Source organism: Cupriavidus gilardii (genome assembly GCF_013314895.1).
GTDB classification, from domain to species: domain Bacteria; phylum Pseudomonadota; class Gammaproteobacteria; order Burkholderiales; family Burkholderiaceae; genus Cupriavidus; species Cupriavidus gilardii_C.
Genome location: NZ_JABTYE010000018.1, coordinates 1 through 55,156, shown reverse-complemented (window position 1 = coordinate 55,156; position 55,156 = coordinate 1). Strand labels below are relative to the sequence as shown.

Here is a 55,156-nt window from a genome sequence, read left to right as displayed (position 1 = left end):
GCTACTGGGCGCTGGGCCTGATGGCCGCGGGTGTCGTCACGGTGGCCCTGCTGCTCGGCTACGCGCTTCTGGTGGCGGCGCCGAATCTGCCGTCGCTCGATACGCTGACCGACTACCGTCCCAAGATTCCGCTGCGCATCTACACCGCCGACAACGTGCTGATCGGCGAATTCGGCGAGGAGCGGCGCAATTTCGTGCCGATCGCCGAGATCCCCGACGTGATGAAGAAGGCCGTGCTGGCGATCGAGGACGATCGCTTCTACGAGCACGGCGGCGTCGACTTCATCGGCGTGCTGCGCGCGGGCCTCGCCAATCTGCGCGGCGGCCTGTCGCAGGGCGCATCGACCATCACGATGCAGGTCGCCCGCAACTTCTTCCTGTCCAGCGAGAAGACCTACACCCGCAAGATCTACGAGATGATGCTGGCGTACAAGATCGAGGCGAACCTGAGCAAGGATCAGATCCTCGAGCTGTACATGAACCAGATCTATCTGGGACAGCGCGCCTACGGCTTCTCCAGCGCCGCGCGCGTGTATTTCGGCAAGTCCATCAAGGACGTCACGGTGGCCGAGGCGGCGATGCTGGCCGGCCTGCCGAAGGCGCCGTCGGCCTACAACCCGGTGGTCAACCGCAAGCGCGCCAAGGTGCGGCAGGAATACATCCTGCAGCGCATGCGCGACCTGGGCTATATCACGCCGCAGCAGTACGACGAGGCGGTGCACGAAGAGCTGAAGGTCCGCAACGAGGGCAACGAATTCTCGACCCACGCCGAATACGTGGCCGAGATCGTGCGCCAGCTGATGTACGCCCAGTACCGCGAGGAAACCTATACGCGCGGCCTGACGGTGTACACCACGCTGACCAAGGCCGATCAGGACGCGGCCTACGAGGCCGTGCGCGCGGGCATCATGAATTACGAGCGCAAGCACGGCTACCGCGGCCCCGAGGCCTTCATCGATCTGCCGTCGGATCCGGCCGAGCGCGAGCAGGCCATCGACGATGCGCTGGTCGAGCATCCGGCCAGCGACGACATGCGCTCCGCAGTGGTCACCGCGGCATCGAGCAAGCAGGTCCGTGCGGTGCTGCTGTCCGGCGAGGAAGTGGTGATCGAAGGGTCCGCGCTGCGCTATATCGCGCCGTCGCTGGCGGCCAACGCGCAGCCGAAGGTCAAGATCCGTCCCGGCGCGATCATCCGCGTGGTGCAGAACGACAAGGGTGCGTGGTCGGTGGCGCAGCTGCCCGAGGTGGCCGCGGCATTCATCTCGCTGAACCCGGAGGACGGCGAGATCCGCGCGATGGTCGGCGGCTTCGACTTCAACCGCAACAAGTTCAACCACGTCACGCAGGCGTGGCGCCAGCCGGGCTCGAGCTTCAAGCCGTTCATCTATACCGCCGCGCTGGAGAAGGGCTTTTCGCCTGCGACCGTGATCAACGACGCGCCGCTGTCGATCGGTCCCGATACCGGCGGCCAGGTATGGGAGCCGAAGAACTACGACGGCCGCTTCGAAGGTCCGATGACGATGCGCCGCGCGCTGGCCAAGTCGAAGAACCTGGTGTCGGTGCGGATCCTGCGCGCGATCGGCACGCAGTACGCGCAGGACTTCATTACGCGCTTCGGCTTCGAGGCCGACAAGCATCCGGCCTATCTGCCGATGGCGCTGGGCTCGGGCAGCGTCACGCCGCTGCAGATGGCGGGCGCCTACTCGGTGTTCGCCAACGGCGGCTATCGCATCAATCCCTACCTGATCCAGCGGGTGGTGGATTCGCGCGGCAACGTGCTGTCGGAGACCAAGCCGCAGCGCGCCGGCGAGGATGCGGTGCGGGTGCTCGATGCGCGCACGGCCTTTATCGCGGACAGCATGCTGCGCGACGTGGTGCGCACCGGCACGGCCTATACCGCCAAGCAGCGTCTTGGCCGCAACGACCTGGCGGGCAAGACCGGTACCACCAACGATGCGGTCGATGCCTGGTTCGCCGGCTATACGCCGAAGCTGGTGGCGGTGGCCTGGATGGGCTACGACCAGCCCAAGAGCCTGGGCGTGCGCGAGACCGGCGGCGGTCTGTCGCTGCCGATCTGGATCAGCTACATGTCGAAGATGCTCAAGGGCGTGCCCGAGAGCCCGGATCGCCAGCCGCCGGAAGGCGTGGTGATGGTGGCCGGCGACTGGACGCTGGAAGAGAATGCCGGCGGCGCCGGCGTGGCGTCGGTCGGGCTTGGCGATCCGTGGCCGGGCAAGGCGCCGGATCCGGGCGCGCCATCGGCTGCCGATCTGGAGCAGGAGAAGCGCCGCATTCTGGAGATGTTCGGCGGCGGCTGATGCGGCCGAGCCGATGGCACAACGAAAGGCACAGCAAAAAGGCCAGCCCGATGATGGGCTGGCCTTTTTGTTTGTCCGGCCTGTCGCGGCGCGGGTATCAGCCCAACGTCAGCGTGGTCCCGGCCTGCTGGCTCAGATAACGCGACAGCGCCTGATACAGCTCGGTGCCCTCGCGCGTGTCGACCCAGCGGTCGCCGTCGCGGCGGAAATGGAAGCCGCCCGCGCGCGCCGCGACCCACAGTTCCTGCATCGGCGCCTGGCTGTTGATGATGATCTTCGAGCCGTCCTCGAACTCGAGCTCCATCACATTGCCGCTGCGGTTGATTTCGATATCGGCGTCGGCCGCATCGGCCGCCTGTTCGATCGCACTTTCCAGCCGATCCAGCTCGCCGGTCGCCAGCGCCAGGAACTCGCTTTCGCTCAAAAGGGACATGCTACACTCCAAGACCGCCAGCCGCGGCCGGTCCCTGTCTGGACCCGAGCGGCTGATGCATTTGTTCTGCGGGCCGCTCCGGATGCCTGCCGGCATCGCTGCCCGGCCTCGGCGAATCCGGTCCATCCGGTCCGCCTCCCGTTCGACCCCTGTTTTCAAGGACGACCCGATGTTGCGTCGTGTTGCGATTGTAGCGGCGTTTGCCGCCGGCCTGGCGATGCCCCTGCTCGGAGGATGCGGCATTCGCGGCCCGCTGGTGATGCCGCAGCGGCCGCCCGCGCCGGTGCAGCCCAACGTTCCCGATCCGGGCCTGTCGCAGCCGGACGCCGCGCCGATGCCGGCGCGCACACCGCCCGCCCGCACCTCCTCGTCGCCGTCGTCCGCCGCGCCCGCGTCCGCACCTGCCGCCCGATAACATGACCGCATTCTTCCATCGCCGCGACGGTGCTCTCGCCGTCGAACAGGTGCCGCTCGCGCGTATCGCCGAGCAATTCGGCACGCCGACCTACGTCTATTCGCGCGCGGCGCTGACCGCTGCGTACCAGGCCTACGCCGCCGCCTGCGCCGGCCATCGCGCGCGTGTGCAATACGCGATGAAGGCCAATTCGAATCTCGCCGTGCTGCAGGTCTTCGCGCAGCTCGGCGCGGGCTTCGACATCGTCTCGGGCGGCGAACTGCAGCGCGTGCTGGCGGCAGGCGCCGATCCGCGCAAGGTCGTGTTCTCTGGCGTCGGCAAGTCCGAGGCCGAGATGGAACTGGCGCTGGCGCACGACGTGCTGTGCTTCAACGTCGAATCCATCCCCGAGCTGGACCGCCTCAATGCCGTCGCCGGCCGCGTCGGCAAGCGCGCCCGCGTGTCGCTGCGGATCAATCCGGACGTCGACGCGCGCACCCATCCGTATATCTCCACCGGACTCAAGGGCAACAAGTTCGGCATCGCCTTCGACGACGTGCTGCCGACCTACCGCGCCGCCGCCGCGCTGCCGCACCTGGAGATCACCGGCATCGACTGCCATATCGGCTCGCAGATCACCGAGGTGTCGCCGTATCTGGAGGCGCTGGACAAGGTGCTGGACGTGGTCGAGGCGCTCGAGCGCGAAGGCATCGTGCTGTCGCATATCGATGTCGGCGGCGGGCTGGGCATCGCCTATGACGACGAGACGCCGCCCGATATCACCGGCTTCGCGCGCACGCTGCTCGAGCGCGTGGCGCAGCGCGGCCACGGCCATCGCGAGGTGCTGTTCGAACCGGGCCGCTCACTGGTCGGCAATGCGGGCGTGCTGCTGACGCGCGTCGAATTCCTCAAGCCCGGCGAGGCGAAGAACTTCTGCATCGTCGACGCGGCGATGAACGATCTGGCGCGCCCGGCGATGTACGAGGCGTTCCATCGCATCGAGCCGGTGGTCCCGCATGCGGGCGAGGCCGTGACCTATGACGTGGTCGGCCCGGTGTGCGAATCGGGCGACTGGCTGGGCCGCGATCGCGCGCTGGCCGTGACACCGGGCGATCTGCTGGCGGTGATGTCCGCCGGCGCCTATGGCTTCGTGATGAGCTCGAACTACAATACCCGTCCGCGCGCGGCCGAAGTGATGGTCGACGGCGACGCGGTGCATCTGGTGCGCGCCCGCGAGCGCGTCGAGAATCTGTTCCGCGACGAGCAACTGTTGCCGCGCTAAGGCCCACTAAGGCCCGCTAAGGCCCAGCAAGGCGCCTAAGGCTGCCAAGGCGCGCTAAGGCCGCGACGACTCTCCCGGGGCCGCTGCGGTGCCCGTCCGGCGCGTCCCGCGCCACCACCACCACAGCCGCGCCCCGAGCAGCGCCGCCACCACGGCGGCGTAGATCGACACCTCGCCGAAATCGTTCTTGCCGGCCTTGTGCCACCAGTAGTGCAGGATCGCCAGCACCGCGATCGCATAGATACTGCGGTGCAGGGCCTGCCAGCGCCGGCCGCCCAGCCGCCGCACCATCGCATGCGTCGAAGTCGCGGCCAGCGGCACCATCAGCACGAACGCGGCAAACCCCATCGTGATGAACGGGCGCTTGAAGACGTCCCTGGCCATGTAGCCCAGATCGAAGCCGCGGTCCACGCCGAGCCACAGCATGAAGTGCAGCGTGCCGTAGAAAAAAGCGAACAGACCCAGCAATCGCCGTATCCGCAGCAGCCAGTTCCAGCCGCTCAGGCGCCGCAGCGGCGTCACCGCCAGCGTCGCGCACAGCATCACCAGCGTCCAGGTGCCGGTGGAGCGCGTGACGAACTCCAGCGGATTGGCGCCGTACTGGCCGGTCGCGCCGAGATAGACCAGCCGCGCGAACGGCAGCAGCGCCAGTACCCAGATCAGCGTCTTCAGCGCGCGCAGCCGCGTTGGCGACAAGGCGCCGGGCGTGGCGCTGGCCCGGCGGCCGCCCACAGGTCCAGTACGCGGGGCGGCCGGCGTCGTCTCGGTGGAAGGCATGCGGTAGTCCGAAGACGGGCTAGAAGAACTTGCGCAGATCCATGCCCTGATACAGCGAGGCGACCTGTTGCGCGTAGCCGTTGAACGGCAGCGTCTTGCGCTTTGGCGCGAACAGCGCCGCGAAGCCGCCGCCCTTGTCGTCGCCGATGCGGCGCTCGGTGGCCTGGCTCCAGCGCGGATGGTCGACTTCCGGATTGACGTTCGAATAGAAGCCGTATTCCTGCGGCGCCGCCAGATTCCAGCTGGTTGCCGGCTGCTTGTCGACGAAGCGGATCGCGACGATCGACTTGGCGCTCTTGAAGCCGTACTTCCACGGCACCACGATCCGCACCGGCGCGCCGTTCTGGTTCGGCAACACCTCGCCGTACAGGCCGAAGGTCAGCAGCGTCAGCGGATGCATGGCCTCGTCCAGGCGCAGCCCTTCACGATAGGGCCAGTCAAGCACCGGGCTGCCGAGTCCGGGCATCTGCTTCTTGTCGGCCAGCGTCACGAACTCGACGAACCTGGCGCTGCCCAGCGGCTCGGCGCGGCGGATCAGTTCGGCCAGCGGGAAGCCGATCCACGGAATCACCATCGACCAGCCCTCGACGCAGCGCAGCCGGTAGACGCGCTCCTCCATCGCGGCCATCTTCATCAGGCTGTCGATATCATGGATCCGGGGCTGCCGCACCAGGCCTTCGACCTTGACCTGCCACGGACGCGTGCGCAGCGTGCCGGCATTGCGCGCCGGGTCTGCCTTGTCGGTACCGAACTCGTAGAAGTTGTTATAGGTGGTGACGTCCTCGTAAGGCGTGCGCTTCTCGGTCACCACGTAGGCGGGGTTGGAGGCGGCCGCCAGCTTCTGCCCGCGGCCGGGCTGCGCCAGCGCCTGGCGTGCGGCCCACGGTGCCAGCGTGCTGCCGGCCGCGCCGGCGGCGACCATCGCCAGCCAGCGGCGACGCGCGGCGAACGCCTCGGGCGGCGTGATCTCGCTGGACGGGATGTCGTCGCCGCGCAGCCATTTTGGAGAGGGAATCCACATCGTCGTTCCTTGCTTGCCTGGTTGCCGGATCGTCGGATTGCAGCGGCCTGCAGATTCCGCTCCGGCGTGGACGTCCGCGGGGGCCGGGCGCACAGTTTGGACCGGCCCGCCGACGATTGGTGCGGCGCCGTTCGCGCGCCCTCTCCTGCAGTCCTCGGTCGGACCTCGAACCCGACTACGGCGTGGCGATGTGCCAGACGTTCATCACCTTGTCGCCCGTACGGTCGCCCGGCTTGGTGTCCTTGGCGAAGCGGTACAGCGGCTTGCCGCGATAGGCCCACTGGCGGCTGCCGTCGTCGCGCGTGATGATCGTGTACTGACCGGTGGCCGAGGTGCCGGGCTGGGCCAGCAGCGGCGGCCAGTTGACCGCGCATTGTCCGTTGCAGACGCTCTTGCCGCTGCCTGCCGTATCGCGATCGAAGGTGTACAGCGTCAGGCCCTGCGGATCGGTCAGCACGCCGTTGCTGACCTTGACCGTCGGCGGCATGTTGCCGCTGGTGCTGGCCGTGCTGCCGGCGCTGGCGCTGCTGCTGCCCGAGCCCATGCCCATGCCGGAACAGGCGGTGAGCAGGATGGCGGCGGCGACGGTGACGGGAAGGGCAAGACGACCGGAAGCGGTAAAGCGCGAGAGGGTCATGATGTCTGTCTCCAGGAAAAGGCGGCGCCGCCCACCGGCGCCGTGTTTCCCAGTAAACACCCTCAGGCGCCGTTTTATTCCCTTTCCATAAAAAAACCTGCCCAAAAGGGCAGGTTTCCTTGCTTCATGGTCCGTTAAGAGCTCTGCGAATCACAATTCCCCGTAGCTGTGCAGGCCGGACAGGAACATGTTGACGCCGAGGAAGGCGAAGGTCGTGATCAGCAGCCCGATCAGCGCCCACCAGGCCGCCATCGCGCCGCGCAGCCCCTTGATCAGGCGCATATGCAGCCAGGCGGCGTAGTTCAGCCAGACGATCAGCGCCCACGTTTCCTTCGGGTCCCAGCTCCAGTAGCCGCCCCAGGCCTCCGCCGCCCACAGCGCGCCGAGGATGGTGGCGATGGTGAAGAAGGCGAAGCCGACCGCGATCGCCTTGTACATGACGTCGTCGAGCAGTTCCAGCGCCGGCAGGCGCTCGGCCAGGATGCCGCGCTGCTTCAGCAGGTACGCCACCGCGACCATCGCGGCCAGCGCGAAGGTGCCGTAGCCGATGAAATTGGCCGGCACATGGATCTTCATCCACCAGCTCTGCAGTGCCGGCACCAGCGGCTGGATCTCGTGCGCGTCGCGGCTGACCGTGTACCACAGCAGAAAGCCAACCGCGGCCGACACCACCAGCATCACGAACGGTCCCAGCGCGCCGGTGCGGTAGCGGCCCTCGTAGTACAGGTGGAACAGCGTGGTGATCAGCACAAACAGCACGAACACTTCATACAGGTTCGATACCGGGATGTGGCCGATATCGGGACCGATCAGATAGGACTCGTACCAGCGCACCAGCATGCCGGTAAAGCCCAGCACTACCGCCGCCCAGGCCAGCTTGTGGCCGATGCCGTAACCGGTCTGCGAGCGCGCCAGCAGGCCGCCCCAGTAGAACAGCGTTGACAGGAACACCAGCGCGCACATCCACAGGATGGCCGACTGGCTCGACAGCAGGTACTTCAGCAGGAAGGCCTGTTCCGCCCGCGCCAGTTCGCCCTGATACAGCTGGACCGCGAGCAGCGCCAGCACCGCCAGGCCGATCATCAGCGCGCGCACCGGCTTCCAGTGCCAGCCCAGCAGCGCGAATGTCGGCACCGCGCCGATCAGCACCGCCTTGTCGTAGCCGTCCATCCACTGGCCGTAGCGCGCCAGGCCGACGCCGGCGCCCACCACCAGCAGCAGCGCGAACAGCCAGTCCAGCCAGGACAGCCGGCGCAGAAACGACGGCTCCAGATACGAGGTGTCCGCTGCCGCCGAGATGTGCCCTTCGTTCGCCGTGGCGTTGGCGGGGGCGTGCAGCTTGGAAGAATTGGAAGACATGACGAAATCCCTACCGTGTCGCCGGCGCCGCCGGCGGCGCGTCCTGCGCTGCCGCCGCGGCACGCTGCACATCCTCGCGCAGCGCGGCGAATTCCTTCTCGAAGTCCAGGGTGCGCCGCTGGGTCGACATCGCCATCAGCACGTGGCTGCCGGCGCGACCTTGGGCGTCGCCGTTCGGCGCGCTGCTGGGCTGTCCATCGGGCTGTGCATCCTTCACCCAGACCCACACGCGGCGCTCGCGGATATACAGCATGGCGAACACCCCCAGTACCAGCAGCAGGCAGCCAAGATACACGATGTTCTTGCCAGGCGCACGGGTCATCTGGAACACGCTGGCCTTGACCTCCTGGAAGTCGTCCAGCTGCAGGAATACCGGCGCCACATAGAAGAAGCTGTCCGACAGCGCGTTGATCGCCTGCTGCAGGAAGGCACCGCTCTGCGCGCTGTTGGCAACCACCGGCAGGTCGGCGCGTTCGCGCGCGAGCTGCCACAGCTCCCACATCGAGCCGTTCAGGATCTTCAGCAGCACGTCGGCGGCCTTCTGCTGCTCGGTCTGCGGCACCGAACGCTCGAGGAAGGCGGCGATCGCGGCGAAGCCGCCCGGCGGCGCATCGGCATCGTGCCGCGCCGCGCCGGCGAACAGGTCCAGTGCACGGCGCGCGCTCTCGGCCAGTTGCGCGCGCACCTGTGCCTTGTCGTCGCCCGGCATCGACGCCAGCGCGAAGCGGCGCGCGGCCTCGCCGCGCAGCGCGCTGTCCTGCAGCGCGGCGCGCAGCCGCATCCAGTCGGCCACGCTGCCCTGCTCGTCGGCGGGAATGCGCAGATAGCGGAACGGCTCGCTGGGCGCATCGCGCGTCCCGGCGAGGAACACCGACTGGCCGTCGAGCTGGACCGGCACCATGTAGTTGTGGAATTCGCGCGCCTGACCGTTGCGGTCGCGCAGCTTGTACTGGACCGACGGGCCGACATTGCGCAGTTGCTTCTCGCGCTCGGGATTGGCGGCCGCGCCCAGGCGCGCCTCGATGCGCTCGTTCAGCGGCCGCGTGGCCACGCCGCGCGCATCGGCCTTGCCCGAGGCGTCGGTGATGTTCTCGATGTTCATCAGCCGGAAGTCGCTGAACTCCACCGTCAGCCCTTCCGCGTCGACCCCGCTGCCGGTGCCCTTCAGCGGCGCGCTGTTGCCGACCGTGCCGGCAAACGCGAACGACTTCGCCGAGCTGCCCTGCATCGGGTAGCCGACAAACTTCAGCCGCGAGCCGCCGTCCTCGAAGCTGGACTGATAGATCGCGATGCCGTCGACGATCAGCGGTTCATTGACCTTGATGGTGGCGCTGGTCTGCTTGCCGGTCGCACGGTCGGTGACGACCACGTCGGAGGCGAACAGCTTGGGCATGCCGGTCGAGTAATGCTCGATGACGAATTTCTTCAGCGTCAGCGTGAACGGCAGGTCCTGTACCAGCGCCCCATCGGCCACGTTCAGGATCGCGGTCGACACGGTCGCGCCCTCGGGCACGAAGGCGTTGCCACGGAACCCGGGGTTGCTGCTCGAGAGCCGGTGCTGCGGCGGAATCTCGTTGATCACCGCATTGCCGCTGATCGGCGTCTTGCCGCCGAACCACATCTGCGCGCGAATCAGCATGTCGCCATCGAGCAGGCCGCCGATGCAGATCACCACGATCGCCGCGTGCGCGAGGATATAGCCGAGCTTGTTGGCCGCGCCGGCCTTGGCGGCCAGCAGCGTGGCGCCTTCGTGCTCGATCTGGCGCACGCGATAGCCGCGGTTGGCCAGCAGCGCACCGAGGCGCTGCACCGCGCCGGCGCGCGCGGGCGCGGCATCGAACTCGACGCGGTGATGGAAGGCGCGCAGGCTGCGCTCGCGCACATGGTCCTTCCACGAGCGCATGTCGGCCACCATCTTGGGCGCATTGCGGATCAGGCACAGTGAGGTCGACACCACCAGGAAGGCCAGGATCAGCAGGAACCACCACGAGCCGTACACCTTCTGCAGCGACAACGCATGAAACAGCTCGGCCCAGAACGGGCCGAACTGGTTGACGTAGTTGGCGTACGGCTCGTTTTGCTTGAGCACGGTGCCGATCACGCTGGCGATCGAAATCACCGACAGCAGCGCGATCGCAAAGCGCATCGACGAGACCAGCTCGACGGTATCGCGCAGCAGGCGGTGGGTGGTCTTCAGGCGCAGGCCCGAAGTGGAAGCGGTCGGCATGGCAAGGAAGGCAGGAGGCGCAGCGCGCAAAAGACAAAGAGGGAGGCTCGCTCACGCAGGCCACCCTCTTCGATTATCGCCGGCTTGTTTGGTTGCGCCCCGCCCGCGCCGGCGAGGGCCGGCCGGCCCGGGGCTACCGGTGCTTAGCGCAGGCCGGCGACGTAGTCCGCCACCGCCTTGATTTCCGCGTCGGACATCCGCGCGGCCACCTCGGCCATCACCGCGTTGTTCTTGCGGCCGCCCTGGCGGAAGGCCACCAGCTGCGCCTCGGTGTACTCGGAGAACTGGCCGCCGATGCGCGGATACTGCGCCGGGATGCCGGCGCCGGCCGGGCCGTGGCACGCCGCGCAGGCGGGCACGCCCTTGTTGGCAATGCCGGCGCGATAGATCTTCTGGCCCAGCTCGATGGTGTCCTTGTTCTTCGCGGAGGCCGGCTTCTGCGTCTGGCGCGCCAGATAGGCGCCGACGTCGCGCATTTCCTGATCGGTCAGCTGCGCCGCGATCGGCGTCATGATCGGGTTGTTGCGCACCTTGGCCTTGAAGTCGGCCAGCTGCTTGTGGGCGTATTCGGGATGCTGTGCGGCCAGTTTCGGATTGACCGCGGCGCCGCTGTTGCCGTTGGCGCCGTGGCAGCTCAGACAGGCGGGAACATTGCGATCCGGCGCGCCCTGCGTGTAGAGGGTCTCGCCCTTGGCCGGGTCCGCCTTGGCGGCGGCTTGCTCGGCGGCCGAGGCCAGACCCGTGAAGGCCGTTGCCGGCAAGGCCAGTGCTACGACAGCCACAAGTTTCGCAATGCCATTCATTCGCACACCTTGTCTGAATTGTTTTGAATTCGCTATCGCGTGCCGGTCAGCCTCCGGCCTGCGGTGAGGACGCGCATTGGGGCGAAAAGACGGGACAGACCCGTTGGCAGACCACTGCCGGCCGGTCATTGCCCGATACTGTCGGATCATGCCAGCCGCCAACAAGGCCAAAAGAACGTCGAACGCCACCCGGCCGGGAGGCCGTTAACCGCGGTATTGTACAATAAATCGCTTCCCGGATAGACGCTTGGCGCACTCCCGCGCGGGCCTCCCCGACCCTGCCTCTCCCTCATGTCTCTCCTACACCAGGCCCGCTTCTTCACCACCGTCAACCATCTGCGCGACCTGCCGGCCACCGCCGTGCCCGAAGTCGCCTTTGCCGGACGGTCCAATGCGGGCAAGTCGACCGCCATCAACGTGCTGTGCAACCAGAAGCGGCTGGCGTTCTCGTCGAAGACGCCGGGCCGCACGCAGCACATCAACTTTTTCGCGGTGGCGCCGGTCAAGGCGCCCGATCCGCTGGCCTTCCTGGTCGACCTGCCTGGCTACGGCTATGCGCAGGTCTCCGGCTCGGCCAAGTACCACTGGCAATCGCTGCTGAGCGACTATGTGCAGGCCCGGCAGCAACTGGCCGGGCTGGTGATCATGATGGATGCGCGGCGGCCCTTCACCGATCTCGATTGCCAGATGGTCGAGTGGTTTCTGCCCACCGGCAAGCCGATCCATGTGCTGCTGACCAAGGCCGACAAGCTGACCAGCAGCGAGAACGCGCTGGCGCTGCGCGAGACGCGCCGCGTGCTGGCCGACTATGCGGCCCAGCTGGAGAACCCGCCCTTGCTGACCGCGCAGCTGTTCTCGAGCCTGAAGCGCCGCGGCATCGAGGAAGCGCAGCGCCATATCGCCGGGTGGCTGGGGCTGCCGGAGGCGCAGCCGGCCGCGGCGCCGGGGGCCGATGATGGGCCGGCGGCCGATGCAACGCCGCAGGCCGGAGACGAAGCGGCCGGCAGCACGCCCGCCGGCAAGCCCGGCAGCGGCGGAACCCCGTCGTAAGCGAGCGCGCAAAAAAAACCCCGCTGCAAGCAACGGGGGGGAATATTCCCGCCGCGAGGCGGGTACCCGCTCAGGGAGGAGTAGCGGGGGACCTCGCGCCACGCACGCGGCGCAACGCAAAGGGTCCGCGAGTATGATAGCGGGCACGCACAAAAGTTTAGTTTTTTATTGGACGCGGGACGCCGCCGCCCGGCAGGCCAAGCCCCTGCCACATCCGGTCCCTTCGCCGTGACGCTGTGATCGCCCAGGTATCGTGGGCCGCTGCGCTCCGCCGTCCCCTGACTGACGATCCCACCATGTCGACCTTCCCCGAATTCCGCCCCCGCCGCATGCGCCGCGACGATTTCTCGCGCCGGCTGATGCGCGAGCACCGGCTGTCGCCGGACAACCTGATCTATCCCGTGTTCGTGCTCGACGGACAGGGCCAGCGCCAGACCGTGGCCTCGATGCCTGGCGTCGAGCGCGTGTCGGTGGACCTGCTGCTGCCGGTGGCCGAGCAATGCGTGCAGCTGGGCATTCCCGTGATCGCGCTGTTCCCGGTCATCGATCCGTCGCTGAAAACGCCCGACGGCATCGAAGCCACCCGGGAGGATGGGCTGATTCCGCGCGCCGTGCGCGCGCTGAAGGACCGCTTCCCCGAGCTCGGCGTGCTGACCGATGTCGCGCTCGATCCGTACACCAGCCACGGCCAGGACGGCGTGCTCGATGCCGACGGCTACGTGCTCAACGAGGAGACCGTCGAGATCCTGGTGCGCCAGGCGCTGACCCAGGCCGCGGCCGGCGTCGACATCGTCGCGCCGTCGGACATGATGGACGGCCGCATCGGCGCCGTGCGCAACGCGCTCGAAGACGCGGGCCAGATCCACACGCGCATCATGGCGTACTCGGCCAAGTACGCATCGGCGTTCTACGGCCCCTTCCGCGACGCGGTGGGCTCGGCTGCCAATCTGGGCAAGGGCAACAAGATGACCTACCAGATGGACCCGGCCAACACCGACGAGGCGCTGCGCGAGGTCGCGCAGGACATCATGGAAGGCGCCGACATGGTGATGGTCAAGCCGGGCATGCCGTATCTGGACATCGTTCGCCGCGTCAAGGACGAGTTCCGCTTCCCCACCTACGTCTACCAGGTCAGCGGCGAGTACGCGATGCTGAAGGCCGCCGCGCAGAACGGCTGGCTCGACCACGACAAGGTCATGATGGAATCGCTGCTGGCGTTCCGCCGCGCCGGGGCCGACGGCATCCTGACCTATTTCGCGCTCGACGCCGCCCGCCTGCTGGCGCGCTGATCCATCGCGCATGCAGCTGCTCGGTTTCTCCGCCAGCCAGGTTCATCCGCTCGACACGCTCGAGGCCGCGCGCGCCTTTCTCGCCGAACAGGCCGCGCCGCGCTTCGTCTGGGTCGATTGCACCCTCGCCGAGGTCAGCGCCGCGCCGGCGGCGTGGCGCGATCAGTTGCAGACGCTGACCGGTGCGCCGGTGCTGGACCTGCATCTGGCCGACGCCACCAACGCCGCGCATCCGTCGTTCTTCGATACGACGCATGCCTACGACATGGTGATTTTCCGCAAGCTGACGTTCGAGACCAGCCGGCTGATTGCGGAGGCGGGTAGCGAGGGGCCGGCGCCGGCAGTGGCCAAGATCAACGGCAACGGCGCGGAGACTGCGGCAAGTGCGGCAAGTGCGGCAAGTGCGGCAAGTGCGGCAAGTGCGGCAAGTGCAGCAACTGCGGCGACCACAGCCACTACGGCGGCACCAGGGGCGACGGCGGCCACGGCTGGGGCACCCGGCGCCGCAGCAAAGCCGCGCCGCCACCCTCCCGGCTTTCTGCCCGCACTGGCGCGCATCGATACGCAGCCGGTGGCCTTCTTCGTGTTCGACCATGTGCTGGCCACCGTGCGGCCGGGCCAGTCGCGCACGATCGAGCAGGTGCGCCAGCGGCTGCTCGAGCTGACCCGCGCGCCGCGGTCGGACGTCCGCGCCAACGGCGGCACGGCGCTGGTGCACGGCATCCGTCCGCCGACGCGCCCCGAGGACCTGATGCTGCGGCTGCTCAACGCGATGGTCGACCGCTATCTCGAACTGCGCGCGCCGCTGACGCGGCAACTGGACCGCTGGCAGCGTGCGCTGCTCAACGCGCGCAGCGGCTTTTCCAGCTGGGAGGGGCTGCTCGATGCGCGCATCCAGCTGCGCCGGCTCGAACATCTGTGCGAGGAACAGCGCGACGCGCTGCAGGAGTTCCGCGACAGCCTGCTCGACAACACCTACAGCGACCCGGCCGGCGGCATCGCCAACGAGCGCGACGAGGTGCTGCTGGTGCGGATCAACGACGTGATGGAACACATCCTGCGCGTGCTGGCGCATGCGCGGCGCCTCGAGGACTCGATCGAATCCGCGGTGCAGATCCACTTCTCCGCGGTCGCGCACCGGACCAACCGCACGATGCGGATGCTGACGATGATCACCGCGCTGTTCATGCCGCTGACGCTGATCACCGGCATCTTCGGCATGAACTTCGAGCGCATGCCGTGGCTGCAGGAGCCCAGCGGCTTCTGGTGGTCGATCTCGTTGATGGGTGCGGTGGTGGTCGGAATCGCGGCGATGTGGGCGGTCGGCCGCTGGCTGTGGCGGGAGTGATTTAGCGCGGATGATTCGGCGCCAATGATTCAGCGGGAGTGATGCGGCGCCGGTGCTCGGCACCGGACATCGCGCTGCGTCAGGCGCCCGCCGGACCGAACGCGCGTTCCAGGCTGGCCAGGAATCGCCCGGCGGCCTGATAGCCGATCACCCGCACCGGCAGCTCGCGTCCGTCGTCGCCGAACAGGATGATGCCCGGCGGGCCGAACAGGCCGAAGCGCTTCAGCAGGGCCTTGTCGTCGGCGTTGTTGGCCGTCACGTCGGCCTGCAGCATCACCACGTCCGCCAGCCGTGCCCGCACGCGCGGATCGCTGAAGGTGAAGCGCTCCATCTCCTTGCAGCTGACGCACCAGTCCGCATAGAAGTCCAGCAGCACCGGCTTGCCGGCGGCGCTGGCCTGCGCGATGCGGGCATCGAGCTCGGCCACCGAGCGAACCCGTTCGAAACGTACCGCCTCCGCCGCCGGCGCCCCGTCGCGGGCGCCCGCCACCAGATGCGACAGCGGCTGCAGCGGATTGCGGCTACCGGAGGCCAGGCCGACCAGCAGGATCGCGCCGGCCAGCGCGGACAGCACGCCCAGCCCCTTGCCGAGCCGCGCCACCGGATGCGGCTCATTGCCCAGGCCATCGAAGGCCCGCAGAAACACCGCGCCGACCAGCAGCAGCGTCGCCCAGCCGAGCATCGACAGCCAGGCCGGCAGCACCGGCCCGATCATCCACAGCGCGACCCCGAGCAGCAGGAAGCCGAACACGCGCTTGGTCGCTTCCATCCAGCGGCCGGCGCGCGGCAGCAGATTGCCGGCGCCGACGCCGACCAGCAGCAGCGGCACCCCCATGCCGATCGCCATCGAAAACAACGCGGTGCCGCCGGTCCAGGCGTCGCCGCTCTGCGCGATATAGGCCAGCGCGCCGGCCAGCGGCGCGGTTACGCAGGGGCCGACGATCAGGGCGGAGATTGCGCCCATCGCCGCGGCACCGGCAATCTGGCCGCCCGGGCGGCGATTGGCCGAGTCGGCAAGCCGCGTCTGCCAGCGCTGCGGCAGCTGCAGTTCATAGAGGCCGAACATCGACAGCGCCAGGGCCACCATCAGCGCGGCAAACAGCGCCAGCACCCACGGCTGCTGCAGCGTCGCCGCCAGCCCTTCGCCGATCAGCCCCGCGGCGACGCCCACCGCGGTGTACACCACCGCCATGCCGAGCACATAGGCCAGCGACACCACGAAGGCGCGGCCGCGGTGCAGATGTTCGCCGACCACGATCGACGACAGGATCGGCACCATCGGCAGCACGCAGGGGGTGAAGGTCAGCAGCAGGCCGAGGCCGAAGAACAGCGCGACGATGGTCAGCAGCTGACCGCCGGCGAGCGTCGCCGCGATGCGGCCGCTGTCGTCCACCGCCTTGCCGGAGTCGGCGCTCGTTACGGCGCTCGTTACGGCGCTGGTTGCGGCGCTGGTTTCGGCGCTCAGGCCGGCGCCGCCGGCGCCCGAGGAGAGCGGCGTGGCGGCCGCGATGGAAGACGTGGCATTGGAACGGCCGCCGAGAAGCGCGCCAATGCCGGCGCCACCGCCGACCTGGTAGACGCTCTCCATCGGCGGATAGCACAGGCCCTTGTCCGCGCAGCCCTGCGAGGTCACGACCAGCGTCCATTTGCCGTCCTCGGGCGCGGACTCGACCGGCACGCGGATGGTCACCGTGTCGCGGTAGGTCTCCATCTCCTTGCCGAAGGTCTCGTCGAACTTGACCTTGCCGGCCGGCAGCGCGGGCGCGCCGAGCTTGACCTGCGCCGGTTGCGCGGCGAAGGCGAAGCGTTCGCGGTACATGTAGTAGCCCGGCGCGACATCGAAGCGGACCTCGACGGTACGCGCATCGATGGTGCGGGCGGCGAAGCGGAACGCCTGTTCGGGCGGCAGGAAGTCGTCCTGATCGGCGGCACGGGCGAGTCCGGCGCCAAGGCACAGCCAGGCCGCCAGCATCGCCAGCGCGATCGCGGCCAGCGTTTGCCAGCTTCGCCAGCGTTGCGCTCCCTGCCGCCCGACCCTGTCCATCGCCCCCAAGCTGCTGCCCATCGTTCGGTTTCCTGCCTGTTATTGGTTATGTCGCTGCGCCACGTCTCTGTGCGCTGTATCTCTGCGCGCTGTGTCTCTGCGCTGTGTCTCTCCGCTGTGTCTCTGCGCGCTGCGTCTCTTTGCGCTATGTCGCTGCGGTCTGCTCGCGTACCCAGTCGAGATAGGCCGGCAGCCCCGCCATCACGGGCAACGCGACGATCTCGGGCACGTCATAGGGATGGTGCTGGCGTATGACCGCTTCGAGCGCGTCGTAGCGCGCCCGCGTGGTCTTGATCAGCAGCGGCAGTTCGCGCGCGGTTTCGATCGCCCCTTGCCACCAGTACTGCGACTCGCATGCCGGCAAGCGGTTCACGCAAGCGGCAACCCGCGCCTCCAGCAGCGCGCGGGTCAATGCCGCGGCGCTGTCCTCGTCCGGCAGCGTGGTGATCACGACCAATGCCTGCGAAGCATCCATGCCCGCCTGCAAAGACGGCTGTATTGCGTCCATCGACAGCTCCTTGCATGACGCCCGGCCAGAAAACAAAAGAGCCAGGCGATTGCCTGGCTCGATTGTAAGCGGTTCGTCCATTCGCGGCGCCCGTGGCGGCCGCCGCGTCGGGATCGACGATCGGACGAACGGGGCGAAGTCTTACTCCGCAGCTTCCTCGGCCGGGGCCTCGGTCACTTCCGGACGATCGACCAGCTCGACCAGCGCCATCGGCGCGTTGTCGCCCTGACGGAAGCCGAACTTCAGGATGCGGGTGTAGCCGCCCGGACGAGTGGCGTAGCGCGGGCCCAGTTCGTTGAACAGCTTGGTGACCATGTCGCGGTCGCGCAGGCGGGCGAAAGCCAGACGGCGGTTGGCGACGGTGTCCTTCTTGGCCAGCGTGATCAGCGGCTCGACGACCTTGCGCAGTTCCTTGGCCTTCGGCAGCGTGGTCTTGATCAGCTCGTGCTGGAACAGCGAGTTGGACATGTTGCGCAGCATCGCGAGACGGTGCGACGAGGTGCGGTTCAGTTTCCGCAAACCATGACGGTGACGCATGATGATTCCTTTCTAGAACAGTGTTTGACCAGCTCTTCTATCGCCAGCACATTCCGGTCGGAGCGTGCCGGCGCGGGCCGGTAGTCGGTTTGCGCCGCCAGGCCATCTGGCCGAAGCGGCAGGGACTGGCAACGGGCGCCGACCGGCGCCCGCCGCGCAGATTACTTCTCCAGGCCTGCGGGCGGCCAGTTCTCGAGCTTCATGCCGAGCGTCAGGCCACGCGAAGCGAGGACTTCCTTGATCTCGTTGAGCGACTTGCGACCCAGGTTCGGGGTCTTCAGCAGCTCGTTCTCGGTACGCTGGATCAGGTCGCCGATGTAGTAGATGTTCTCGGCCTTCAGGCAGTTGGCCGAGCGCACCGTCAGCTCCAGGTCGTCGACCGGGCGCAGCAGGATCGGGTCGATCTGCGGCGCGCGGCTCGAAGCGGCTTCCGCCGACGACTCGGTGCCTTCCAGCGCGGCGAACACGGACAGCTGGTCGACCAGAATGCGTGCCGATTGACGGATCGCTTCCTCGGGCGAGATCACGCCGTCGGTTTCGATGTTCATCACCAGCTTGTCCAGGTCGGTACGCTGCTCGACACGAGCCGATTCGACCGCGTACGAAACGCGGCGCACCGGCGAGAACGAGGCGTCCAGCACGATGCGGCCGATCACCTTGTTCGACTCGTCGCCGAACTTGCGAACGTTGCCCGGCACATAGCCACGGCCCTGTTCGACCTTGATCTGCATGTCCAGCTTGCCGCCGGCGGACAGATGGGCGATCACGTGGCCGGGGTTGATGATCTCGACATCGTGCGGCAGCTCGATATCGGCGGCCGTCACCACGCCTTCGCCTTCCTTGCGCAGCGACACCGTGACTTCATCGCGGTTGTGCAGCTTGAAGACGACGCCCTTCAGGTTCAGCAGCAGGTTGACGACGTCTTCCTGCACGCCGTCGATGGTGGAATATTCGTGGACCACCCCAGCGATCGTCACTTCGGTCGGGGCATAGCCGACCATGGACGACAGCAGCACGCGACGCAGGGCGTTACCGAGCGTATGGCCGTAGCCGCGCTCGAACGGCTCCATCACGACTTTGGCGTGATGATCGCCCAGCGGCTCGACGGCGATGATTTTTGGCTTGAGGAGTGCTGTTTGCATTAGGTTGTCCTTTTCAATACCCTCGGCTCGTTACACCGATAAGGCTGAGTTTTGGAACCCGAAAAAACCCATCGTACGATGGGCAATAAGCCCGGCGCGCCGAAGCGCGCCGGGCTGGAGATGGAGCTCGACGAGAAATCGCAAGCCGCGGCCGTTGTAGGCGAACGGGTCCGGGCGATTAACGCGAATACAATTCGACGATCAGGCTTTCGTTGATGTCGCCCGAGATATCGGCGCGATCCGGCACTTGCTTGAAGGTGCCTTCGAACTTCTTGGCATCGACAGCCACCCAGGTCGGGAAGCCCGACTGCTCGGCCAGCGACAGCGACTCGGCGATACGAGCCTGCTTCTTGGCCTGTTCGCGGATCGACACCACGTCGCCGACCTTGATCTGCGCCGACGGCACGTTCAGGGTCTGGCCGTTGACCAGGATCGCCTTGTGCGACACCAGCTGGCGCGCTTCGGCACGGGTCGAGCCAAAGCCCATCCGGTACACGACGTTGTCCAGGCGTGTTTCCAGCAGTTGCAGCAGGTTCTCGCCGGTATTGCCCTTGCGGCGGTCGGCCTCGGCAAAGTAGCGGCGGAACTGGCGCTCGAGCACGCCGTAGATGCGCTTGACCTTCTGCTTTTCACGCAGCTGGGTGCCGTAGTCCGAGGTACGGGCGCCCGAGGTACGGCCGTGCTGGCCCGGCTTGCTGTCCAGCTTGCACTTGTCGGCGAGCGAGCGGCGCGCGCTCTTCAGGAACAGGTCGGTGCCTTCACGGCGGGAAAGTTTGGCCTTCGGGCCGGTATAACGTGCCACTTTATCTTCCTTACTGATTCGATCGCGACGCCAGGATCGACGCGCCGCGAGTCCGCCTGCTACATCCGCCCGGAAAGGCGGTGACGGCGAACGGTGGGCTTATCCAACGCGCGCGGCCCGACGGCTGCGCGCCACACTATGAATTCGCACGGAATTCCGACGATCTGTCCGGCAGCAGCCGCTGGCGCGGATGCCTCGCCGACAAAACGCGGCATTCTATCACAACAGGAACGACAGGACCCGCGCCCGGAAAATCCGGCGCGGGTCCGGCGATGCCTGGCGCTTAGATACGGCGGCGCTTCGGCGGACGGCAGCCGTTGTGCGGCACCGGCGTGACGTCTTCGATCACGGCGATCTTGATGCCCAGCGCGTTCAGCGCGCGGACAGCCGATTCGCGACCCGGGCCCGGGCCCTTGATGCGCACTTCCAGGTTCTTGATGCCCTGGTCTTGCGCCACGCGGCCGGCGTTTTCGGCAGCAACCTGGGCTGCGAACGGGGTCGACTTGCGCGAACCCTTGAAGCCCTGGCCACCCGAGGTCGCCCACGACAGGGCATTGCCCTGACGGTCGGTGATCGTGATGATCGTGTTGTTGAACGAGGCGTGGACGTGCGCGATGCCGTCGGCGACGTTCTTCTTGACCTTCTTACGCGCGCGCTGGGCGGCGTTGTTCGGACCTTTTGCCATTAGTTATCTTCCTCTGCCTTGGGCGTTACTTCTTCAGAGCCACGCCGGCCTTACGCGGACCCTTGCGGGTACGGGCGTTCGTGCGGGTGCGCTGGCCACGCAGCGGCAGGCCGCGGCGGTGACGCAGGCCACGATAGCAACCAAGGTCCATCAGACGCTTGATGTTCATCGTGGTTTCACGACGCAGGTCACCCTCGACCGTGACCTTGCCCACTTCGTCGCGAAGCTTTTCCAGGTCGGCGTCGGTCAGATCCTTGACCTTCTTGTCAAAAGGAACGCCAGTGGCCTCGCAAATCTTGCGAGCGCGCGAGCGGCCGATACCGTAAATCGCCGTCAGGCCGATCTCGGTATGCTTGTGATTCGGGATGTTAACCCCTGCGATACGTGCCATTCGTCAATCCTCTTTACGATTAGCCTTGGCGTTGCTTGTGGCGGGGATCCGACGAGCAGATCACGCGCACGACACCGTTGCGCTTGATAACTTTGCAGTTGCGGCAAATGCGCTTAACAGAAGCCAGCACTTTCATGATTTTCCTCTTCCTTCAATTCCTGTTTCGGCTCACTTCGTCCTGAAGACGATGCGCGCGCGTGACAGATCGTATGGCGTCAATTCGACCGTAACTTTGTCCCCCGGCAGGATGCGGATGTAGTGCATCCGCATCTTCCCGGAGATATGGCCCAGCACGACATGGCCATTTTCCAGCTTCACCCTGAAGGTCGCATTGGGCAGGTTTTCGATTACCTCACCCTGCATCTGGATGACGTCGTCTTTAGCCATACCTAGCCTGTCCTGACCCGGCTCAGCGCAAAGTCAGGTTACCTTTGAAATTGGCCTTCTTCAGCAACGACTCATACTGCTGCGACATGACGTAGGACTGAACCTGGGCCATGAAGTCCATCGTGACGACCACGATGATCAGCAGCGAAGTTCCGCCGAAATAGAACGGCACGTTCCAGCGCAGCACCAGGAATTCCGGCAACAGGCAGACCAGTGTGATGTAGATCGCACCAGCCAGCGTCAGTCGCACCAGAATCTTGTCGATATAGCGCGTCGTCTGCTCGCCAGGACGGATGCCCGGAATGAAGGCACCGCTTTTCTTCAGGTTGTCCGCAACTTCCCGGCTGTTGTACACCAACGCCGTATAGAAGAAGCAGAAGAACACGATTGCCGCAGCATAGAGCAGGATGTACACCGGTTGGCCGGGCGACAGGGTCGCGGCCAGATCCTTGATGAACCTGCCCACGGCGCCGGTCGAATCCGACGTGAACCAGCCCGCGATCGTCGCCGGGAACAGGATGATCGACGATGCGAAGATCGGCGGAATCACCCCTGCCATGTTCAGCTTCAGCGGCAGGTGCGACGACTGACCGCCGTACACCTTGTTGCCGACCTGACGCTTGGCGTAGTTCACCAGGATCTTGCGCTGGCCGCGTTCGACGAACACCACCGCAAACGTCACCGCGATCACGATCGCCACGATGAAGATCGCCGCGATGATGCTCATCGAGCCGGTACGGACCAGTTCGAACAGCCCGCCGATCGCATTGGGCAAGCCCGCCGCGATACCGCCGAAGATGATGATCGAAATGCCGTTGCCCAGTCCGCGCTCGGTGATCTGCTCACCCAGCCACATCAGGAACATCGTGCCGGTCACCAGCGTGATCACCGCGGTAGCGCGGAACATCATGCCGGGGTCGATCACCAGGCCGGGTTGCGATTCGAGCGCGACCGCGATCGAGAACGCCTGGAAGGTCGCCAGCAGCACGGTCCCGTAACGGGTGTACTGGGTGATCTTCCGCTGTCCGGCCTGCCCTTCCTTCTTCAGCGATTCCAGCTGCGGCAGCACGATCGTCAGCAGCTGCATGATGATCGACGCCGAGATGTACGGCATGATGCCGAGCGCGAACACGGTGAAGCGCGACAGCGCGCCTCCCGAGAACAGGTTGAACATCCCGAGGATGCCACCCGACTGACTCTGGAACAGCTGCGCCAGTTGCTCCGGATCGATTCCCGGCACCGGTATATGCGCACCGATGCGGTAGACGATCAGGGCCAGCACCAGGAACATCAGCCGGCGCTTGAGATCGCCGTACTTCGCCGTGTTCCTGGCCTGTGCGCTTGCATTGGGTTTCGCCGTGGCCAAACGATGCTCCGACTTGTGACTCGCCTATGCTGCGAAATCTGCTTACTTACTCCGCGATCTGACCGCCCGCGGCTTCGATCGCTGCCTTGGCGCCAGCAGTGGCACCCAGACCCTTGATCGTCACCTTGCGAGTCAGCTCGCCGGCCTTGATGACCTTCGCGCTCTTGACCAGGTCGCCGACCAGGCCAGCCTGCTTCAGAACCAGCAGATCGACCTCGGCCGCTTCCAGGCGCTCCAGATCACGCAGCGTGACTTCGGCGGTAAACGCCTTGGTCAGCGACGTGAAGCCGCGCTTCGGCAGGCGACGGTACAGCGGCATCTGGCCGCCTTCGAAGCCGACCTTATGGAAGCCGCCCGAACGCGACTTCTGACCCTTGTGACCGCGACCGGCGGTCTTGCCCAGGCCGGAGCCGATACCGCGGCCGACGCGACGCTTGGCGTGCTTCGAACCGGCGGCCGGTTTCAGGTTGTTCAGTTGCATATTGCTCTCCATATCCCGAACTCAGCCCGGGGCTCAGCCGAGGACCTTCACCAGGTACGAGACCTTGTTGATCATGCCGCGCACGGCCGGCGTGTCCTGCAGTTCCGACACCGAGTTGACACGGCGCAGGCCCAGACCACGAACGGTGGCGCGATGATCCTCACGCGTGCCGATCAGGCTGCGCACGAGCTGCACTTTTACAGTTTTCTGCGACATTTCGTTCACCTGCCTTAGCCGAGGATGTCTTCGACCGACTTGCCGCGCTTGGCAGCAATTTCGCCCGGGGTGCTCATCTTCTGCAGACCGTCCAGCGTGGCGCGAACCATGTTGTACGGGTTGGTCGAGCCGTGCGACTTGGTGACCACGTTGGTCACGCCCATCACTTCGAAGATCGCGCGCATCGGGCCGCCGGCGATCACGCCGGTACCTTCCTTGGCCGGCATCATCAGCACCTTGGCGGCGCCATGCTTGCCGACGACTTCGTGCTGCAGCGTGCCGTTCTTCAGCGGGACCTTGACCATCTTGCGACGGGCTTCGTCCATTGCCTTCTGCACGGCCACCGGCACTTCCTTCGCCTTGCCCTTGCCCATGCCGATGCGGCCATCGCCGTCACCAACCACGGTCAGCGCAGCGAAACCGAGAATCCGGCCGCCCTTCACCACCTTGGTGACGCGGTTGACCGAGATCATCTTCTCGCGGAGGCCGTCGTCGCGTTCGTCCTGCTGGACTTTTGCTTGCATCTTTGCCATGACGTATCTCTCTCTCTGCGCTTAGAACTTGAGGCCGGCTTCGCGGGCAGCGTCAGCCAGAGCCTTCACGCGACCGTGGAAGCGGAAGCCGGCGCGATCGAACGCCACGGTTTCCACGCCGGCGGCTTTCGCCTTCTCGGCGATGCGCTTGCCGATCACGGTGGCAGCAGCGGTAGTGGCACCGCTGCCGGTCAGTTCCTTGCGCACTTCTGCTTCGACGGTCGAAGCCGACGCCACCACCTGGGTGCCGCACGGCGAGTAGACCTGAGCGTAAATATGCGAATTCGTACGGAACACAGTCAGACGATTGACCTTCAGCTCGGCAATCTTGGCGCGGGTCTGACGTGCACGGCGCAAACGAGCGTCTTTCTTGTTCATCACTGCACCCCTTACTTCTTCTTGGTTTCCTTCAGGATGACGCGCTCGTCTGCGTAGCGAACACCCTTGCCCTTGTAGGGCTCGGGCGGACGGTACGCGCGGACTTCCGCGGCAACCTGACCGACTTTCTGCTTGTCCGCACCCTTGATGATGATCTCGGTCTGCGTCGGCGTTTCCGCCTTCACGCCTTCCGGCATCTCATGGATCACGTCGTGCGAGAAACCAAGCTGGAGCTTCAGCGCAGCGCCTTGGACCTGGGCACGGTAACCCACGCCGACAAGGTTCAGCTTGCGCTCGAAACCGGTGGTCACGCCCTTGACCATATTGGCCACCAGAGCACGCATGGTGCCCTGCAGAGCGTTTGCTTCACGCGATTCGTCAGCGGCGGCGAAGGTCAGCGTGTCGTTTTCGACATTGACCTTGACCAGGCTGTGAATCGGCTGGGACAGCGAACCGAGCGGGCCCTTGACGGTGAGCACGCCGGCCGCCACATTCACTTCCGCGCCTTTCGGCAGCGCGATGGGAGCCTTACCTACACGGGACATGGTTACTCCTTACGCGACGTAGCAGATGACTTCGCCGCCCACGCCCGTGGCACGCGCCGCGCGATCGGTCATCAGACCCTTCGGGGTCGAGATGATTGCGACGCCCAGGCCGTTCATCACTTGCGGGATTTCGCTGCGGCCCTTGTACACGCGCAGACCGGGCTTCGACACGCGTTCGATGCGCTCGATCACCGGACGGCCGGCGTAGTACTTCAGACCGATGGTCAGTTGTGCCTTGCCGCCTTCTTCGGCGACAGCGTAGTCGTCGATATAGCCTTCGTCCTTCAGAACCTTGGCGATCGCCACTTTCAGCTTCGACGACGGCATGACAACCGACGCCTTCTGCACGCCCTGGGCGTTGCGGATGCGCGTCAGCATATCGGCGATAGGATCGCTCATGCTCATACTGTTTCTCCTGTAGCCTGTGCGTAATTACCAGCTGGCTTTCGTCAGACCCGGGATTTCGCCCTTGAAGGCAATTTCGCGGATCTTGTTACGCGCCAGGCCAAACTTGCGGAAGGTACCGCGGGGACGACCGGTGATCGCGCAGCGATTGCGCTGGCGGGTCGGATTGGCGTTGCGCGGCAGCTGTTGCAGCTCCAGACGCGCTTCGTAACGCTCTTCTTCCGACTTTGCCTGGTCGTCGATAATGGCCTTGAGGGCAGCGCGCTTCTCGGCATACTTCGCCACGAGCTTGGCGCGCTTCTTCTCACGTTCAATCAGAGCCAATTTAGCCACGGTTACCCCTTAATTGCGGAACGGGAACTTGAATGCGGCGAGGAGCTCCTTGGCTTCCTCGTCATTCTTCGCCGTCGTCGTGATGCTGATGTTCAGACCGCGCAGCGCGTCGATCTTGTCGTACTCGATCTCGGGGAAGATGATCTGCTCTTTCACACCGATGTTGTAGTTGCCACGGCCGTCGAACGACTTGCCGGACACACCACGGAAATCGCGCACGCGCGGCAGGGCCACGGTGACGAAACGGTCGAGGAATTCCCACATCCGTTCGCCACGCAGGGTCACCATCGCACCGATGGGATAGCCCTGACGAATCTTGAAGCCGGCGATGGCCTTGCGGGCCTTCGTCACGACCGGCTTCTGACCAGCGATCTTGGTCAGGTCGCCCACTGCCAGCTCGATGACCTTCTTGTCATTGATGGCTTCGCCCAGACCCATGTTCAGCGTGATCTTGGTGATGCGGGGCACCTCCATGACCGACTTGTAGCCGAACTTCTTCATCAGGGCCGGAACGACCTGTTCTTTGTACTGCTCTTGCAGACGTGCTGCCATGCTCAACTCCTATCCGTGCCCAGAATCAAGCGGCGACGACGGCGCCGGTGGTCTTGAGCACGCGCACGCGCTTGCCTTCCACCAGCTTGATGCCGACGCGCGACGGCTTGCCATTGGCATCCACGAGCGCAACGTTGGAAATATGCAGGGGCATGACCTTGTCGATCACGCCACCGGTCGTGCCCAGCATCGGGTTCGGACGTGCGTGCTTCTTCGCGACGTTCACGCCCTCGACGGCGACCTTGTCGCCCAGCACGGCCTGGACCTTGCCGCGCTTGCCCTTGTCCTTGCCGGTCAGGACGATGACCTCGTCGCCTTTGCGAATCTTGTTCATGGCGGCTCCTTACAGCACTTCCGGTGCGAGCGACACGATCTTCATGAAGCGCTCGGTACGGAGTTCACGAGTCACCGGCCCGAAGATACGGGTGCCGATCGGCTCGAGCTTGTTGTTCAGCAGGACAGCGGCGTTGCCGTCGAACTTGACGAGCGAACCGTCCGCGCGGCGCACGCCCTTGGCGGTGCGGACCACGACGGCGTTGTAGATATCGCCCTTCTTCACGCGACCGCGCGGCGCTGCGTCCTTGACGGTCACCTTGATGATGTCGCCTACGCTCGCATAGCGGCGCTTGGACCCACCCAGCACTTTGATGCACAGCACTTCGCGCGCACCCGTGTTATCGGCCACTTCGAGCCGGCTTTCTGTCTGAATCATGGTGTTTGTCTTCCCAACTTAATCCACCGGGCCCACGAAAAAGGTACGCCCGCCGGTCAGTCTTGGTCCCGTCGGCCACCGGCATTGCGCCAGTCACCGTTTGGGTTGATCAACTTGAAGTCGGTGTGCCAGGCGGTCTGAACGATGTGACAGTCAGGAGCCGCTAGGCCTGGGGTTCGCTTTAACGGACCGCCCGGGTGGTGTTACAAGAGACGGCCGCAATAAAGCGGAAGTCCAGGATTATAGCACATAACCCTGGACCTGCAAGTCAACCGAGAACCTGTTGGTTCTTAGATGACGCGCGCTGCTTCGACCAGCCGGGAAACGACCCAGGACTTGGTCCGCGAGATCGGACGGCCTTCCTGGATCTCGACCTTGTCGCCTTCCTTGTACTGGTTCGCTTCGTCATGCGCCTTGTACTTCTTCGAGCGCAGCACGTACTTGCCATACAGCGGATGCTTGACACGGTTTTCGACCAGGACCGTCACGGTCTTGTCCATCTTGTCGCTTACCACGCGGCCGACCAGCGTACGGCGAAGCGACGATTCCGTTTTTGCAGTTTCAGTCATTTCGAGTTCGCCTTTTCGTTCAGCACGGTATGCACCCGCGCGATGTCCTTGCGCACCTTCTTCAGCTGGCTGGTGTTCTGCAGCTGTTGGGTGGCCTTTTGCATGCGCAGGCTAAATTGGGCCTTCAGCAGCTCGGAGAGCTCCTGGTTCAGGCCGGCGGCGTCTTTGCCGCGAAGTTCGGATGCTTTCATCCCTGCTCTCCTTACGTCCCGACCTGGCGCACCACGAAATTGGTCGCGATCGGCAGCTTGGCCGCCGCGAGGCGGAACGCCTCACGCGCCAGCTCTTCGCTCACGCCATCCATTTCGTACAGCATCTTGCCCGGCTGGATTTCAGCCACGTAGTATTCCGGATTGCCCTTGCCGTTACCCATACGGACTTCGGCGGGCTTCTTCGAGATCGGCTTGTCCGGGAAGATCCGGATCCAGATGCGGCCGCCACGCTTGATGTGGCGGGTCATCGCACGACGTGCCGACTCGATCTGACGAGCCGTCAGACGGCCACGGCCCATTGCCTTCAGGCCGAATTCGCCGAAAGACACGGCGTTGCCACGGGTAGCCTTACCCGTGTTGCGGCCTTTCTGCTCCTTGCGATATTTTCTGCGCTTCGGTTGCAGCATCGTTATTCTCCACTCTTCGCGTCTGCGCCAGGCGCAGCGCGGCGACCGGCACCAGCGCCGCCGCGGCGGTTGCCACCCGGACGGCCTTCACCGTCACGACGGCGACCGTCCGGACGACCCGGGCGACGACGACGTTCGTCTTGCGGCTCTTCCACCACCGGCGCGTCGTTGCGGCCGAGGTGATCACCCTTGTAGACCCACACCTTGACACCGATGATGCCGTAGGTGGTTTCCGCTTCGGAGAAGCCGTAGTCGATGTCGGCACGCAGGGTATGCAGGGGCACGCGGCCCTCGCGGTACCACTCGGTACGTGCGATTTCGATACCGTTCAGACGGCCCGAGCTCATGATCTTGATGCCCTGAGCGCCCAGGCGCATCGCGTTCTGCATCGCGCGCTTCATTGCGCGGCGGAACATGATGCGGCGCTCGAGCTGCTGGGTGATCGAGTCGGCGATCAGCTGAGCATCGGTTTCCGGCTTGCGGATTTCCTCGATGTTCACGTGCACGGGCACGCCCATGCGACGCTGCAGCTCGGCCTTCAGCAGTTCGATGTCCTCACCCTTCTTGCCGATCACCACGCCCGGACGCGAGCTGTAAATGGTGAGACGGGCATTGCGGGCAGGGCGCTCGATGACGACGCGGCCCACCGAAGCGTTCTTGAGTTTCTTCTTCAGAAAGTCGCGAACCTCGATGTCTTCCTTCAGCATGCCGGCGAACTTCGTGTTGTTGGCGTACCAACGCGAAGCCCAGTTACGGCTGACGGCCAGACGGAAGCCAGTCGGATGAATCTTCTGTCCCATCGTGACTCCTTAGTTGCCGAGCGTCACAGTGATGTGACAGGTTTGTTTCTCGATGCGGTTGCCGCGGCCCTTTGCCCGTGCGGTGAAGCGCTTGAGCGAGGTTGCCTTGTCGACGTAGATCGATTTGACCTTCAGCTCGTCGATGTCGGCGCCTTCATTGTGCTCGGCGTTGGCGATGGCCGATTCGACCACCTTCTTCACGATCCCGGCCGCCTTCTTCGGGCTGAACGCCAGGATGTTGAGCGCGCGCTCGATCGGCAGACCACGGATCTGGTCAGCGACCAGGCGCGTCTTCTGGGCGGAGATGCGGGCACCGCGATGAATCGCTTTCACTTCCATGATGGCACCTTACCTCTTCGCTTTCTTGTCAGCCGCGTGGCCCTTGAACGTACGCGTCAGCGCAAATTCACCGAGCTTGTGGCCAACCATGTTTTCCGTGACGTACACCGGCACGTGTTGACGGCCGTTGTGGACGGCGATCGTCAGGCCGATGAACTCCGGCAGAATGGTCGAGCGGCGCGACCACGTCTTGATGGGTTTCTTGTCCTTGCCGCTGACAGCCGTTTCCACCTTCTTCAGCAGGTGGGCGTCACAGAAAGGACCCTTTTTTGCAGAACGAGTCATGTGTTTAGCTCCTACCTACCGATTAACGCTTGTGGCGGCGCTGCACGATCATGCTGGCAGTGCGCTTGTTGCTGCGGGTGCGGTAACCCTTGGTCGGGGTGCCCCACGGCGACACGGGATCGCGACCAGCAGCGGTACGGCCTTCACCACCACCGTGCGGGTGGTCGATCGGGTTCATCACCACGCCGCGGACGGTCGGGCGAATACCGCGCCAGCGGGTCGCGCCGGCCTTGCCGATCACGCGCAGGCTGTGCTCTTCGTTGCCCACTTCACCGATGGTGGCGCGGCATTCGATATGCACGCGACGCACTTCACCGGAGCGCAGACGCACCTGGGCGTAGACGCCTTCGCGAGCCAGCAGCACGGCGGAACCGCCGGCGGCACGCGCGATCTGGGCGCCCTTGCCCGGCAGCATTTCCACGTTGTTGATCGTGGTACCGACCGGGATGTTGCGGATCGGCAGGTTGTTGCCAGCCTTGATCGGGGCTTCCGCGCCGTTCATCAGCGGCTGGCCGGCAACCATGCCCTTGGTGGCGATGATGTAGCGGCGCTCGCCGTCGGCGAACAGCACCAGGGCGATGTTCGCGGAGCGGTTCGGATCGTATTCCAGGCGCTCGACCTTGGCGGGGATGCCGTCCTTGTCGTTGCGCTTGAAGTCGATCACACGGTAGTGATGCTTGTGGCCACCGCCCTTGTGACGGGTGGTGATGTGGCCATTGTTGTTACGGCCCGACTTCTGGAATTGCTTTTCCAGCAGCGGCGCGTACGGTTCGCCCTTGTGCAGGTTGCGGTTGACAACCTTCACCATCGAGCGGCGACCCGGGGAAGTCGGCTTGGTCTTGACGAGTGCCATGATTACTTGGCCTCCGCTTCAAAATTGATTTCCTGACCCGGCTTCAGCGACACGTAGGCCTTCTTCACATGGTTGCGACGACCCATGAAGCGACCGAAACGCTTTTGCTTGCCCTTCTGGTTCAGGATCTGAACGGACTGCACCTCGACCTTGAACAGCAGTTCGACCGCCGCCTTCACTTCCGCCTTGTTGGCGTCGCGAGCGACTTCGAACACCACTTGTTCGTTCTTGTCGGCGACCAGGGTTGCCTTTTCGGAAACCACCGGCGCGAGCAGCACCTGCATCAAACGATGATCGTTCTTGGCTACTTGCGTCATTTGAGCAACTCCTCGATCTGCGCGACGGCCGCCTTGGTCACCAGCACCTTCTTGTAGTGCACGAGCGACAGCGGATCGGCGTGGCGCGGCTCGACAACCGCCACGTGCGGCAGGTTGCGCGAAGCCAGGTAGAGGTTTTCGTCGAGGTTGTCGGTGATGATCAGCACCGAGTCCAGACCCATGGCCTTGAACTTGTCGGCCAGCAGCTTGGTCTTGGGCGCGTCGACGGAGAAACCCTCCACCACGTTGATACGACCTTCCCGGGCCAGCTGCGAATAGATCGAGCGCATGCCGGCACGGAACATCTTCTTGTTGACCTTCTGGCTGAAGTTCTCTTCCGGCGAGTTCGGGAAGATACGGCCGCCCCCGCGCCACAGCGGCGACGAGGACATACCGGCACGAGCACGGCCCGTACCCTTCTGACGCCACGGCTTCTTCGTGGTGTGCTTGACCTCTTCGCGGTCCTTCTGCTTCCGGTTGCCGCTACGCGCGTTGGCCTGGTAAGCGACGACGATCTGGTGAACCAGAGCTTCGTTGTAATCGCGGCCGAAGACTTCGGGCGAGGCTGCAACGCCTGCACCGATCTGACCGTTGTCCTGGAGGAGCTTAAGTTCCATGTGTCCGCTCCTTAAGCCGCAGCTTTGGCCTTGACGGCCGGGGTAACGATGACTTTTCCGCCCTTCGAACCCGGGATCGCGCCCTTGACCAGCAGCAGCTTGCGCTCTGCGTCGATCTTGGCGATGACCAGGTTTTGGACGGTACGCGTGACGTCACCGAGGTGGCCGGTCATGCGCTTGCCCGGGAACACACGACCCGGATCCTGCGCCATACCGATCGAACCCGGCACGTTGTGCGAACGCGAGTTACCGTGCGTGGCACGGCCCGACGCGAAGTGGTAGCGCTTGATGGTACCGGCATAGCCCTTACCGATCGTCACGCCCTGCACGTCGATCTTCTGGCCGACCTGGAACAGGTCGACCGACAGCGCGCCACCGGCTTGCAGCTCGGCAGCCTTGGCTGCATCCACGCGGAATTCTTTGATGATTTCGCCCGCTTCCACACCGGCTTTGGCGAGATGACCCGCCAGCGGCTTGGTGACGCGGCTTGCGCGCCGGGCGCCGAAGGTGACTTGCACCGCGGTATAACCGTCGGTCTCGTCCGTCTTGATTTGCGTCACGCGGTTGTCGCCGACCTCGATCACGGTCACGGGAATTGCTTCACCGTCGTCCGTGAAAATACGGGTCATGCCAACCTTGCGACCTACAAGGCCAAGGCTCATGGTTTGCTCCATTCCCGGCTGCGATTGGCCGGGGCTGATTGATACACGAAACGTGTTGAGTGTTTCTGGTGTCGGGGGCTTGCGCAAAAGAGACGGCGCACGGCCAAAACGGCCAGCCCAATACCCATAGATAGATGGGTAGCCTTACACTATATCGCAGGCTCCTGGAAAGAGCAACTGCAATCTGGCAAAGCGTTCAGCAACTGGGGATATTGCTGTTGCAACGTGGTTGATACGTCGCTATTTCGGGCGCCCAGGCGCCGAAAAAGGAAACGGCGAACTCGCGTTCGCCGTTCACACTGCAGAGCGGCCGCGCGCGGGCGGCCGGTCTCGTCGGATCGATTACACCTTGATCTCGACGTCCACGCCAGCCGGCAGGTCCAGCTTCATCAGCGCGTCGACGGTCTTTTCCGACGGGTCGACGATGTCCAGCAGACGCTGATGGGTGCGGATCTCGAACTGATCGCGGCTGGTCTTGTTCACGTGCGGCGAACGCAGGATGTCGAAGCGCTCGATGCGGGTCGGCAGGGGAACCGGGCCCTTGACGATCGCGCCGGTGCGCTTGGCGGTATCCACGATTTCGGCGGCCGACTGGTCGATCAGGCGATAGTCGAAAGCCTTCAGGCGGATACGGATCTTCTGGTTCTGCATGATTTTTCCTTAAAAGAGCGATGGGCCGTCACCGGCCCGGTGGTAGCAGGGACGGGCGCAGGCCGCCCGTCCCGACAGCCTGGTTTAGTCCAGGATCTTGGCAACGACGCCGGCGCCGACGGTGCGGCCGCCTTCACGGATGGCGAAGCGCAGGCCTTCTTCCATCGCGATCGGGGCGATCAGCTTGACGGTGATCGACACGTTGTCGCCCGGCATCACCATTTCCTTGTCCTTCGGCAGCTCGATCGAGCCGGTCACGTCGGTCGTACGGAAATAGAACTGCGGACGGTAGTTGTTGAAGAACGGGGTGTGACGGCCGCCTTCGTCCTTCGACAGGATGTACACCTCGCCGGTGAAGTGCGTGTGCGGCTTGATCGAACCCGGCTTGCACAGCACCTGGCCGCGCTCGACGTCTTCACGCTTGGTACCGCGCAGCAGCAGACCGACGTTGTCGCCAGCCTGGCCCTGGTCCAGCAGCTTGCGGAACATTTCCACGCCGGTGCAGGTGGTCTTGACCGTCGGGCGGATACCGACGATTTCGATTTCCTCGCCGACCTTGATCACGCCACGCTCGATACGGCCGGTCACCACGGTACCGCGGCCTGAGATCGAGAACACGTCTTCGACCGGCATCAGGAACGTGCCGTCCACGGCGCGCTCCGGCGTCGGGATGTAGGTGTCCAGCGCGTCGGCCAGGCGCATGATCGCCTCTTCGCCCAGGTCGCCCTTGTCGCCTTCGAGCGCCAGCTTGGCCGAACCCTTGATGATCGGGGTGTCGTCGCCGGGGAACTCGTACTTCGAGAGCAGCTCGCGCACTTCCATTTCCACCAGCTCGAGCAGCTCGGCGTCGTCCACCATGTCGCACTTGTTCAGGAACACGATGATGTACGGCACGCCGACCTGACGGGCCAGCAGGATGTGCTCGCGCGTCTGCGGCATCGGGCCGTCAGCGGCCGAGCACACCAGGATCGCGCCGTCCATCTGGGCAGCGCCGGTGATCATGTTCTTGACGTAGTCGGCGTGGCCCGGGCAGTCAACGTGCGCGTAGTGGCGGTTGGCCGTCTCGTACTCGACGTGCGCGGTGTTGATGGTAATACCGCGTGCCTTCTCTTCCGGCGCCGCATCGATTTCGTCGTACTTCTTCGCAGCACCGCCGAACTTCGCCGCCAGCACCGTCGCAATCGCCGCCGTCAGCGTCGTCTTGCCGTGGTCAACGTGACCAATCGTACCAACGTTCACGTGCGGCTTGGTCCGCTCGAACTTTTCCTTTGCCATTTTTTTCAGCTCCTAATGGAATGCAGTCTTGTCGATTCATCACGCCGCCGCGCCCAGGCGGGCGCGGCGGCATACAGCCTGTTTACTTGCCCTTGGCCGCCATCACTGCTTCGGCGATGTTCTTCGGTGCCTCGGCGTAGTGCTTGAATTCCATGGTGTAGGTGGCGCGGCCTTGCGTGGCCGAGCGCAGCGCGGTCGAATAACCGAACATTTCCGACAGCGGGACTTCGGCCTTGATGATCTTGCCGCCGCCCACCATGTCGTCCATGCCCTGCACGATGCCGCGGCGGGACGACAGGTCGCCCATCACGGTACCGGTGTAGTCTTCCGGCGTTTCCACTTCCACGGCCATCATCGGCTCGAGCAGAACCGGGCTGGCCTTGCGCATGGCTTCCTTGAAAGCCATCGAACCGGCCATGCGGAACGCGTTTTCGTTCGAGTCCACGTCGTGGTACGAACCGAACGTCAGCGTGACCTTCACGTCCACCACCGGGAAGCCCGCCAGGACACCGGCCTGCAGCGTGTCGGTGATACCCTTTTCGACAGCCGGGATGTATTCGCGAGGAATCACACCGCCCTTGATGGCGTCGACGAACTCGAAGCCCTTGCCCGGCTCCTGCGGTTCCAGCGTGATCACGGCGTGGCCGTACTGGCCGCGGCCGCCCGACTGCTTGACGAACTTGCCTTCGACGTCCTCGGCCTTCTTGCGGATGGTTTCGCGGTAGGCCACCTGCGGCGCGCCGATGTTGGCTTCCACGCCGAATTCGCGCTTCATGCGGTCGACCAGAATTTCGAGGTGAAGCTCGCCCATGCCCGAAATGATGGTCTGACCCGATTCTTCATCGGTACGCACGCGGAACGACGGGTCTTCGGCGGCCAGGCGGTTCAGGGCGATGCCCATCTTTTCCTGGTCGGCCTTGGTCTTCGGCTCCACCGCCTGCGAGATCACCGGCTCCGGGAACACCATGCGCTCGAGCACGATCGGTGCCGACGGATCGCACAGCGTGTCGCCCGTGGTGGCATCCTTCAGGCCCACCGCGGCGGCGATGTCGCCTGCCAGCACTTCCTTGATTTCTTCGCGCTGGTTGGCGTGCATCTGCAGAATACGGCCCAGACGCTCCTTCTTCTGCTTCACCGGGTTGTACACGGTGTCGCCCGAATTGATCTTGCCCGAGTAGACGCGGAAGAAGATCAGCTGGCCGACGAACGGGTCGGTCATGATCTTGAACGCCAGCGCCGAGAACTTCTCGTTGTCGTCGGCCTTGCGCTCGAGCTTCTTCTCGTCGTCGCGTTCGTCCACGCCCTTGACCGGCGGAATATCGACCGGCGACGGCAGGAAATCGATCACGGCGTCGAGCATACGCTGCACGCCCTTGTTCTTGAACGCGGTACCGCACAGCATCGGCTGGATTTCGCAGGCGATGGTACGGTCACGCAGCGCCTTGACGATCTCGGCGCGGGTCAGCTCTTCGCCGCCCAGGTACTTTTCCATCAGCTCTTCGCTGGCTTCGGCGGCGGACTCGACCATCTTCTCGCGCCATTCGTCAGCGGTCGCCTGCAGCTCGGCCGGGATGTCCTTGTATTCGAACTTCACGCCCTGGCTGGCTTCGTCCCAGATGATCGCCTTCATTTCCAGCAGGTCGATCACGCCCTGGAAGCCGTCTTCAGCGCCGATCGGCACCACCACGGGCACCGGGTTGGCCTTCAGGCGGGTCTTCAGCTGCTCGTAGACCTTGAAGAAGTTGGCGCCGGTACGGTCCATCTTGTTGACGAACGCCAGACGCGGCACGCCGTACTTGTTGGCCTGACGCCAGACGGTTTCCGACTGCGGCTGCACGCCGCCCACGGCGCAGTACACCATGCAGGCGCCGTCCAGCACGCGCATGGAACGCTCCACCTCGATGGTGAAGTCCACGTGGCCCGGGGTGTCAATGATGTTGAAGCGGTGCTCGGGGTAGTTGCCGGCCATGCCCTTCCAGAAGGCGGTGGTGGCAGCGGAGGTGATGGTAATACCACGCTCCTGCTCCTGCTCCATCCAGTCCATCGTGGCGGCGCCGTCGTGCACTTCACCGATCTTGTGGTTCACACCGGTGTAGAACAGGATGCGCTCGGTGGTGGTGGTTTTACCCGCGTCAATGTGAGCCGAGATACCGATATTGCGGTAACGCTCGATGGGAGTCTTACGAGCCACTTTAATCCTCTAATTCGTCAGTGAGGCGCCGCCATCTCTTGGCCTACGCCCCTAACACAAACGGGCGAGATGTGTAAAAACACAGCCCGCCCGGCAACCAACAGCGAATCCGCGCGCCTTTAGAAGCGGAAGTGCGAGAACGCCTTGTTGGCTTCGGCCATGCGGTGCACTTCGTCGCGCTTCTTCATCGCGCCACCACGGCCTTCCGCGGCTTCGAGCAGCTCACCTGCCAGGCGCAGCGCCATCGACTTCTCGCTGCGTTTTTTCGCGGCCTCCCGCAGCCAGCGCATCGCCAATGCCAAACGACGCGACGGACGGACTTCGACCGGAACCTGATAGTTGGCGCCACCGACGCGGCGGCTCTTCACTTCCACCACCGGCTTCACGTTGTTGATCGCAACGGAGAACACTTCGATGGGGGCCTTGCCTGCCTTCTTTTCGATCTGGTCGAACGCGCCATAAACGATGCGCTCGGCAACCGACTTCTTGCCGTCCAGCATCAGCACGTTCATGAACTTGGCAACTTCGACGTTACCGAACTTCGGATCAGGCAGGATTTCCCGCTTGGGGACTTCACGACGACGTGGCATCTTCTTTCCTTTGGATTCAGTTGAGTGCGGACTCTTCCGCGCTCCGGCCACCAACTAGCTTGCCTTCCTGCGCCAGGGGCGCGGCAAATTCGCCGGGTGGACCACTTACTCGACGGCACGGCGCAGCAAATGGGCCGTTGTACCGCCGCTTGTTGACAGCAACATGACGCTGCGCGCCAGCCGCCATCGCTGGTGTTGCAGCCTTAGGCCGCCTTCGGACGCTTCGCGCCGTACTTCGAACGCGCTTGCTTGCGGTCCTTGACGCCTTGCAGGTCGAGCGAGCCGCGCACGATGTGGTAACGCACACCCGGCAAGTCCTTGACACGACCACCGCGGATCAGCACGACCGAGTGTTCCTGCAGGTTGTGGCCTTCACCGCCGATGTACGAGATGACCTCGAAACCGTTGGTCAGACGCACCTTGGCGACCTTACGCAGTGCCGAGTTCGGCTTCTTCGGCGTGGTGGTGTACACACGGGTGCACACGCCACGGCGTTGGGGGCAGTTCTCAAGCGCCGGGCTCTTGCTCTTGATGACTTCAGAGACGCGCGGCTTGCGAACCAGTTGGTTGATAGTTGGCATTGTTCAATCCAGCTTGGTTTTACAAAAAAACACCGCTTCGACGACGAACCGGCGGCACGCCCGCAAGCGCGACGACGATCGACGAAACGGTAGGACGGGTTTTGGGCGGGAGCAGACGAGCAGAACGCTCTGGGACGGGACTGTGTGAACGACCAGACTTGCCAAAGAGCGCGAGCTCGCCTGGGATCCCGCTGGGCGAAGTCAGTCAGTCGTGACTGATCTGCCTGGACGGTCGCCGGACACACTGGGTGCCACCAAACGACGCGCGAGCGAAATCCGAAGCCAAAAACTCGAATCCGGCATGCTAGCAGCGCACCGATCAACGGTCAAGCGGTTTACCTATGTCAAATCGCATTATGCGACGGCCGCCCCCGCCAGTCTCGTTTAGGCCCTCCGGGGTCCGGCAGCCTGACTGCGGCGGGCCGCTGCTCATGCCTTCTGCAGCACTTCCAGCAGCTCGTCGCCATAGCGTTCCAGCTTGGCCGCGCCGATGCCCGGCACCTCGGCCAGCTCCGCCATGCTGTCGGGCGCGCTGCGCGCCAGCTCGGCCAGCGTCGCATCGTGGAAGATCACATAGGCTGGCACCCCGTGCTCGCGGGCGGTTTCCGTGCGCCAGCGGCGCAGCGCCTCCCAGTTGGCCAGCGCCTGTTCGTCCATCTGCGCGGTATGGTCGACCCGGTTGCCGCGCCCGGCCCCGCTGCGCTCGCCGCGGGCCGGCTTGCTGACCTGGCGGCGCAGCGTGATGCTGGTCTCGCCCTTGAGCACTGCGCGCGCCGACTCGCCGAGCAGCAGGGCCCCGTGCCCGCCATGATCGATCACCAACAGGCCGTGCGCGATCAGCTGCCGGAAGATCGCATGCCATTCGGACACGGAACGGTCGGCGCCGATGCCGAAGGTCGATACCTTGTCGTGGCCCCATTGGCGGATCTTCTCGGTGGCATTGCCGCGCAGCACGTCGATCAAATGGGTGGCGCCGAAATGCACGCGGCTGGCCTGCGCGGTGCGGTAGACGCACGACAGCGCCATCTGCGCCTCGCGCGTGCCGTCCCAGGTCGCCGGCGGCTCCAGGCAGGTATCGCAGTTACCGCAGGGTTCGCTCGCCTCGCCGAAATACGCCAGGATGCGCACGCGCCGGCAACCGGCGGTCTCGCACAGGCCCAGCAAGGCGTCGAGCTTGGCCGACGACACGCGCTTGTGCGCCTCGTCGGCCTCCGATTCGTCGATCATCCGCTTCTGCTGCACCACGTCGCCGAGACCATAAGCCATCCAGGCATTGGCCGGCAGGCCGTCGCGGCCCGCACGGCCGGTCTCCTGGTAATAGCCCTCCATGCTCTTCGGCAGATCGAGGTGGGCGACGAAGCGGACGTCGGGCTTGTCGATGCCCATGCCGAAGGCAATGGTAGCGACCATCACCAGCCCCTCTTCGTCGCGGAAGCGCGCCTGATGCTGCTGACGCACCGCCGCCTCCATGCCGGCGTGGTAAGGCAGCGCGTTGATGCCATGGCCGCGCAGCCAGTCGGCGGTCTCCTCGACCTTGCGGCGCGACAGGCAGTAGACGATGCCGCTGTCATGCGTGCCGTCGGCCGCCATGTGCTCGGCCTTGATGAAGGCCAGCAGCTGCTGGCGCGCGTTGTCCTTCTCGACGATGCGATAGCGGATATTGGGGCGATCGAAGCTCGACAGGAAGACACGCGCATCATCGAGGGCCAGGCGTTCGACGATCTCCTGCCGCGTCACGGCATCGGCCGTCGCGGTCAGCGCGATGCGCGGCACCTGCGGGAAGCGCTCGTGCAGCACCGACAGCTGGATGTATTCCGGCCGGAAGTCGTGGCCCCACTGCGACACGCAATGCGCTTCGTCGATCGCGAACAGGCCGACGCGGGTGCGATCGAGCAGATCCTGGAAGCGCGGCGTCATCAGCCGCTCCGGCGCGACATAGAGAATCTCCAGCCGCCCGGCCAGCAGGTCACGCTCGACCGCCGATGCCTCCGCGCCGGTCAGCGTGGAGTTCAGCACCGCGGCGCGCACGCCCGCCTCCGTCAGCGCGGCGACCTGATCCTGCATCAGCGCGATCAGCGGCGAGACCACGATGCCGACGCCATGGCCGGCGCGCTGTCGCAGCAGCGCCGGAATCTGGTAGCACAGCGACTTGCCGCCGCCGGTCGGCATCAGCACCAGGCAATCGCCGCCCTCGGCCACGTGATCGATGATTTCGGCCTGACTGCCACGGAAGGCGTGATAGCCGAAAACCTCCTTGAGGATGGTCAGGGCGGGTGACATGGACGACGGCACAGCGGTCAGGAAAGGGCAGTTGGCGCGAAAGGCGTAACCATACCACTGCGCCGGCGTGCGGGGCGTGGCCGATCGTGACGACCAGCGTGGCGACGGACCGCGGCCGTAACTCGGAGCCCTATTCCATCAGGTCTTCGCCCTATCACACCCCGCCAAATTCGTTTTGCGAAATCGAGACGTTGCTTTGGGCTGGGCGCCAACATCGGTGCGAGAACTCGAAATCGGTTGCCGAAAGCGTAAGACTTTGCATCGAGACACGGCCACCATGGCCCCGCGCAATCGTTGCGTTTCCTTATCCGCTTATCCAACCATTCGAGTCATCCCATGTCCAATTCGCCCAATTTGCCCAATTCGCTCATTTGCCCCATTTCCAGCCATCAATACCCGGCCCAACTGCCTGCGCTGTCGGCGCTTCAGTCCGAATCCGTCGCCGCCGCCGATACGACCGCAGCCATCGGCCAGTCCGGCGACATGGACCTTTTCCTGCAGGAGAAGCTTTACCGCGAGAAGGCGGCCGAACTGGCCAAGCTGTCGCAAGCCAGCGGCAGCTACGCAAGAGAAACGCTCAGCGACTCCGAAATCAAATCGCTGAAGGCGGCCGGTGTTCCGATCGACGCGTTCCTGGCGCAGCACGGGCAGAAGCTCGGCTCGCGCGAGTACAACGCGCTGGCAGAGTTGATCATGAAGACCATCGACAAGCAGGCGCAGTCGGCCGGCGGCAACGCGGCTTCGTCGACGGCGTTCGCGCCGAACTGTGTCGCAGCGCGCGCGTTCGTGTAAGTCAGGCCTGCGAAGCCCGTACCGACATAGTCCACGTTGCGGGCCAGCACGTCGTTGGGTGCGCCGGCGAATCGTTGGCAGTGCCTGCAGAGACGTCTGCGCAAAAAAAGCCCGGTGCGATTTCTCGCACCGGGCTTTCTCGTTACAACGTTACTGCGTTACCGCGCGTTACTGCATCGAACCTCAGACCGCCGGGTTGTCCCCGCCGTTCTCGGTGGTGGCATGCACCTCCGACGGCTCCATGAAGAGCGACTGCTCTTCTTCGGAGATCGCCTGGGCGCGTTCGCGCTCGGCCGCCTCGCGCGCCTTGCGGGCGCGGTGGTAGGCCAGGCCCGTACCGGCCGGGATCAGGCGACCCACGATCACGTTTTCCTTCAGACCGCGCAGGTCGTCGGTCTTGCCCATGATCGCGGCCTCGGTCAGCACGCGCGTCGTTTCCTGGAACGATGCCGCCGAGATGAAGCTGTCGGTCGACAGCGACGCCTTGGTAATACCGAGCAGCAGGTTCTCGTAGGTAGCCGGACGCTTGCCTTCCGCGATCACGCGGTCGTTTTCGTCCAGCAGCTCCGAGCGCTCCACCTGTTCACCCGGGATGAACTTGGTGTCGCCGACATCGACGATCTGCACGCGGCGCAGCATCTGACGCACGATCACTTCGATGTGCTTGTCGTTGATCTTCACGCCCTGCAGACGGTAGACGTCCTGCACTTCGTCGACGATGTAGTGCGCCAGCTCCTCGATGCCCTTCAGGCGCAGGATGTCGTGCGGATCCGCCGGACCCTCGACGATCATCTCGCCCTTGTTCACCACCTGACCGTCGTGGACCAGCACCTGCTTTTCCTTGGCGATCAGGAACTCGTGCGCATTGCCGTCGAGGTCGGTAATGACCAGACGCTGCTTGCCCTTGGTGTCCTTGCCGAACGACACGGTACCGGTGACTTCCGCCAGCACGGCGGCGTCCTTCGGCGAACGCGCTTCGAACAGCTCGGCCACACGCGGCAGACCGCCGGTAATGTCGCGGGTCTTCTGCGACTCGGTCGGGATACGCGCCAGCACTTCACCGACGTGCACCTGCTGACCGTCTTTGACGGTGATCAGCGCGCCGACCTGGAAGCCGATGGTCACGGAGTGGTCCGTGCCCGGAATCTTGACTTCCTGGCCATTGGCGTCGAGCAGCTTCACCTGCGGGCGCAGGCCCTTGGTGGCAGCCGTACGGCGCTTGGCGTCGATCACGACCAGCGTCGACAGACCGGTGACCTCGTCCATCTGCTTGGCGACGGTCACGCCTTCCTCGACGTTCTCGAACTTGATCGTGCCCGAGTACTCCGACACGATCGGGCGCGTCAGCGCGTCCCAGGTCGCCAGTTGCGTGCCCGCCTTGATCGCCTGACCGTCCTGCACCAGCAGCGTGGCGCCGTACGGGATCTTGTGGCGCTCGCGCTCGCGGCCGTGGTCGTCGGTGATCAGCGCCTCGCCCGAACGCGAGATCACGATCAGTTCGCCCTTGGCGTTGGTCACGTAGCGCATCGTCGCGGTGAAGCGCACCGTACCGGTGGCCTTCGCTTCGACGCTCGAGGCGACTGCCGCACGCGATGCCGCACCACCGATGTGGAACGTACGCATCGTCAGCTGCGTGCCCGGCTCGCCGATCGACTGCGCGGCGATCACGCCGACCGCCTCGCCGGTGTTGACCAGCGTGCCGCGGCCCAGATCGCGGCCATAGCACTTGGCGCACAGGCCGTAGCGCGTGTCGCACGACAGCGGGGTGCGGACCTTCACCTCGTCGACGCCGATCTGGTCGATCAGATCGACCAGGTCTTCGTCCAGCAGCGTGCCGGCCTCGATCGCGGTTTCCTGCGTCTCGGGGTTGACCACGTCCGACACCGTCACGCGGCCCAGGATACGGTCGCGCAGCGCTTCGATGACTTCACCGCCTTCGACCAGCGCCTTCATTGCGACGCCGTTGGTGGTGCCGCAATCCTCCTCGACCACTACCAGATCCTGCGTCACGTCGACCAGACGACGGGTCAGGTAACCCGAGTTCGCGGTCTTCAGCGCGGTATCCGCCAGACCCTTACGGGCACCGTGGGTCGAGATGAAGTACTGCAGAACGTTCAGGCCTTCGCGGAAGTTCGCGGTAATCGGCGTCTCGATGATCGAGCCGTCCGGCTTGGCCATCAGGCCGCGCATACCGGCCAGCTGACGGATCTGCGCCGCGGAACCCCGTGCGCCCGAGTCGGCCATCATGTAGATGGAGTTGAACGACTCCTGCTTGACGGTGTTGCCGTTGCGGTCGACCACGTCCTCGTGCTGCAGCTGCTCCATCATCGCCTTGCCCACCTGGTCGCCGGCGGCGCCCCAGATGTCCACGACGTTGTTGTAGCGCTCCTGGTCGGTCACCAGACCCGACATGTACTGCTTGTCGTATTCCTTCACCTTGGCCGCGGCGTCGGCGATGATCTTTTCCTTCTGCGGCGGCACCAGCATGTCGTCGATCGCGATCGAGATACCGGCGCGCGTGGCCAGGCGGAAGCCCGACTGCAGCAGCTTGTCGGCGAAGATCACCGTTTCGCGCAGACCGCACTTGCGGAACGCGGTGTTGATCAGGCGCGAGATTTCCTTCTTCTTCAGCGGCTTGTTCAGCACCGAGAAAGGCAGGCCCTTCGGCAGGATCTCGGACAGGATCGCGCGGCCGACCGTGGTGGCCTGCAGCGTGATCTTCGGCGCGAAGCGCGCGTCGCCCTCGGCGTCCTTGTCCACCAGCTCATACTCGGTGATGCGCACGTTCACGCGCGAAGCCAGTTCGACTTCCTTGTTCTCGTAGGCGCGGATCACCTCGCTGACGTCGGCGAAGGTCATGCCCTCGCCCTTGCCGTTGATCTTGTCGCGGGTGGTGTAGTACAGGCCCAGCACCACGTCCTGCGACGGCACGATCGACGGATCGCCGTTGGCCGGGAACAGCACGTTGTTCGACGCCAGCATCAGCGTGCGCGCTTCCATCTGCGCTTCCAGCGACAGCGGCACGTGAACGGCCATCTGGTCGCCGTCGAAGTCGGCGTTGAACGCCGCGCAGACGAGCGGATGCAGCTGGATCGCCTTGCCTTCGATCAGCACCGGTTCGAAGGCCTGGATGCCCAGGCGGTGCAGCGTCGGCGCACGGTTCAGCATCACCGGGTGCTCGCGGATCACCTCTTCGAGGATGTCCCACACGACCGGGGTCTGGCTTTCGACTTCCTTCTTGGCCGCCTTGATGGTGGTGGCGATGCCCATCGTTTCCAGCTTGTGGAAGATGAAGGGCTTGAACAGCTCCAGCGCCATCAGCTTGGGCAGACCGCACTGGTGCAGCTTCAGCGTCGGGCCGACCACGATGACCGAACGGCCCGAGTAGTCGACGCGCTTGCCCAGCAGGTTCTGACGGAAACGACCGCCCTTGCCCTTGATCATCTCGGCCAGCGACTTCAGCGGACGCTTGTTGGCGCCGGTCATCGCCTTGCCGCGACGGCCGTTGTCCAGCAGCGAGTCGACCGCTTCCTGCAGCATGCGCTTTTCGTTGCGCACGATGATTTCAGGGGCCTTCAGCTCAAGCAGGCGCTTCAACCGGTTGTTGCGGTTGATCACGCGGCGATACAGGTCGTTCAGGTCCGAGGTCGCAAAGCGGCCGCCATCCAGCGGCACCAGCGGACGCAGCTCGGGCGGCAGCACCGGCAGCACTTCGAGGATCATCCACTCGGGCTTGATGCCCGAACGCTGGAAGGCCTCGAGCACCTTCAGGCGCTTGGCGTACTTCTTGATCTTGGCTTCGGAACCGGTGGCCTGCAGCTCGGCGCGGATCTGTTCGATCTGCTTCTCGATGTCGATGCCGCGCAGCAGCTCACGGATGCCCTCGGCACCCATCATCGCGACGAATTCGCCCTCGCCGTACTCCTCGCACTTCGCGATGTAGTCGTCCTCGGACATGATCTGGCTCTTCTTGAGCGGAGTCATGCCGGGCTCGAGCACCACGAACGCTTCGAAATACAGCACGCGCTCGATGTCGCGCAGCGTCATGTCGAGCACCATGCCCAGACGCGACGGCAGCGACTTCAGGAACCAGATGTGCGCGGTCGGCGCGGCCAGTTCGATATGGCCCATGCGCTCGCGGCGCACCTTCGCCAGCGTCACCTCGACGCCGCACTTCTCGCAGATCACGCCACGGTGCTTCAGGCGCTTGTACTTGCCGCACAGGCACTCGTAGTCCTTGATCGGACCGAAGATCTTGGCGCAGAACAGACCGTCGCGCTCGGGCTTGAAGGTCCGGTAGTTGATGGTTTCCGGCTTCTTGACTTCGCCGTACGACCACGAACGGATCTTCTCGGGCGAGGCCAGGCCGATCTTGATCGCGTCGAACTGCTCTTCCTGCTGTACCTGCTTAAAGAGATCGAGCAATGCTTTCATTGCAACTCCTTGTTTCGCCGCCCGCCCGTGACGGGCCAGCGGCATTCATCCTGTGGGAAATCCGCCGGAGACGGCTTCGTGCCGCCTCCGTTTCGCTCGATGATCAGTAGCGATCCAGGTCGATATCGATACCCAGCGAGCGGATTTCCTTCACCAGCACGTTGAACGACTCCGGCATGCCGGCATCGATCGAGTGCTCGCCCTTGACGATGTTCTCGTACACCTTGGTACGGCCGTTCACGTCGTCGGACTTGACCGTCAGCATTTCCTGCAGCACGTAGGAGGCGCCGTACGCTTCCAGCGCCCACACTTCCATCTCGCCGAAACGCTGGCCGCCGAACTGCGCCTTGCCGCCCAGCGGCTGCTGGGTGACGAGCGAGTACGGACCGGTCGAGCGGGCGTGCATCTTGTCGTCGACCAGGTGGTGCAGCTTCAGCATGTGCATCACACCCAGCGTGACCGGACGCTCGAACGCCTCGCCGGTGCGGCCGTCGTACAGCGTGACCTGCTGCTTCGATGCCGTCAGGCCCTTCTCCTTGGCGACTTCGTCCGGATAGGCCAGATCCAGCATGCGGCGGATTTCGGCTTCATGCGCGCCGTCGAACACCGGGGTCGCGAAGGGCACGCCCTTCTTGAGGTTGTTCGCCAGCTCCAGCACTTCGGCATCCGTCAGGCTGTCGAGGTCTTCGGCCTTGCCGCTCTCGTTGTAGATCTGATTGAGCAGGGCGCGCAGTTCCTGCGCCTTGGCCTGTGCCTTCAGCATGTCGCCGATGCGCTGGCCCAGACCGCGCGCGGCCCAGCCCAGGTGGGTCTCGAGAATCTGACCCACGTTCATCCGCGACGGCACGCCGAGCGGGTTCAGCACGATGTCGGCAGGCGTGCCGTCGGCCATGTAGGGCATGTCTTCGATCGGCACGATCTTCGACACCACGCCCTTGTTGCCGTGACGGCCCGCCATCTTGTCGCCAGGCTGCAGGCGGCGCTTGACGGCCAAGTACACCTTGACCATCTTGATCACGCCCGGGGGCAGCTCGTCGCCCTGAGTCAGCTTCTTGCGCTTTTCCTCGAAGGCCAGGTCGAACTCGTGGCGCTTCTGCTCGATGGCTTCCTTGACCGCTTCGAGCTGGGCCGCGACTTCCTCGTCGGCCGGACGGATGTCGAACCAGTGGTACTTGTCCAGATCGTCCAGGTACTCCTTGGTCAGCTTCGCGCCCTTGGCCAGCTTCTTCGGACCGCCATTGACGGTCTTGTCGATCAGCAGACGCTCCAGACGCTGGAAGGCATCGCCCTCGACGATACGCAGCTGGTCGTTCAGGTCCAGGCGATAGCGCTTCAGTTCGTCGTCGATGATCGACTGGGCGCGCTTGTCGCGGGTCACGCCTTCACGGGTGAAGACCTGCACGTCGATCACGATACCGCTCATGCCCGAGGGCACGCGCAGCGAGGTGTCCTTCACGTCGGACGCCTTCTCGCCGAAGATCGCGCGCAGCAGCTTCTCTTCCGGCGTCAGCTGGGTCTCGCCCTTGGGCGTGACCTTGCCGACCAGCACGTCGCCGGCTTCGACTTCGGCACCGATGTAGGTGATGCCGGACTCGTCCAGACGGGCCAGTTGCGCTTCGGCCAGGTTCGAGATGTCGCGCGTGATTTCCTCGGGTCCAAGCTTGGTGTCGCGGGCGACGACCGACAGCTCCTCGATGTGGATCGAGGTGTAGCGGTCTTCAGCAACGACGCGCTCCGAGATCAGGATCGAATCTTCGAAGTTGTAGCCGTTCCAGGGCATGAACGCGACCAGCATGTTCTGGCCGAGCGCGAGCTCGCCCAGGTCGGTCGAGGCGCCGTCGGCGATCACGTCGCCGCGGGCCACGTGGTCGCCCACCTTGACCATCGGACGCTGGTTGATGTTCGTGTTCTGGTTCGAACGCGTGTACTTGATCAGGTTGTAGATGTCCACGCCGACTTCGCCGGCCACGGCTTCGTCGTCGTTGACGCGGATCACGATACGGTTCGCGTCGACATAGTCGACCACGCCGCCACGGGTCGCCTGCACGGCGGTGCCCGAGTCGACCGCGACAGTGCGCTCGATGCCGGTGCCGACCAGCGGCTTGTCCGGACGCAGGCAGGGCACGGCCTGACGCTGCATGTTCGCGCCCATCAGTGCACGGTTCGCGTCATCGTGCTCGAGGAACGGCACCAGCGAGGCTGCCGCCGACACGATCTGCGACGGCGCCACGTCGATGTACTGCACGCGGTCCGGCGTGACCATGCGGGTCTCGCGCTCGCTGCCTTCGCGCGCCGACACCAGTTCGTCGATCAGGTTGCCTTCGGCGTCGACCGTCGCGTTGGCCTGCGCCACCACGTACTTGCCTTCCTCGATCGCCGACAGGTAGTCGACCTGGTCGGTCAGCTTGCCGTTTTCCACCTTGCGGTACGGCGTCTCGAGGAAGCCGTATTCGTTCAGGCGGGCGTACAGCGCCAGCGAGTTGATCAGACCGATGTTCGGACCTTCCGGCGTTTCGATCGGGCACACGCGGCCATAGTGGGTCGGGTGCACGTCGCGGACTTCGAAGCCCGCGCGTTCGCGCGTCAGACCGCCCGGGCCCAGAGCGGACACGCGACGCTTGTGCGTGATCTCGGACAGCGGGTTGGTCTGGTCCATGAACTGCGACAGCTGCGACGAACCGAAGAACTCGCGGATCGCCGACGAGATCGGCTTCGAGTTGATCAGGTCGTGCGGCATCAGGTTCTCGGTCTCGGCCTGGCCCAGACGTTCCTTGACGGCGCGCTCCACGCGCGACAGGCCGGCGCGGAACTGGTTCTCGGCCAGCTCGCCGACGCAACGCACGCGGCGGTTGCCCAGGTGGTCGATGTCGTCGACTTCGCCCTTGCCGTTGCGCAGGTTGACCAGGATCTTGATGGTCTCGAGGATGTCCTCGTCCTGCAGCACCATGCTGCCCTCGCCGCTCGGGCGGCCCAGGCGGCTGTTGACCTTCATGCGGCCCACGCGCGACAGGTCGTACGACTCTTCGCTGTAGAACAGGCGCTGGAACAGCGCTTCGACGGCGTCCTCGGTGGGCGGCTCGCCCGGGCGCATCATCCGATAGATCGCGATACGGGCCGCGGTCTGGTCGGCGGTGTCGTCGGTACGCAGGGTCTGCGAGATGTACGGACCCTGGTCCAGATCGTTGGTGTACAGCGTCTGGATCTGCTTGACGCCCGCTTCGCGCAGCGACTCGAGCAGCGTTTCGGTCAGTTCGTCGTTGGCGTTGGCGATCACCTCGCCGGTATCCGGGTCGATGATGTTCTTGGCCAGCACGCGGCCCAGCAGATAGTCTTCCGGCACGCTGATCAGCTTGGTGCCGGCGGATTCCAGGTCACGGATGTGCTTGGCGTTGATCCGCTTGTCCTTCTCGACCACGACACGGCCGTTCTTGTCGGCGATGTCGAAGCGCGCGACTTCGCCGCGCAGGCGCTCGGGCACGAACTCCAGCTGCGCGCCTTCGGCTTGCAGCGTGAAGTTGTCGAACACGAAGAAGTGCGCGAGGATCTGTTCCGGCGTCAGGCCGATCGACTTGAGCAGGATCGTCACCGGCATCTTGCGGCGGCGGTCGACGCGGAAGTACAGGATGTCCTTCGGGTCGAACTCGAAGTCCAGCCACGAGCCGCGGTACGGAATGATCCGCGCCGAGAACAGCAGCTTGCCCGAACTGTGCGTCTTGCCCTTGTCGTGCTCGAAGAACACGCCCGGCGAACGGTGCAGCTGCGAGACGATCACGCGCTCGGTGCCGTTGATCACGAACGAGCCGGTCGAGGTCATGAGCGGAATCTCGCCCATGTAGACTTCCTGCTCCTTCACTTCCTTGACCTTGCCCGGGTTCTCGCGATCGTTGATGATCAGGCGAACCTTGGCGCGCAGGGCCGAGTGGAACGTCAGGCCACGCTGTTGACATTCCTTGACGTCGAACGGCGGGTTGGACAGGTGGTACGAGACGAACTCCATACGGGCGAGCCCGTTATGGGAGACGATGGGGAAAATTGCGTTGAAGGCGGCTTGCAGGCCTTCGTTCTTGCGACGCGCGGGTGGCGTATCCGCTTGCAAGAACTGGGTGTACGATTCGATCTGGGTGGCTAGCAGGAATGGAACCTGGTGAACCGTCGCGCGCTTCGCAAAGCTTTTGCGAATGCGCTTCTTTTCGGTGAAGCTGTACGCCATGGGATCTCCGAATCATCGCAGGGCTGGCTGGACCTGACCGGCGCCTGAGGTGTTCAGCGACTGGGAGGGGATTTGGCGGTTGGCCGCTACCAACCTCTGGCTGACGGTGTCCGCACGCTGCGAACCGGCGCCATCATCCACGCGCGCCAGTTCGGGGAACACCCGACCAAACTTGTCTTCTGCAGTCGGTTCAGAAGACAAACATCAGCAGCAACCGCTTAGTGTGCCACTGATGTTTGGCCTCTGCTGCGGCCCCGAGTTTCACCCGGGTGCCGAGTAGGCAATGCATCACTTCTTGCGCGAGTGAGTGTCCAATAAAACACAATCACAGAAGCGCAAAAAGGCTGGCGCCGGGATTTCCCCTTTGCCAGCCCCATTCGCGTGCCGGAGGGCACGCGAAAACTGCTTACTTGATTTCGACCTTCGCGCCGGCGTCTTCCAGCTTCTTCTTGGCGTCGTCGGCGGTAGCCTTGTCCACGCCTTCCTTGACGGGCTTCGGTGCGCCATCGACCAGGTCCTTGGCTTCCTTCAGGCCCAGGCCGGTGATTTCGCGAACGGCCTTGATGACGCCGACCTTGTTCGCGCCGACCTCAGCCAGCACAACGTTGAACTCGGTCTTCTCTTCGGCGGCGGCGGCACCAGCAGCGCCCGGGGCAGCAGCCACGGCCATCGCGGCGGCGGACACGCCAAACTTCTCTTCGAACGCCTTGACCAGGTCGTTCAGTTCCATCACGGACATCGCGCCAACGGCTTCGAGGATGTCGTCTTTGGTGATTGCCATTTGGAAATACTCCTAGATTTGATTCGGTATCGGTATTGCGATCGGGACGAGCCTGGCCTTAGGCCGCGGCGCCTTCCTCGGCGGGGGCACCTTCGCTCTTCTTCTCGGCCAGCGCGGCCAGCAGGCGGGCAAAGCCCGACACCGGCGCTTGCATGACGCCAAGCAGCTGAGCAATCAGTTGGTCGCGGCTCGGGATCGAGGCCAGCGCCTTGACGGCGTTGACGTCGAGCACCTTGCCGTCGAACGACCCGGCGCGCAGGACCAGCTTGTCGTTGGTCTTGGCGAAGTCGTTCAGAACCTTGGCCGAGGCCACTGCGTCTTCGGAAATTCCGTAGATCAGCGGGCCGGTCAATTGCTCCGCGAGCGCGGCAAACGGCGTACCTTCCACGGCGCGGCGAGCCAGCGTGTTCTTCAGAACGCGCAGGTAGACGCCTTGCTCGCGGGCAGTGGCACGCAGCCTGGTCAGATCGCCAACCGTGATGCCGCGATATTCGGCCACGACGATGGTCTGGGCTTTGGCGACTTGCGCCGACACCTCAGCAACGACGGCCTTCTTATCTTCAATATTGAGTGGCACGGTTAAGCTCCAAAACGATGCGCGGCTCTCCGGTGACGGAGGTCCTTGCATCAGTCCAAACGAACGGCGTCCGATTGGCCCGAATCACCCGGGGATCTCGCCCCGGACCATTCCAACCTTCGGGTTCGCCATCTACGCTGGCGGGCAGGCTGCCGTCACCTTGTTGCCGTGTACGGTCCCACCGATTAAGGCCATGCCCCGGCTTGCGCGCGAACATGACCGCCAGCGGTCTTTGATAACCAGCGGGACCGGCGACTGGCGCCTGCCCACTGCCCAAAGCCTTTCTCTGGCCCGCCTTGGCGGGCCGGTCCCGGCGCGCGGCCGGAACCTCGAATGCTTGGCCGACCGGTGTTATCGGGTCCGGTCGGCTGACTGGCCAATTTATGGCCAGCGTATTGCCAGCCGCTTAGGCGGCCAGCGAGGTCTGGTCGACGCGAACGCCCACGCCCATGGTCGAGGAGACCGCGATCTTGCGCAGGTAGACGCCCTTGCTGGTGGCCGGCTTGGCCTTGACCAGTGCGTCGATCAGCGCCGACAGGTTGCTCTTCAGCGCGGCGTCCTCGAACGAACGGCGGCCGATGGTCGCGTGGATGATGCCGGCCTTGTCGACACGGAACTGAACCTGACCGGCCTTGGCGTTCTTGACCGCCTGAGCCACGTCCGGCGTCACGGTACCGACCTTCGGGTTCGGCATCAGGCCGCGCGGACCGAGGATCTGGCCCAGCGTACCGACGATACGCATCGTGTCCGGCGAAGCGATCACGACGTCGAAGTTCAGGTTGCCGGCCTTGACTTGCTCGGCCAGGTCTTCCATGCCGACCACGTCGGCACCAGCGGCCTTGGCCGCTTCGGCCTTCTCGCCCTGGGCGAACACCGCCACGCGGACCGACTTGCCGGTACCGGCGGGCAGCACCACCGAACCACGAACCACCTGGTCCGACTTCTTGGCGTCGATGCCCAGTTGCACGGCGACGTCGATCGACTCGTCGAACTTGGCCGACGCGCAATCCTTGACCAGGCCCAGCGCCTCGTCGATCGGGTAGAACTTGGTGCGCTCGATCTTGGCCTTGTTGGCCGCTACGCGCTTCGAAACCTTAGCCATTTACAGACCCTCCACGGTGATACCCATCGAGCGGGCCGAGCCGGCGATGGTGCGCACTGCCGCGTCCAGATCGGCGGCGGTCAGGTCGGCGTTCTTGGCCTTGGCGATGTCTTCAGCCTGGGCGCGGGTGATCTTGCCAACCTTGTCGGTGTGCGGCTTGGCCGAACCCTTGGTGATGCCGGCAGCCTTCTTGATCAGCACGGTGGCCGGCGGCGACTTCATCACGAAGGTGAAGCTCTTGTCGGCGAAGGCGGTGATCACCACCGGCACCGGCAGGCCGGGTTCCATGCCCTGGGTCTGCGCGTTGAACGCCTTGCAGAACTCCATGATGTTCAGGCCGCGCTGACCCAGTGCAGGGCCCACGGGCGGGGAGGGGTTCGCTTTACCAGCCGGAATCTGCAGCTTGATAAAGCCAATAATCTTCTTGGCCATCTTTACTCCAATCCGGACCGCTGCACGTTCGGCAGTCAGTCCTGTTGAGTCGTAACGCGCTGTCGCCGGCCGCCTGGGGCGGGCCCGGCCTCACGCTCCTCTTGTGCCCCTTGCGGAGCGTCGCCGGTCGCACTGCCGAAGGCGGCGCGACCCTGCGAATGCTGTGAAGGTCAGACCTTCTCGACCTGGCCGAACTCGAGCTCGACCGGGGTGGCGCGACCGAAGATGGTCACCGAGACGCGCAGGCGCGACTTCTCGTAGTTGACCTCTTCCACGTTGCCGTTGAAGTCGGTGAACGGGCCGTCCTTGACGCGCACCATTTCGCCCACCTCGAACAACGTCTTCGGCCGCGGCTTTTCGACGCCTTCCTGCATCTGCGTCATGATCTTGTCGACTTCCTTCTGGGAAATCGGACTCGGGCGGTTGCGCGCGCCGCCGACGAAGCCGGTGACCTTGCTGGTGTTCTTCACCAGGTGCCACGTCTCGTCGGTCATCTCCATCTCCACGAGCACGTAGCCCGGGAAGAAGCGCCGCTCGGTCACCGAACGCTGACCGCCCTTCATTTCGATCACTTCTTCGGACGGCACCAGGATGCGTCCGAACTTGTCCTGCATCTCCGCGCGCTCGATGCGTTCCTGCAAGGCGCGCTGCACGCTTTTCTCCATGCCGGAGTATGCGTGGACCACGTACCAGCGCTTCTTCGAAGGCGGCTGCGTAGGCGTGGTTTCCTGCGTTGCGTCGTCCGTCATGTCCTTCCCCTTATTTCCAGCCCAGCACGAGGGAGAAGATCACCCACTCGATCAGTTTGTCGGCAGACCACAAGAACAGCGCCATGATCACGACGAAGACGAACACCAGGCCCGTCATCTGTCCGGCTTCCTTGCGGGTCGGCCACACCACCTTGCGGACTTCCCGGTACGATTCCTTGGCGAATCCCACGAATTCCTTGCCCGGTGCGGACACCAGCGCGACGATTACGCCGAGCGCGATGCCCGCGAACAGCGCGGCGCCGCGCACGTAGGCAGGCTGCTGCGCCAGCGCGTAGAAACCGATCACGCCGGCCACCACGAGCAGCACGGCCACGCCCAGCAGCCACTTGCCACTGGAGGTGTTGACGGTTTCGACGTTGGGATTGGCCATGTTTCGCAAACGAGACTAAGCCGCGTCACGATGGATCCTCTGTGGATCCGCCCGACGCGGCTGATTGAATTGGCAGGGGCAGAGGGAATCGAACCCCCAACCTTCGGTTTTGGAGACCGACGCTCTGCCAGTTGAGCTATACCCCTAAAACAACTTTGGGGTCGGCTGGAAGCCAACCCCACTGGCGGCAAACGCGGCCGGTTGGTGCCGCGTTTGCTGTCGTGACTGCTTAGTCCAGGATCTTGGCGACGACGCCGGCGCCGACGGTGCGGCCGCCTTCACGGATGGCGAAGCGCAGGCCTTCTTCCATCGCGATCGGGGCGATCAGCTTGACGGTGATCGACACGTTGTCGCCCGGCATGACCATTTCCTTGTCCTTCGGCAGCTCGATCGAGCCGGTCACGTCGGTCGTACGGAAATAGAACTGCGGACGGTAGTTGTTGAAGAACGGGGTGTGACGGCCGCCCTCGTCCTTCGACAGGATGTACACCTCGCCGGTGAAGTGCGTGTGCGGCTTGATCGAACCCGGCTTGCACAGCACCTGGCCGCGCTCGACGTCTTCACGCTTGGTGCCGCGCAGCAGCAGACCGACGTTGTCGCCAGCCTGGCCCTGGTCCAGCAGCTTGCGGAACATTTCCACGCCGGTGCAGGTGGTCTTGACCGTCGGGCGGATACCGACGATTTCGATTTCCTCGCCGACCTTGATCACGCCACGCTCGATACGGCCGGTCACCACGGTACCGCGGCCCGAGATCGAGAACACGTCTTCGACCGGCATCAGGAACGTGCCGTCCACGGCGCGCTCCGGCGTCGGGATGTAGGTGTCCAGCGCGTCGGCCAGGCGCATGATCGCCTCTTCGCCCAGGTCGCCCTTGTCGCCTTCGAGCGCCAGCTTGGCCGAACCCTTGATGATCGGGGTGTCGTCGCCGGGGAACTCGTACTTCGAGAGCAGCTCGCGCACTTCCATTTCCACCAGCTCGAGCAGCTCGGCGTCGTCCACCATGTCGCACTTGTTCAGGAACACGATGATGTACGGCACGCCGACCTGACGGGCCAGCAGGATGTGCTCGCGCGTCTGCGGCATCGGGCCGTCAGCGGCGGAGCACACCAGGATCGCGCCGTCCATCTGGGCAGCGCCGGTGATCATGTTCTTGACGTAGTCGGCGTGGCCCGGGCAGTCAACGTGCGCGTAGTGGCGGTTGGCCGTCTCGTACTCGACGTGCGCGGTGTTGATGGTAATACCGCGTGCCTTCTCTTCCGGCGCCGCATCGATTTCGTCGTACTTCTTCGCAGCACCGCCGAACTTCGCCGCCAGCACCGTCGCAATCGCCGCCGTCAGCGTCGTCTTGCCGTGGTCAACGTGACCAATCGTACCAACGTTCACGTGCGGCTTGGTCCGCTCGAACTTTTCCTTTGCCATTTCGCGACTCCTGTCTCGGTAGCGATATTGCCAGTGCGGTATTTGGTGCCCATGGGCAGGATCGAACTGCCGACCTCTCCCTTACCAAGGGAGTGCTCTACCACTGAGCCACATGGGCGAAACTTGATGACTGCGTTGCAGCAATCCTGCTGGAGCGGGTGAAGGGAATCGAACCCTCGTCGTAAGCTTGGAAGGCTTCTGCTCTACCATTGAGCTACACCCGCCCGGGTTACTTCACTTCACCGACATTGCCGGACTGCTGCTGCATTGCATTCTGGTGGAGAGGGTTGGATTCGAACCAACGTAGGCGTAAGCCAACAGATTTACAGTCTGCCCCCTTTAGCCACTCGGGCACCTCTCCGCAGAGAACTTGCGATTATGGTGTAATCGCCCCCGCCTGTCAAGCGCTTTCCCTCTGCTTTGCCAGGAAATCGGCTTGTTCGATCGTCGGCGGAAACGGGCTGCGGCGGCCCGTGGCGAACCATCTTCGCGAACATCGGAAACGATGTCCTCTCACCCTATAGGCGGTCGCGGAACACCCTGAAACGCCTCTGGAGCCGCCCGAATATGCCGGTTCAGCAACCTGGCTTGGTCCCGGCCAGCGCGCTTCCGCCGCCGCAAAGCAAAACGCCCCAGACCTTGTGAGATCTGGGGCGTTTTCAAAGGAGAGCCTGGCGATGACCT

Annotated in this window: 59 protein-coding genes and 4 tRNA genes (1 of these 63 cut by a window edge); 7 read left to right on the top strand and 56 right to left on the bottom strand. The window is 64.6% G+C overall.

The window, feature by feature from the left end; genetic code table 11:
* Positions 1–2,318, top strand: partial view of a penicillin-binding protein 1A gene (locus HTY53_RS17720; protein ID WP_174107827.1) — the 3' portion only. It extends 61 nt beyond the left edge of the window; the window shows 2,318 of its 2,379 coding nt (coding positions 62–2,379); the start codon falls outside the window, past its left edge; its stop codon occupies positions 2,316–2,318.
* A 97-nt stretch (positions 2,319–2,415) separates the two neighbouring features.
* On the opposite strand, the gene cyaY is transcribed toward HTY53_RS17720, so the two are convergent.
* Positions 2,416–2,751, bottom strand: a complete 336-nt coding sequence (cyaY, locus tag HTY53_RS17715) for an iron donor protein CyaY (protein WP_174107826.1) — start codon at positions 2,749–2,751, stop codon at positions 2,416–2,418.
* 169 nt (positions 2,752–2,920) lie between these two features.
* On the opposite strand from cyaY, the gene HTY53_RS17710 reads away from it, so the two are divergent.
* The gene (locus HTY53_RS17710) at positions 2,921–3,166 is read left to right on the top strand and encodes a hypothetical protein (protein ID WP_174107825.1); all 246 of its coding nucleotides are present in this window, start codon (positions 2,921–2,923) and stop codon (positions 3,164–3,166) included.
* Position 3,167: 1 nt separating this feature from the next.
* The gene (gene lysA, locus HTY53_RS17705; RefSeq protein ID WP_174107824.1) at positions 3,168–4,427 is read left to right on the top strand and encodes a diaminopimelate decarboxylase; all 1,260 of its coding nucleotides are present in this window, start codon (positions 3,168–3,170) and stop codon (positions 4,425–4,427) included.
* Positions 4,428–4,481: 54 nt separating this feature from the next.
* Here lysA and msrQ read toward each other — a convergent pair whose 3' ends face one another.
* The 6 genes from msrQ to HTY53_RS17675 form a co-directional block, all read right to left on the bottom strand.
* The gene (gene msrQ / locus HTY53_RS17700) at positions 4,482–5,204 is read right to left on the bottom strand and encodes a protein-methionine-sulfoxide reductase heme-binding subunit MsrQ (RefSeq protein ID WP_174107823.1); all 723 of its coding nucleotides are present in this window, start codon (positions 5,202–5,204) and stop codon (positions 4,482–4,484) included.
* Between the two features lie 19 nt (positions 5,205–5,223).
* Positions 5,224–6,225: a protein-methionine-sulfoxide reductase catalytic subunit MsrP gene (gene msrP / locus HTY53_RS17695; protein WP_174107822.1), complete on the bottom strand. Its 1,002-nt coding sequence runs from the start codon at positions 6,223–6,225 to the stop codon at positions 5,224–5,226.
* 175 nt (positions 6,226–6,400) lie between these two features.
* Positions 6,401–6,862, bottom strand: coding sequence for a COG4315 family predicted lipoprotein (locus HTY53_RS17690; RefSeq protein WP_174107821.1), 462 nt, complete (start codon positions 6,860–6,862; stop codon positions 6,401–6,403).
* Between the two features lie 150 nt (positions 6,863–7,012).
* On the bottom strand, positions 7,013–8,221 hold the full coding sequence (gene ccsB / locus HTY53_RS17685; protein ID WP_174107820.1) for a c-type cytochrome biogenesis protein CcsB: 1,209 nt from the start codon (positions 8,219–8,221) through the stop codon (positions 7,013–7,015).
* A 10-nt stretch (positions 8,222–8,231) separates the two neighbouring features.
* Positions 8,232–10,448, bottom strand: a complete 2,217-nt coding sequence (locus tag HTY53_RS17680) for a cytochrome c biogenesis protein ResB (RefSeq protein WP_174107819.1) — start codon at positions 10,446–10,448, stop codon at positions 8,232–8,234.
* Positions 10,449–10,591: 143 nt separating this feature from the next.
* Positions 10,592–11,251 (bottom strand): c-type cytochrome, encoded by a 660-nt coding sequence (locus HTY53_RS17675; protein ID WP_174107818.1) that lies wholly within the window; start codon positions 11,249–11,251, stop codon positions 10,592–10,594.
* Between the two features lie 291 nt (positions 11,252–11,542).
* On the opposite strand from HTY53_RS17675, the gene yihA reads away from it, so the two are divergent.
* From yihA to HTY53_RS17660, 3 genes are all read left to right on the top strand, one after another.
* Positions 11,543–12,301: a ribosome biogenesis GTP-binding protein YihA/YsxC gene (yihA, locus tag HTY53_RS17670; RefSeq protein WP_174107817.1), complete on the top strand. Its 759-nt coding sequence runs from the start codon at positions 11,543–11,545 to the stop codon at positions 12,299–12,301.
* A gap of 296 nt (positions 12,302–12,597) precedes the next feature.
* A complete protein-coding gene (gene hemB, locus HTY53_RS17665) occupies positions 12,598–13,590 on the top strand; it encodes a porphobilinogen synthase (RefSeq protein ID WP_174107816.1) in 993 nt (330 codons plus the stop codon).
* Between the two features lie 10 nt (positions 13,591–13,600).
* Positions 13,601–14,938, top strand: a complete 1,338-nt coding sequence (locus HTY53_RS17660; RefSeq protein WP_174107815.1) for a magnesium transporter CorA family protein — start codon at positions 13,601–13,603, stop codon at positions 14,936–14,938.
* Positions 14,939–15,017: 79 nt separating this feature from the next.
* Here HTY53_RS17660 and dsbD read toward each other — a convergent pair whose 3' ends face one another.
* From dsbD to recQ, 36 genes are all read right to left on the bottom strand, one after another.
* On the bottom strand, positions 15,018–17,003 hold the full coding sequence (dsbD, locus tag HTY53_RS17655; RefSeq protein ID WP_371558768.1) for a protein-disulfide reductase DsbD: 1,986 nt from the start codon (positions 17,001–17,003) through the stop codon (positions 15,018–15,020).
* Between the two features lie 124 nt (positions 17,004–17,127).
* Positions 17,128–17,490, bottom strand: coding sequence for a divalent-cation tolerance protein CutA (gene cutA, locus HTY53_RS17650; protein ID WP_254600006.1), 363 nt, complete (start codon positions 17,488–17,490; stop codon positions 17,128–17,130).
* Between the two features lie 141 nt (positions 17,491–17,631).
* A complete protein-coding gene (gene rplQ, locus HTY53_RS17645; protein ID WP_006577446.1) occupies positions 17,632–18,027 on the bottom strand; it encodes a 50S ribosomal protein L17 in 396 nt (131 codons plus the stop codon).
* A 161-nt stretch (positions 18,028–18,188) separates the two neighbouring features.
* A complete protein-coding gene (locus HTY53_RS17640; RefSeq protein ID WP_149319741.1) occupies positions 18,189–19,169 on the bottom strand; it encodes a DNA-directed RNA polymerase subunit alpha in 981 nt (326 codons plus the stop codon).
* A 178-nt stretch (positions 19,170–19,347) separates the two neighbouring features.
* Complete coding sequence (gene rpsD, locus HTY53_RS17635) at positions 19,348–19,971, bottom strand: 30S ribosomal protein S4 (protein ID WP_174107814.1); 624 nt, start codon at positions 19,969–19,971, stop codon at positions 19,348–19,350.
* A 283-nt stretch (positions 19,972–20,254) separates the two neighbouring features.
* On the bottom strand, positions 20,255–20,656 hold the full coding sequence (rpsK, locus tag HTY53_RS17630; protein ID WP_023264857.1) for a 30S ribosomal protein S11: 402 nt from the start codon (positions 20,654–20,656) through the stop codon (positions 20,255–20,257).
* A 25-nt stretch (positions 20,657–20,681) separates the two neighbouring features.
* Positions 20,682–21,047: a 30S ribosomal protein S13 gene (gene rpsM, locus HTY53_RS17625; RefSeq protein ID WP_006577443.1), complete on the bottom strand. Its 366-nt coding sequence runs from the start codon at positions 21,045–21,047 to the stop codon at positions 20,682–20,684.
* A 19-nt stretch (positions 21,048–21,066) separates the two neighbouring features.
* Entirely contained in the window at positions 21,067–21,183 is a 117-nt protein-coding gene (gene rpmJ, locus HTY53_RS17620) for a 50S ribosomal protein L36 (protein WP_006160433.1), read from the bottom strand.
* 32 nt (positions 21,184–21,215) lie between these two features.
* Entirely contained in the window at positions 21,216–21,434 is a 219-nt protein-coding gene (infA, locus tag HTY53_RS17615) for a translation initiation factor IF-1 (protein WP_006577442.1), read from the bottom strand.
* A 22-nt stretch (positions 21,435–21,456) separates the two neighbouring features.
* A complete protein-coding gene (gene secY, locus HTY53_RS17610) occupies positions 21,457–22,800 on the bottom strand; it encodes a preprotein translocase subunit SecY (RefSeq protein WP_149319742.1) in 1,344 nt (447 codons plus the stop codon).
* Positions 22,801–22,846: 46 nt separating this feature from the next.
* Positions 22,847–23,281 carry a 50S ribosomal protein L15 gene (gene rplO, locus HTY53_RS17605; protein WP_174107813.1) on the bottom strand — a complete coding sequence of 145 codons (435 nt, stop codon included), beginning with the start codon at positions 23,279–23,281 and terminating at the stop codon, positions 22,847–22,849.
* 33 nt (positions 23,282–23,314) lie between these two features.
* The gene (rpmD, locus tag HTY53_RS17600) at positions 23,315–23,497 is read right to left on the bottom strand and encodes a 50S ribosomal protein L30 (protein ID WP_174107812.1); all 183 of its coding nucleotides are present in this window, start codon (positions 23,495–23,497) and stop codon (positions 23,315–23,317) included.
* Between the two features lie 14 nt (positions 23,498–23,511).
* A complete protein-coding gene (rpsE, locus tag HTY53_RS17595) occupies positions 23,512–24,030 on the bottom strand; it encodes a 30S ribosomal protein S5 (protein WP_006576230.1) in 519 nt (172 codons plus the stop codon).
* Between the two features lie 21 nt (positions 24,031–24,051).
* Positions 24,052–24,408: a 50S ribosomal protein L18 gene (rplR, locus tag HTY53_RS17590; protein ID WP_053822676.1), complete on the bottom strand. Its 357-nt coding sequence runs from the start codon at positions 24,406–24,408 to the stop codon at positions 24,052–24,054.
* Between the two features lie 11 nt (positions 24,409–24,419).
* Positions 24,420–24,953: a 50S ribosomal protein L6 gene (gene rplF, locus HTY53_RS17585; protein ID WP_174107811.1), complete on the bottom strand. Its 534-nt coding sequence runs from the start codon at positions 24,951–24,953 to the stop codon at positions 24,420–24,422.
* 9 nt (positions 24,954–24,962) lie between these two features.
* Complete coding sequence (rpsH, locus tag HTY53_RS17580; protein WP_006576233.1) at positions 24,963–25,358, bottom strand: 30S ribosomal protein S8; 396 nt, start codon at positions 25,356–25,358, stop codon at positions 24,963–24,965.
* 27 nt (positions 25,359–25,385) lie between these two features.
* Positions 25,386–25,691 carry a 30S ribosomal protein S14 gene (rpsN, locus tag HTY53_RS17575; protein WP_053822678.1) on the bottom strand — a complete coding sequence of 102 codons (306 nt, stop codon included), beginning with the start codon at positions 25,689–25,691 and terminating at the stop codon, positions 25,386–25,388.
* 9 nt (positions 25,692–25,700) lie between these two features.
* A complete protein-coding gene (gene rplE, locus HTY53_RS17570; protein ID WP_006576235.1) occupies positions 25,701–26,243 on the bottom strand; it encodes a 50S ribosomal protein L5 in 543 nt (180 codons plus the stop codon).
* A 25-nt stretch (positions 26,244–26,268) separates the two neighbouring features.
* Positions 26,269–26,577 carry a 50S ribosomal protein L24 gene (gene rplX, locus HTY53_RS17565; protein ID WP_006576236.1) on the bottom strand — a complete coding sequence of 103 codons (309 nt, stop codon included), beginning with the start codon at positions 26,575–26,577 and terminating at the stop codon, positions 26,269–26,271.
* A gap of 9 nt (positions 26,578–26,586) precedes the next feature.
* On the bottom strand, positions 26,587–26,955 hold the full coding sequence (gene rplN / locus HTY53_RS17560; RefSeq protein ID WP_006576237.1) for a 50S ribosomal protein L14: 369 nt from the start codon (positions 26,953–26,955) through the stop codon (positions 26,587–26,589).
* 290 nt (positions 26,956–27,245) lie between these two features.
* Positions 27,246–27,524: a 30S ribosomal protein S17 gene (gene rpsQ / locus HTY53_RS17555; RefSeq protein ID WP_006576238.1), complete on the bottom strand. Its 279-nt coding sequence runs from the start codon at positions 27,522–27,524 to the stop codon at positions 27,246–27,248.
* On the bottom strand, positions 27,521–27,715 hold the full coding sequence (gene rpmC / locus HTY53_RS17550; protein ID WP_006576239.1) for a 50S ribosomal protein L29: 195 nt from the start codon (positions 27,713–27,715) through the stop codon (positions 27,521–27,523). The genes rpsQ and rpmC overlap by 4 nt, the downstream gene beginning before the upstream one ends.
* Before the next feature lie 11 nt (positions 27,716–27,726).
* Entirely contained in the window at positions 27,727–28,143 is a 417-nt protein-coding gene (gene rplP, locus HTY53_RS17545) for a 50S ribosomal protein L16 (RefSeq protein WP_006576240.1), read from the bottom strand.
* A gap of 2 nt (positions 28,144–28,145) precedes the next feature.
* A complete protein-coding gene (gene rpsC, locus HTY53_RS17540) occupies positions 28,146–28,943 on the bottom strand; it encodes a 30S ribosomal protein S3 (protein ID WP_023264853.1) in 798 nt (265 codons plus the stop codon).
* 9 nt (positions 28,944–28,952) lie between these two features.
* Positions 28,953–29,282 (bottom strand): 50S ribosomal protein L22, encoded by a 330-nt coding sequence (rplV, locus tag HTY53_RS17535; protein WP_061956552.1) that lies wholly within the window; start codon positions 29,280–29,282, stop codon positions 28,953–28,955.
* A 9-nt stretch (positions 29,283–29,291) separates the two neighbouring features.
* The gene (rpsS, locus tag HTY53_RS17530) at positions 29,292–29,567 is read right to left on the bottom strand and encodes a 30S ribosomal protein S19 (protein WP_006576244.1); all 276 of its coding nucleotides are present in this window, start codon (positions 29,565–29,567) and stop codon (positions 29,292–29,294) included.
* Between the two features lie 22 nt (positions 29,568–29,589).
* Complete coding sequence (gene rplB, locus HTY53_RS17525; RefSeq protein WP_174107810.1) at positions 29,590–30,420, bottom strand: 50S ribosomal protein L2; 831 nt, start codon at positions 30,418–30,420, stop codon at positions 29,590–29,592.
* Positions 30,421–30,422: 2 nt separating this feature from the next.
* Complete coding sequence (rplW, locus tag HTY53_RS17520) at positions 30,423–30,737, bottom strand: 50S ribosomal protein L23 (RefSeq protein ID WP_006576245.1); 315 nt, start codon at positions 30,735–30,737, stop codon at positions 30,423–30,425.
* The gene (gene rplD / locus HTY53_RS17515) at positions 30,734–31,354 is read right to left on the bottom strand and encodes a 50S ribosomal protein L4 (RefSeq protein WP_053822679.1); all 621 of its coding nucleotides are present in this window, start codon (positions 31,352–31,354) and stop codon (positions 30,734–30,736) included. The genes rplW and rplD overlap by 4 nt, the downstream gene beginning before the upstream one ends.
* Positions 31,355–31,365: 11 nt before the next feature.
* Entirely contained in the window at positions 31,366–32,016 is a 651-nt protein-coding gene (gene rplC / locus HTY53_RS17510) for a 50S ribosomal protein L3 (RefSeq protein WP_174107809.1), read from the bottom strand.
* A gap of 342 nt (positions 32,017–32,358) precedes the next feature.
* On the bottom strand, positions 32,359–32,667 hold the full coding sequence (gene rpsJ, locus HTY53_RS17505) for a 30S ribosomal protein S10 (RefSeq protein WP_006576248.1): 309 nt from the start codon (positions 32,665–32,667) through the stop codon (positions 32,359–32,361).
* Positions 32,668–32,751: 84 nt separating this feature from the next.
* A complete protein-coding gene (tuf, locus tag HTY53_RS17500; RefSeq protein WP_174107799.1) occupies positions 32,752–33,942 on the bottom strand; it encodes an elongation factor Tu in 1,191 nt (396 codons plus the stop codon).
* Between the two features lie 82 nt (positions 33,943–34,024).
* Positions 34,025–36,133 carry an elongation factor G gene (gene fusA, locus HTY53_RS17495; protein WP_174107808.1) on the bottom strand — a complete coding sequence of 703 codons (2,109 nt, stop codon included), beginning with the start codon at positions 36,131–36,133 and terminating at the stop codon, positions 34,025–34,027.
* Between the two features lie 119 nt (positions 36,134–36,252).
* Positions 36,253–36,723, bottom strand: a complete 471-nt coding sequence (gene rpsG / locus HTY53_RS17490) for a 30S ribosomal protein S7 (RefSeq protein WP_006576502.1) — start codon at positions 36,721–36,723, stop codon at positions 36,253–36,255.
* Positions 36,724–36,926: 203 nt separating this feature from the next.
* Complete coding sequence (rpsL, locus tag HTY53_RS17485) at positions 36,927–37,304, bottom strand: 30S ribosomal protein S12 (RefSeq protein ID WP_006576501.1); 378 nt, start codon at positions 37,302–37,304, stop codon at positions 36,927–36,929.
* 429 nt (positions 37,305–37,733) lie between these two features.
* Complete coding sequence (recQ, locus tag HTY53_RS17480) at positions 37,734–39,584, bottom strand: DNA helicase RecQ (protein WP_174107807.1); 1,851 nt, start codon at positions 39,582–39,584, stop codon at positions 37,734–37,736.
* Between the two features lie 336 nt (positions 39,585–39,920).
* Here recQ and HTY53_RS17475 point away from each other — a divergent pair, with 336 nt between their 5' ends.
* Positions 39,921–40,376: a hypothetical protein gene (locus HTY53_RS17475; RefSeq protein WP_174107806.1), complete on the top strand. Its 456-nt coding sequence runs from the start codon at positions 39,921–39,923 to the stop codon at positions 40,374–40,376.
* A 183-nt stretch (positions 40,377–40,559) separates the two neighbouring features.
* Here HTY53_RS17475 and rpoC read toward each other — a convergent pair whose 3' ends face one another.
* The 13 genes from rpoC to HTY53_RS17410 all read right to left on the bottom strand — a co-directional run bounded on the left by rpoC (position 40,560) and on the right by HTY53_RS17410 (position 54,833).
* A complete protein-coding gene (gene rpoC / locus HTY53_RS17470; RefSeq protein ID WP_174107805.1) occupies positions 40,560–44,810 on the bottom strand; it encodes a DNA-directed RNA polymerase subunit beta' in 4,251 nt (1,416 codons plus the stop codon).
* Between the two features lie 103 nt (positions 44,811–44,913).
* Complete coding sequence (gene rpoB, locus HTY53_RS17465) at positions 44,914–49,020, bottom strand: DNA-directed RNA polymerase subunit beta (protein ID WP_174107804.1); 4,107 nt, start codon at positions 49,018–49,020, stop codon at positions 44,914–44,916.
* A gap of 406 nt (positions 49,021–49,426) precedes the next feature.
* Positions 49,427–49,801 (bottom strand): 50S ribosomal protein L7/L12, encoded by a 375-nt coding sequence (rplL, locus tag HTY53_RS17460; protein ID WP_174107803.1) that lies wholly within the window; start codon positions 49,799–49,801, stop codon positions 49,427–49,429.
* 58 nt (positions 49,802–49,859) lie between these two features.
* Positions 49,860–50,378 (bottom strand): 50S ribosomal protein L10, encoded by a 519-nt coding sequence (gene rplJ, locus HTY53_RS17455; protein WP_174107882.1) that lies wholly within the window; start codon positions 50,376–50,378, stop codon positions 49,860–49,862.
* A 406-nt stretch (positions 50,379–50,784) separates the two neighbouring features.
* Positions 50,785–51,480, bottom strand: coding sequence for a 50S ribosomal protein L1 (gene rplA, locus HTY53_RS17450; protein ID WP_174107802.1), 696 nt, complete (start codon positions 51,478–51,480; stop codon positions 50,785–50,787).
* On the bottom strand, positions 51,481–51,912 hold the full coding sequence (rplK, locus tag HTY53_RS17445) for a 50S ribosomal protein L11 (RefSeq protein ID WP_006576495.1): 432 nt from the start codon (positions 51,910–51,912) through the stop codon (positions 51,481–51,483).
* Between the two features lie 170 nt (positions 51,913–52,082).
* Positions 52,083–52,661 (bottom strand): transcription termination/antitermination protein NusG, encoded by a 579-nt coding sequence (gene nusG / locus HTY53_RS17440; RefSeq protein ID WP_174107801.1) that lies wholly within the window; start codon positions 52,659–52,661, stop codon positions 52,083–52,085.
* 10 nt (positions 52,662–52,671) lie between these two features.
* A complete protein-coding gene (gene secE / locus HTY53_RS17435; RefSeq protein ID WP_174107800.1) occupies positions 52,672–53,052 on the bottom strand; it encodes a preprotein translocase subunit SecE in 381 nt (126 codons plus the stop codon).
* Positions 53,053–53,122: 70 nt separating this feature from the next.
* Positions 53,123–53,198 (bottom strand) — tRNA-Trp (locus tag HTY53_RS17430).
* 83 nt (positions 53,199–53,281) lie between these two features.
* On the bottom strand, positions 53,282–54,472 hold the full coding sequence (gene tuf, locus HTY53_RS17425; RefSeq protein WP_174107799.1) for an elongation factor Tu: 1,191 nt from the start codon (positions 54,470–54,472) through the stop codon (positions 53,282–53,284).
* A 43-nt stretch (positions 54,473–54,515) separates the two neighbouring features.
* Positions 54,516–54,590 (bottom strand) — tRNA-Thr (locus HTY53_RS17420).
* A 32-nt stretch (positions 54,591–54,622) separates the two neighbouring features.
* Positions 54,623–54,696, bottom strand: a tRNA-Gly gene (locus HTY53_RS17415).
* Between the two features lie 51 nt (positions 54,697–54,747).
* Positions 54,748–54,833 (bottom strand) — tRNA-Tyr (locus HTY53_RS17410).
* Between the last annotated feature and the right edge of the window lie 323 nt (positions 54,834–55,156).

What these genes read in the sequence shown, in the direction of transcription:
- cyaY (WP_174107826.1), bottom strand. Translation starts at nt 2,751, where the DNA reads ATGTCCCTTTTGAGCGAAAGCGAGTTCCTGGCGCTGGCGACCGGCGAG.
- HTY53_RS17710 (WP_174107825.1), top strand. Translation starts at nt 2,921, where the DNA reads ATGTTGCGTCGTGTTGCGATTGTAGCGGCGTTTGCCGCCGGCCTGGCG.
- lysA (WP_174107824.1), top strand. Translation starts at nt 3,168, where the DNA reads ATGACCGCATTCTTCCATCGCCGCGACGGTGCTCTCGCCGTCGAACAG.
- msrQ (WP_174107823.1), bottom strand. Translation starts at nt 5,204, where the DNA reads ATGCCTTCCACCGAGACGACGCCGGCCGCCCCGCGTACTGGACCTGTG.
- msrP (WP_174107822.1), bottom strand. Translation starts at nt 6,225, where the DNA reads ATGTGGATTCCCTCTCCAAAATGGCTGCGCGGCGACGACATCCCGTCC.
- HTY53_RS17690 (WP_174107821.1), bottom strand. Translation starts at nt 6,862, where the DNA reads ATGACCCTCTCGCGCTTTACCGCTTCCGGTCGTCTTGCCCTTCCCGTC.
- ccsB (WP_174107820.1), bottom strand. Translation starts at nt 8,221, where the DNA reads ATGTCTTCCAATTCTTCCAAGCTGCACGCCCCCGCCAACGCCACGGCG.
- HTY53_RS17680 (WP_174107819.1), bottom strand. Translation starts at nt 10,448, where the DNA reads ATGCCGACCGCTTCCACTTCGGGCCTGCGCCTGAAGACCACCCACCGC.
- HTY53_RS17675 (WP_174107818.1), bottom strand. Translation starts at nt 11,251, where the DNA reads ATGAATGGCATTGCGAAACTTGTGGCTGTCGTAGCACTGGCCTTGCCG.
- yihA (WP_174107817.1), top strand. Translation starts at nt 11,543, where the DNA reads ATGTCTCTCCTACACCAGGCCCGCTTCTTCACCACCGTCAACCATCTG.
- hemB (WP_174107816.1), top strand. Translation starts at nt 12,598, where the DNA reads ATGTCGACCTTCCCCGAATTCCGCCCCCGCCGCATGCGCCGCGACGAT.
- HTY53_RS17660 (WP_174107815.1), top strand. Translation starts at nt 13,601, where the DNA reads ATGCAGCTGCTCGGTTTCTCCGCCAGCCAGGTTCATCCGCTCGACACG.
- dsbD (WP_371558768.1), bottom strand. Translation starts at nt 17,003, where the DNA reads ATGGGCAGCAGCTTGGGGGCGATGGACAGGGTCGGGCGGCAGGGAGCG.
- cutA (WP_254600006.1), bottom strand. Translation starts at nt 17,490, where the DNA reads ATGGACGCAATACAGCCGTCTTTGCAGGCGGGCATGGATGCTTCGCAG.
- rplQ (WP_006577446.1), bottom strand. Translation starts at nt 18,027, where the DNA reads ATGCGTCACCGTCATGGTTTGCGGAAACTGAACCGCACCTCGTCGCAC.
- HTY53_RS17640 (WP_149319741.1), bottom strand. Translation starts at nt 19,169, where the DNA reads ATGCAAACAGCACTCCTCAAGCCAAAAATCATCGCCGTCGAGCCGCTG.
- rpsK (WP_023264857.1), bottom strand. Translation starts at nt 20,656, where the DNA reads ATGGCAAAAGGTCCGAACAACGCCGCCCAGCGCGCGCGTAAGAAGGTC.
- rpsM (WP_006577443.1), bottom strand. Translation starts at nt 21,047, where the DNA reads ATGGCACGTATCGCAGGGGTTAACATCCCGAATCACAAGCATACCGAG.
- rpmJ (WP_006160433.1), bottom strand. Translation starts at nt 21,183, where the DNA reads ATGAAAGTGCTGGCTTCTGTTAAGCGCATTTGCCGCAACTGCAAAGTT.
- infA (WP_006577442.1), bottom strand. Translation starts at nt 21,434, where the DNA reads ATGGCTAAAGACGACGTCATCCAGATGCAGGGTGAGGTAATCGAAAAC.
- rplO (WP_174107813.1), bottom strand. Translation starts at nt 23,281, where the DNA reads ATGCAACTGAACAACCTGAAACCGGCCGCCGGTTCGAAGCACGCCAAG.
- rpmD (WP_174107812.1), bottom strand. Translation starts at nt 23,497, where the DNA reads ATGTCGCAGAAAACTGTAAAAGTGCAGCTCGTGCGCAGCCTGATCGGC.
- rpsE (WP_006576230.1), bottom strand. Translation starts at nt 24,030, where the DNA reads ATGGCAAAGATGCAAGCAAAAGTCCAGCAGGACGAACGCGACGACGGC.
- rplR (WP_053822676.1), bottom strand. Translation starts at nt 24,408, where the DNA reads ATGAACAAGAAAGACGCTCGTTTGCGCCGTGCACGTCAGACCCGCGCC.
- rplF (WP_174107811.1), bottom strand. Translation starts at nt 24,953, where the DNA reads ATGTCCCGTGTAGGTAAGGCTCCCATCGCGCTGCCGAAAGGCGCGGAA.
- rpsH (WP_006576233.1), bottom strand. Translation starts at nt 25,358, where the DNA reads ATGAGCATGAGCGATCCTATCGCCGATATGCTGACGCGCATCCGCAAC.
- rplE (WP_006576235.1), bottom strand. Translation starts at nt 26,243, where the DNA reads ATGGCAGCACGTCTGCAAGAGCAGTACAAAGAACAGGTCGTTCCGGCC.
- rplX (WP_006576236.1), bottom strand. Translation starts at nt 26,577, where the DNA reads ATGAACAAGATTCGCAAAGGCGACGAGGTCATCGTCCTGACCGGCAAG.
- rplN (WP_006576237.1), bottom strand. Translation starts at nt 26,955, where the DNA reads ATGATTCAGACAGAAAGCCGGCTCGAAGTGGCCGATAACACGGGTGCG.
- rpsQ (WP_006576238.1), bottom strand. Translation starts at nt 27,524, where the DNA reads ATGACTGAAACTGCAAAAACGGAATCGTCGCTTCGCCGTACGCTGGTC.
- rpmC (WP_006576239.1), bottom strand. Translation starts at nt 27,715, where the DNA reads ATGAAAGCATCCGAACTTCGCGGCAAAGACGCCGCCGGCCTGAACCAG.
- rplP (WP_006576240.1), bottom strand. Translation starts at nt 28,143, where the DNA reads ATGCTGCAACCGAAGCGCAGAAAATATCGCAAGGAGCAGAAAGGCCGC.
- rpsC (WP_023264853.1), bottom strand. Translation starts at nt 28,943, where the DNA reads ATGGGACAGAAGATTCATCCGACTGGCTTCCGTCTGGCCGTCAGCCGT.
- rplV (WP_061956552.1), bottom strand. Translation starts at nt 29,282, where the DNA reads ATGGAAGTGAAAGCGATTCATCGCGGTGCCCGCATCTCCGCCCAGAAG.
- rpsS (WP_006576244.1), bottom strand. Translation starts at nt 29,567, where the DNA reads ATGACTCGTTCTGCAAAAAAGGGTCCTTTCTGTGACGCCCACCTGCTG.
- rplB (WP_174107810.1), bottom strand. Translation starts at nt 30,420, where the DNA reads ATGGCACTCGTCAAGACCAAGCCGACTTCCCCGGGTCGCCGCTCGATG.
- rplW (WP_006576245.1), bottom strand. Translation starts at nt 30,737, where the DNA reads ATGACGCAAGTAGCCAAGAACGATCATCGTTTGATGCAGGTGCTGCTC.
- rplD (WP_053822679.1), bottom strand. Translation starts at nt 31,354, where the DNA reads ATGGAACTTAAGCTCCTCCAGGACAACGGTCAGATCGGTGCAGGCGTT.
- rplC (WP_174107809.1), bottom strand. Translation starts at nt 32,016, where the DNA reads ATGAGCCTTGGCCTTGTAGGTCGCAAGGTTGGCATGACCCGTATTTTC.
- rpsJ (WP_006576248.1), bottom strand. Translation starts at nt 32,667, where the DNA reads ATGCAGAACCAGAAGATCCGTATCCGCCTGAAGGCTTTCGACTATCGC.
- tuf (WP_174107799.1), bottom strand. Translation starts at nt 33,942, where the DNA reads ATGGCAAAGGAAAAGTTCGAGCGGACCAAGCCGCACGTGAACGTTGGT.
- rpsG (WP_006576502.1), bottom strand. Translation starts at nt 36,723, where the DNA reads ATGCCACGTCGTCGTGAAGTCCCCAAGCGGGAAATCCTGCCTGATCCG.
- rpsL (WP_006576501.1), bottom strand. Translation starts at nt 37,304, where the DNA reads ATGCCAACTATCAACCAACTGGTTCGCAAGCCGCGCGTCTCTGAAGTC.
- recQ (WP_174107807.1), bottom strand. Translation starts at nt 39,584, where the DNA reads ATGTCACCCGCCCTGACCATCCTCAAGGAGGTTTTCGGCTATCACGCC.
- HTY53_RS17475 (WP_174107806.1), top strand. Translation starts at nt 39,921, where the DNA reads ATGTCCAATTCGCCCAATTTGCCCAATTCGCTCATTTGCCCCATTTCC.
- rpoC (WP_174107805.1), bottom strand. Translation starts at nt 44,810, where the DNA reads ATGAAAGCATTGCTCGATCTCTTTAAGCAGGTACAGCAGGAAGAGCAG.
- rpoB (WP_174107804.1), bottom strand. Translation starts at nt 49,020, where the DNA reads ATGGCGTACAGCTTCACCGAAAAGAAGCGCATTCGCAAAAGCTTTGCG.
- rplL (WP_174107803.1), bottom strand. Translation starts at nt 49,801, where the DNA reads ATGGCAATCACCAAAGACGACATCCTCGAAGCCGTTGGCGCGATGTCC.
- rplA (WP_174107802.1), bottom strand. Translation starts at nt 51,480, where the DNA reads ATGGCTAAGGTTTCGAAGCGCGTAGCGGCCAACAAGGCCAAGATCGAG.
- rplK (WP_006576495.1), bottom strand. Translation starts at nt 51,912, where the DNA reads ATGGCCAAGAAGATTATTGGCTTTATCAAGCTGCAGATTCCGGCTGGT.
- nusG (WP_174107801.1), bottom strand. Translation starts at nt 52,661, where the DNA reads ATGACGGACGACGCAACGCAGGAAACCACGCCTACGCAGCCGCCTTCG.
- secE (WP_174107800.1), bottom strand. Translation starts at nt 53,052, where the DNA reads ATGGCCAATCCCAACGTCGAAACCGTCAACACCTCCAGTGGCAAGTGG.
- tuf (WP_174107799.1), bottom strand. Translation starts at nt 54,472, where the DNA reads ATGGCAAAGGAAAAGTTCGAGCGGACCAAGCCGCACGTGAACGTTGGT.